This is a genomic window from Hyphomicrobiales bacterium (assembly GCA_002869065.1).
GTDB lineage: Bacteria > Pseudomonadota > Alphaproteobacteria > Rhizobiales > Rhodobiaceae > Rhodobium.
The window spans coordinates 804,218-859,782 of sequence record PKTR01000001.1; the positions used below are offsets into that span (position 1 = coordinate 804,218).

51 protein-coding genes and 3 tRNA genes (1 of these 54 cut by a window edge) are annotated in these 55,565 nt (G+C 62.3%); 21 read left to right on the top strand and 33 right to left on the bottom strand.

From position 1 onward, the window contains the following. The 5 genes from C0606_03480 to C0606_03500 form a co-directional block, all read right to left on the bottom strand. On the bottom strand, window positions 1-64 hold the start of the coding sequence (locus C0606_03480) for a hypothetical protein (protein PLX39573.1). Its footprint begins 1,319 nt before the window's first position; the window shows 64 of its 1,383 coding nt (coding positions 1-64); it begins with the start codon at window positions 62-64; its stop codon lies off the left edge, out of view. A 117-nt stretch (window positions 65-181) separates the two neighbouring features. Next, window positions 182-682, bottom strand: a complete 501-nt coding sequence (locus tag C0606_03485; protein ID PLX39574.1) for a hypothetical protein — start codon at window positions 680-682, stop codon at window positions 182-184. Beyond that, window positions 679-882: a hypothetical protein gene (locus C0606_03490; GenBank protein PLX39575.1), complete on the bottom strand. Its 204-nt coding sequence runs from the start codon at window positions 880-882 to the stop codon at window positions 679-681. The genes C0606_03485 and C0606_03490 overlap by 4 nt, the downstream gene beginning before the upstream one ends. Further along, window positions 879-1,091 (bottom strand): hypothetical protein, encoded by a 213-nt coding sequence (locus C0606_03495; GenBank protein ID PLX39576.1) that lies wholly within the window; start codon window positions 1,089-1,091, stop codon window positions 879-881. The genes C0606_03490 and C0606_03495 overlap by 4 nt, the downstream gene beginning before the upstream one ends. Before the next feature lie 278 nt (window positions 1,092-1,369). Beyond that, a complete protein-coding gene (locus C0606_03500; protein ID PLX39577.1) occupies window positions 1,370-2,827 on the bottom strand; it encodes a hypothetical protein in 1,458 nt (485 codons plus the stop codon). 226 nt (window positions 2,828-3,053) lie between these two features. Here C0606_03500 and C0606_03505 point away from each other — a divergent pair, with 226 nt between their 5' ends. From C0606_03505 to C0606_03515, 3 genes are read left to right on the top strand one after another with little or no spacing between them, the layout of a single operon-like run. Beyond that, entirely contained in the window at window positions 3,054-4,754 is a 1,701-nt protein-coding gene (locus C0606_03505; protein PLX39578.1) for a transporter, read from the top strand. Further along, window positions 4,729-5,736, top strand: coding sequence for a hypothetical protein (locus C0606_03510; protein ID PLX39579.1), 1,008 nt, complete (start codon window positions 4,729-4,731; stop codon window positions 5,734-5,736). Before C0606_03505 ends, C0606_03510 begins: the two co-directional genes overlap by 26 nt. Next, window positions 5,723-6,382 (top strand): hypothetical protein, encoded by a 660-nt coding sequence (locus tag C0606_03515; protein ID PLX39580.1) that lies wholly within the window; start codon window positions 5,723-5,725, stop codon window positions 6,380-6,382. The genes C0606_03510 and C0606_03515 overlap by 14 nt, the downstream gene beginning before the upstream one ends. 24 nt (window positions 6,383-6,406) lie before the next feature. Here C0606_03515 and C0606_03520 read toward each other — a convergent pair whose 3' ends face one another. From C0606_03520 to C0606_03550, 7 genes are all read right to left on the bottom strand, one after another. Further along, window positions 6,407-7,540: an integrase gene (locus C0606_03520; protein PLX39581.1), complete on the bottom strand. Its 1,134-nt coding sequence runs from the start codon at window positions 7,538-7,540 to the stop codon at window positions 6,407-6,409. 97 nt (window positions 7,541-7,637) lie between these two features. Next, window positions 7,638-7,714 (bottom strand) — tRNA-Arg (locus C0606_03525). A gap of 128 nt (window positions 7,715-7,842) precedes the next feature. Then, window positions 7,843-8,148: a hypothetical protein gene (locus C0606_03530; protein ID PLX39582.1), complete on the bottom strand. Its 306-nt coding sequence runs from the start codon at window positions 8,146-8,148 to the stop codon at window positions 7,843-7,845. A gap of 139 nt (window positions 8,149-8,287) precedes the next feature. Then, a tRNA-Pro gene (locus tag C0606_03535) sits at window positions 8,288-8,364 on the bottom strand. Window positions 8,365-8,440: 76 nt separating this feature from the next. Beyond that, window positions 8,441-8,965, bottom strand: a complete 525-nt coding sequence (locus C0606_03540; protein ID PLX39583.1) for a hypothetical protein — start codon at window positions 8,963-8,965, stop codon at window positions 8,441-8,443. A gap of 10 nt (window positions 8,966-8,975) precedes the next feature. Further along, window positions 8,976-9,554 (bottom strand): cold-shock protein, encoded by a 579-nt coding sequence (locus C0606_03545; protein PLX39584.1) that lies wholly within the window; start codon window positions 9,552-9,554, stop codon window positions 8,976-8,978. Window positions 9,555-9,695: 141 nt separating this feature from the next. After that, window positions 9,696-10,469 (bottom strand): NAD-dependent deacetylase, encoded by a 774-nt coding sequence (locus C0606_03550; GenBank protein ID PLX39585.1) that lies wholly within the window; start codon window positions 10,467-10,469, stop codon window positions 9,696-9,698. 63 nt (window positions 10,470-10,532) lie between these two features. Here C0606_03550 and C0606_03555 point away from each other — a divergent pair, with 63 nt between their 5' ends. The 10 genes from C0606_03555 (at window position 10,533) to C0606_03600 (ending at window position 20,594) form a co-directional block, all read left to right on the top strand. Beyond that, complete coding sequence (locus tag C0606_03555) at window positions 10,533-10,973, top strand: lactoylglutathione lyase (GenBank protein ID PLX39694.1); 441 nt, start codon at window positions 10,533-10,535, stop codon at window positions 10,971-10,973. Window positions 10,974-11,090: 117 nt separating this feature from the next. Then, window positions 11,091-11,165, top strand: a tRNA-Glu gene (locus C0606_03560). Between the two features lie 290 nt (window positions 11,166-11,455). Beyond that, a complete protein-coding gene (locus C0606_03565) occupies window positions 11,456-12,835 on the top strand; it encodes a flagellar biosynthesis protein FlgM (protein ID PLX39586.1) in 1,380 nt (459 codons plus the stop codon). A gap of 275 nt (window positions 12,836-13,110) precedes the next feature. Next, entirely contained in the window at window positions 13,111-13,866 is a 756-nt protein-coding gene (locus C0606_03570; GenBank protein PLX39587.1) for an NAD(P)-dependent oxidoreductase, read from the top strand. A gap of 160 nt (window positions 13,867-14,026) precedes the next feature. Beyond that, entirely contained in the window at window positions 14,027-14,728 is a 702-nt protein-coding gene (locus C0606_03575) for a cobalamin-binding protein (protein PLX39588.1), read from the top strand. A gap of 21 nt (window positions 14,729-14,749) precedes the next feature. Further along, window positions 14,750-15,361: a hypothetical protein gene (locus C0606_03580; protein ID PLX39589.1), complete on the top strand. Its 612-nt coding sequence runs from the start codon at window positions 14,750-14,752 to the stop codon at window positions 15,359-15,361. 144 nt (window positions 15,362-15,505) lie between these two features. Continuing rightward, entirely contained in the window at window positions 15,506-15,820 is a 315-nt protein-coding gene (locus tag C0606_03585) for a hypothetical protein (protein ID PLX39590.1), read from the top strand. A 34-nt stretch (window positions 15,821-15,854) separates the two neighbouring features. Then, the gene (locus C0606_03590) at window positions 15,855-16,775 is read left to right on the top strand and encodes a methyltetrahydrofolate--corrinoid methyltransferase (GenBank protein ID PLX39591.1); all 921 of its coding nucleotides are present in this window, start codon (window positions 15,855-15,857) and stop codon (window positions 16,773-16,775) included. A gap of 37 nt (window positions 16,776-16,812) precedes the next feature. Beyond that, complete coding sequence (locus C0606_03595) at window positions 16,813-18,918, top strand: drug:proton antiporter (GenBank protein ID PLX39695.1); 2,106 nt, start codon at window positions 16,813-16,815, stop codon at window positions 18,916-18,918. Window positions 18,919-19,037: 119 nt separating this feature from the next. Next, window positions 19,038-20,594 carry a trimethylamine methyltransferase gene (locus C0606_03600; protein ID PLX39592.1) on the top strand — a complete coding sequence of 519 codons (1,557 nt, stop codon included), beginning with the start codon at window positions 19,038-19,040 and terminating at the stop codon, window positions 20,592-20,594. An 82-nt stretch (window positions 20,595-20,676) separates the two neighbouring features. On the opposite strand, the gene cysC is transcribed toward C0606_03600, so the two are convergent. The 3 genes from cysC to galE form a co-directional block, all read right to left on the bottom strand. Beyond that, the gene (cysC, locus tag C0606_03605; protein PLX39593.1) at window positions 20,677-22,503 is read right to left on the bottom strand and encodes an adenylyl-sulfate kinase; all 1,827 of its coding nucleotides are present in this window, start codon (window positions 22,501-22,503) and stop codon (window positions 20,677-20,679) included. Between the two features lie 162 nt (window positions 22,504-22,665). Then, window positions 22,666-23,454 carry a 3'(2'),5'-bisphosphate nucleotidase gene (gene cysQ, locus C0606_03610; GenBank protein PLX39696.1) on the bottom strand — a complete coding sequence of 263 codons (789 nt, stop codon included), beginning with the start codon at window positions 23,452-23,454 and terminating at the stop codon, window positions 22,666-22,668. A gap of 279 nt (window positions 23,455-23,733) precedes the next feature. Beyond that, window positions 23,734-24,723, bottom strand: a complete 990-nt coding sequence (gene galE / locus C0606_03615; protein ID PLX39594.1) for a UDP-glucose 4-epimerase GalE — start codon at window positions 24,721-24,723, stop codon at window positions 23,734-23,736. Window positions 24,724-24,968: 245 nt separating this feature from the next. Here galE and galU point away from each other — a divergent pair, with 245 nt between their 5' ends. Both galU and C0606_03625 read left to right on the top strand, forming a co-directional pair. Then, window positions 24,969-25,850, top strand: coding sequence for a UTP--glucose-1-phosphate uridylyltransferase (gene galU / locus C0606_03620; GenBank protein ID PLX39595.1), 882 nt, complete (start codon window positions 24,969-24,971; stop codon window positions 25,848-25,850). A 109-nt stretch (window positions 25,851-25,959) separates the two neighbouring features. Beyond that, a complete protein-coding gene (locus C0606_03625; GenBank protein PLX39596.1) occupies window positions 25,960-26,976 on the top strand; it encodes a capsular biosynthesis protein CpsI in 1,017 nt (338 codons plus the stop codon). 36 nt (window positions 26,977-27,012) lie between these two features. On the opposite strand, the gene C0606_03630 is transcribed toward C0606_03625, so the two are convergent. Beyond that, window positions 27,013-29,106, bottom strand: a complete 2,094-nt coding sequence (locus C0606_03630; protein ID PLX39597.1) for a 3-hydroxyacyl-CoA dehydrogenase — start codon at window positions 29,104-29,106, stop codon at window positions 27,013-27,015. Window positions 29,107-29,291: 185 nt separating this feature from the next. On the opposite strand from C0606_03630, the gene C0606_03635 reads away from it, so the two are divergent. Continuing rightward, window positions 29,292-29,879: a hypothetical protein gene (locus C0606_03635; GenBank protein ID PLX39598.1), complete on the top strand. Its 588-nt coding sequence runs from the start codon at window positions 29,292-29,294 to the stop codon at window positions 29,877-29,879. An 89-nt stretch (window positions 29,880-29,968) separates the two neighbouring features. On the opposite strand, the gene C0606_03640 is transcribed toward C0606_03635, so the two are convergent. The 5 genes from C0606_03640 to C0606_03660 form a co-directional block, all read right to left on the bottom strand. Continuing rightward, window positions 29,969-31,111, bottom strand: a complete 1,143-nt coding sequence (locus tag C0606_03640) for a tRNA guanosine(34) transglycosylase Tgt (GenBank protein ID PLX39599.1) — start codon at window positions 31,109-31,111, stop codon at window positions 29,969-29,971. Next, window positions 31,108-32,196: a tRNA preQ1(34) S-adenosylmethionine ribosyltransferase-isomerase QueA gene (locus C0606_03645; GenBank protein PLX39600.1), complete on the bottom strand. Its 1,089-nt coding sequence runs from the start codon at window positions 32,194-32,196 to the stop codon at window positions 31,108-31,110. Before C0606_03645 ends, C0606_03640 begins: the two co-directional genes overlap by 4 nt. A 71-nt stretch (window positions 32,197-32,267) precedes the next feature. After that, window positions 32,268-32,744, bottom strand: coding sequence for a peptidylprolyl isomerase (locus tag C0606_03650; protein PLX39601.1), 477 nt, complete (start codon window positions 32,742-32,744; stop codon window positions 32,268-32,270). A 66-nt stretch (window positions 32,745-32,810) separates the two neighbouring features. Continuing rightward, entirely contained in the window at window positions 32,811-33,281 is a 471-nt protein-coding gene (locus tag C0606_03655; GenBank protein PLX39697.1) for a peptidylprolyl isomerase, read from the bottom strand. Window positions 33,282-33,566: 285 nt separating this feature from the next. Continuing rightward, window positions 33,567-34,064 (bottom strand): pantetheine-phosphate adenylyltransferase, encoded by a 498-nt coding sequence (locus C0606_03660; GenBank protein PLX39602.1) that lies wholly within the window; start codon window positions 34,062-34,064, stop codon window positions 33,567-33,569. Between the two features lie 390 nt (window positions 34,065-34,454). Here C0606_03660 and C0606_03665 point away from each other — a divergent pair, with 390 nt between their 5' ends. Together C0606_03665 and C0606_03670 are read left to right on the top strand one after the other, a co-directional pair. Continuing rightward, window positions 34,455-34,733: a hypothetical protein gene (locus C0606_03665; GenBank protein PLX39603.1), complete on the top strand. Its 279-nt coding sequence runs from the start codon at window positions 34,455-34,457 to the stop codon at window positions 34,731-34,733. A gap of 236 nt (window positions 34,734-34,969) precedes the next feature. After that, complete coding sequence (locus C0606_03670; GenBank protein ID PLX39604.1) at window positions 34,970-35,287, top strand: hypothetical protein; 318 nt, start codon at window positions 34,970-34,972, stop codon at window positions 35,285-35,287. A 149-nt stretch (window positions 35,288-35,436) separates the two neighbouring features. Here the strand turns inward: C0606_03670 and C0606_03675 are convergent, their stop codons facing one another. Next, window positions 35,437-38,247 carry a DNA gyrase subunit A gene (locus C0606_03675; protein ID PLX39605.1) on the bottom strand — a complete coding sequence of 937 codons (2,811 nt, stop codon included), beginning with the start codon at window positions 38,245-38,247 and terminating at the stop codon, window positions 35,437-35,439. Window positions 38,248-38,483: 236 nt separating this feature from the next. On the opposite strand from C0606_03675, the gene C0606_03680 reads away from it, so the two are divergent. Then, window positions 38,484-39,110: a MarC family transcriptional regulator gene (locus C0606_03680; GenBank protein ID PLX39606.1), complete on the top strand. Its 627-nt coding sequence runs from the start codon at window positions 38,484-38,486 to the stop codon at window positions 39,108-39,110. A 66-nt stretch (window positions 39,111-39,176) separates the two neighbouring features. On the opposite strand, the gene C0606_03685 is transcribed toward C0606_03680, so the two are convergent. The 3 genes from C0606_03685 to C0606_03695 all read right to left on the bottom strand — a co-directional run bounded on the left by C0606_03685 (window position 39,177) and on the right by C0606_03695 (window position 43,890). Then, window positions 39,177-42,407: a multidrug transporter AcrB gene (locus C0606_03685; protein ID PLX39607.1), complete on the bottom strand. Its 3,231-nt coding sequence runs from the start codon at window positions 42,405-42,407 to the stop codon at window positions 39,177-39,179. Next, window positions 42,404-43,408: an efflux transporter periplasmic adaptor subunit gene (locus C0606_03690; protein PLX39608.1), complete on the bottom strand. Its 1,005-nt coding sequence runs from the start codon at window positions 43,406-43,408 to the stop codon at window positions 42,404-42,406. Before C0606_03690 ends, C0606_03685 begins: the two co-directional genes overlap by 4 nt. Before the next feature lie 98 nt (window positions 43,409-43,506). Then, window positions 43,507-43,890: a hypothetical protein gene (locus C0606_03695; protein ID PLX39609.1), complete on the bottom strand. Its 384-nt coding sequence runs from the start codon at window positions 43,888-43,890 to the stop codon at window positions 43,507-43,509. Window positions 43,891-43,975: 85 nt separating this feature from the next. Here C0606_03695 and C0606_03700 point away from each other — a divergent pair, with 85 nt between their 5' ends. Further along, window positions 43,976-44,959: a cation transporter gene (locus C0606_03700; protein PLX39610.1), complete on the top strand. Its 984-nt coding sequence runs from the start codon at window positions 43,976-43,978 to the stop codon at window positions 44,957-44,959. Window positions 44,960-44,977: 18 nt separating this feature from the next. Here the strand turns inward: C0606_03700 and C0606_03705 are convergent, their stop codons facing one another. From C0606_03705 to C0606_03740, 8 genes are all read right to left on the bottom strand, one after another. Beyond that, window positions 44,978-46,324, bottom strand: coding sequence for a sigma-54-dependent Fis family transcriptional regulator (locus C0606_03705; GenBank protein ID PLX39611.1), 1,347 nt, complete (start codon window positions 46,322-46,324; stop codon window positions 44,978-44,980). Next, window positions 46,321-48,225 carry a histidine kinase gene (locus tag C0606_03710; GenBank protein PLX39612.1) on the bottom strand — a complete coding sequence of 635 codons (1,905 nt, stop codon included), beginning with the start codon at window positions 48,223-48,225 and terminating at the stop codon, window positions 46,321-46,323. Before C0606_03710 ends, C0606_03705 begins: the two co-directional genes overlap by 4 nt. Before the next feature lie 78 nt (window positions 48,226-48,303). Beyond that, a complete protein-coding gene (locus C0606_03715) occupies window positions 48,304-48,717 on the bottom strand; it encodes a hypothetical protein (protein ID PLX39613.1) in 414 nt (137 codons plus the stop codon). Between the two features lie 76 nt (window positions 48,718-48,793). Further along, window positions 48,794-50,014, bottom strand: a complete 1,221-nt coding sequence (locus tag C0606_03720; protein ID PLX39614.1) for a hypothetical protein — start codon at window positions 50,012-50,014, stop codon at window positions 48,794-48,796. Continuing rightward, window positions 49,872-50,633 (bottom strand): hypothetical protein, encoded by a 762-nt coding sequence (locus C0606_03725; protein PLX39615.1) that lies wholly within the window; start codon window positions 50,631-50,633, stop codon window positions 49,872-49,874. Before C0606_03725 ends, C0606_03720 begins: the two co-directional genes overlap by 143 nt. Beyond that, entirely contained in the window at window positions 50,630-51,289 is a 660-nt protein-coding gene (locus tag C0606_03730) for a 4Fe-4S ferredoxin (protein ID PLX39616.1), read from the bottom strand. The genes C0606_03725 and C0606_03730 overlap by 4 nt, the downstream gene beginning before the upstream one ends. A gap of 27 nt (window positions 51,290-51,316) precedes the next feature. After that, window positions 51,317-53,914 (bottom strand): molybdopterin oxidoreductase, encoded by a 2,598-nt coding sequence (locus C0606_03735; GenBank protein ID PLX39617.1) that lies wholly within the window; start codon window positions 53,912-53,914, stop codon window positions 51,317-51,319. A gap of 2 nt (window positions 53,915-53,916) precedes the next feature. Further along, the gene (locus C0606_03740; GenBank protein PLX39618.1) at window positions 53,917-54,813 is read right to left on the bottom strand and encodes a hypothetical protein; all 897 of its coding nucleotides are present in this window, start codon (window positions 54,811-54,813) and stop codon (window positions 53,917-53,919) included. A gap of 38 nt (window positions 54,814-54,851) precedes the next feature. Here C0606_03740 and C0606_03745 point away from each other — a divergent pair. Further along, window positions 54,852-55,565: hypothetical protein (locus C0606_03745; GenBank protein PLX39698.1), on the top strand; the 714-nt coding region annotated here is incomplete at its 3' end.

The following is a 55,565-nucleotide window of genomic DNA, read 5'->3' on the forward strand; positions in this document are numbered from 1 at the left end:
CCGCGACCAGCCAAAGCGCAATAGCGATTTCGCGATGAGAGAAAACGTCGTTGATATCGAACATTTAGATGGCAAGCTGTTGCTGTTGCAACCTATAGAATACCACCTCTTCATTGACGGGAACAAATCGAAAAGTCCGCGGCGACATTCCGAGGTGCCGCATCTCGCTTTTTTGAGCACTTCAACACCCCAGCACCAGCACCGCCCCCTGTTCGGTCTCTAGGACATTGATCTCACCATTGAGGCGCATATCGCGAGCGAGCGCGTCGTAGTCGATATAGAAGCGCAGCGGTTCGGGGATATCGTAGCAGTCCTCGACCAGCTCACGCGCGTAGTCGACGGCACTGCCGTGCCAGAGCATGAGATCGTCCAGCCGTGCCAGTACGTCCTCGATGGCGTAACCGTTCTCAGCGAGATAAACGGCTTTCCAATAGTCGTCGTCTTCGGTCTCAAACTCGGCAAACTCAGAAAACCACTGCGTCAGCGTCGCCTGGCAGATGCCGAGGGCGTTGAAGAGCCGGTGATTGTCACCATCGATAAACTGGAGCTCGTATTCTTCGACGGGAAAGCCGTGCATGTCAGTGTGGCTGGCGGCCTTGGCTTTGTACTCCTCCAGGCTGGAGAAGTAGAAGCCAGTCGCATCGATGCTGTACGGCTGCGCGAAATAGACCGAAGTGCTCATGACTGCACCTCCTCGGCGGCAACCTGGAGAGCGATGCCGTCATAGTCCGAATTACTCCGCAGGGCGCGCATCACGTAGTCGCTCAGGATGTCCTGTTCAGTTGCGGGGGCCTGCCCCCGATATTCGAGAAGCCATTCGCTCATCGCGGCGATATCGCTACTGGTGACTGAGATCGTCACCGCCGTGAGGCGGGGGCTCATTGCCCCGCCTCCTGGTTGCGGTTGATCTTGCGGACGACCGTCCGGCCCTCAACGAGCGGCGCGTAGTTGATGGCGAGGTTCATGCCGCTGCCGTCGGCGTGCGCCCATGCGACGCCGATCTTCGTCCAACGGGCTTTCTCGCCATCCCCGACAACATGAAAGACTTCGTGAGACGGGGCGGTGTTCGTGGTTTTGGTCTGTTTGGCCATTGTGGCTCTCCCTTTTCCGATTAGCGGCCACCCTGTGCGGCCGGTCGGAAAGCCACGCGTCCGCGCCCTCCAAGTTCGGCCTGCAATGGTTTTCTCGGGAGACCGCGCAGCGGCGGAAAGCCATTGCGGGGCGGACGGGCCGGACGATTTTTCCGACCAATCCGGCCGCCGGTAGGCTGCATGGAAAGGTTGAGAGCCCCCGAACAGACGAGCCACAGCCGCCCGTTGTCACAAGCTCCAAGGCCGTCGGGGGCGAAACCGTGCTGGATCAGCGGGCGTCAGCGATCGCGCTCGTCGTCGCGTTCGTAGTCCTCACGCATCTTCTCGCGCGCCTTGTCGAGTTCGGCCGGCGTGTACGCATCGTTATACGGTCCAGGCTCCGGCTCGGGGTAATCCCGCTCCGGCCCTCGCATCTCGGCCACGAAAGTCTGGAAGCGTTCACGCAATGACGGAGGCATCTCGCGTTCGAGGACAGCTCGACGCTCGTCAGCATCTTGGGCTCGGATGCGCCGGATGCGTTCGGCGAGAACCTCATCTTCGATCTTGCGCTTCAGCATTGGGGGCGCATCTCGCACTTCATTGAGGAGCCGGTTCTCGGCGTGGGTGCGTGCCATCGTGTTGGCCCGACGCATGACGTCCCGCTCATAGGCGTTGCGCTGTTCAATGCGCTTACGCTCCATCTCGTCGTCGTAGCGATCTTCAGTCCGCTCTCCGACTTCCGGCCAAGGTTCTTCGCGCTTGGCATTGGCGAGTGCCTCTTCGTACCAAGGCTGGGGCGGACGTTCGGCGCCTTTGGCTGCCTGATTGCGCTCAGCGTCGTATTCCTTATCCGCAAACCAGTCGCCAACGCGGTGCTCACGAAACTCGGCCGCGGAAGCGTGTTCGGCTTCGGTCTGCCGGTCATCCCAGTATCGCGCCAACTCCTGGCGTTCAGCGAGCGTCATATCGAGGGCAGGTACGCTATCAGCGGGAGGCCAATCATCTCGTTCGGTGAGCAGCGGATAGGCGTCGCGGTCTTCACGGGAAGGCTGTTTAGCCATCGTCGTCTCCTGTTGCTGAGCGGCGCGCGCGATCGCGCGCCGCTGCTGGCGTTCGGCGCGGTTCGGACCGCGATGTTGGGTGGGGGTTTGGGCGATGCCACGGGTCTTATAGCTGCGCCGGTCCAGGCGCACGCTCGACCCGGCGGCAGCGAGGTATTGGTTGCTCAGTGACTCCCAGCTCGTTCGTGCTGTGGTCACGAAGCTCCTTTGATCCACGTTCGGGATCTTGGACCCGAAGCCCTCCGGCTTCAGCTGACGGTTCGTCAGCAAAAGATGGATGTGGGGGTTATGATTGGTGCCGTCTTCATGGATGGCGGCGTCCACCACCATCCCTTTCGCCACGTAAGGCGCCGCATACTCCCGCATCAATGCCACCCACTGGTCCTTCGGAATATCTCGGGTGATGGCGACTTCAACGGTTTTTGCCAGCCGCGCGTCTTTGCGCCGCGCGGTCATATCCACGGCATTCCAGAGGCTTTCACGGTCCTTTGCCCAATCTGGGGCGTCATTCGGCACCAACAACTCGCTGTGGATCACGTCGACGCGTCCGGCGAAGGTGGTTTTCTTTTGTTCGCGTTCGTTCCAGAGCGCCGTGCCGGAGACATAGGCAGCCGTTGCGACTGCAGAGCGTTGCCCACCGTCGGACCGGAGGCGGGAAACATTATCAACATGACAGTGGACGTTGCCGTTCTGCATCACACGCCCTACCCGAAATCACTCGCCATGGGGTGCAGGGGGTATCCCCCTGCCGCGCTTCCGTGCTTCGCGGGTCCCGTGCAGCGGACCCTGCGAACACGGCAATGTTGCGCAACGTGTACACGTTGTGCAACATGTAAGTGCGCTGTTGGGTTGAGCTTTTGCGATTTGGATATGTTGGCTTAAGGGCGACTTATCCATTTCCGCTAGGGGTGTGGGGAGTACGATGGCTGATGATCCGCTTGACCGATTGAAGTCGATGTCGATCCAGCCGGTCAGCTCCTTTGGCAAGAGCGGTGGCTCGACCGGCCGGTCGCTGATCTCCAGTGCTAAGGTTGGTGCAGACCTCGGCCGCCGTTTCAACGGCTGGCGGCTGCGCCGTCGCCTGGAGCAAGAAGGCTACGATCCCATCACCATCGATGCCGCAGTCGAAGCGGTTAAAGCTGGCCGTGATCCGAAGCCAATCCTCGTAGCGGGCCGCGAGGCTCAAAAGAGCCTGCGGCGCAAAGACGAAATGCGGCGCAACCCGCCCCCGGTTCACGGGTCTGCCCACTGGGCATCGCCTTCACACCTTATTGCGGCGGGCTTACTTAGCGATACGCCACCCGATGACGGCCGCGGCATCGTGCTCGGTACTGTAGACGAGCAACACCTTCACTGGACAGGCCAGAGCCACCTAATGACGGTCGCGCCGACGCGCACCGGCAAAGGGACCATGCAGATTATCCCAAACCTGCTGCGATACCGTGGCAGCGCGGTGGTCCTGGACCCGAAGGGCGAGCTCGCGGCCGCTACCGCCGACTGGCGCGCTGCCAATGTCGGCCCCGTCTACATCATCAACCCCTTTGCGGCGCCGGCCTGTGGCAACAAGACCCACGCGTTCAATCCGCTCGACCATGTGAAAACAGAGCAGGACGCGACCAAACTCGCCGAAATGATCTATCCGCGCGTAGACGACGACAGGCAACGCTTCTTCGACAATGAGGCGATCGGCTTCCTGTCTGGAGTGCTGCTGTTTACGGCGCTTTACGCGAGCCCTGCTCAACGGACCTTCGGCACCATCCGCGACACCGTGTCTTCCATCAATCGCAACCTCTATGGACTGCTTGAGGCGATGAGCGATCCGGTGATGCCGAACGCCATTCGCAACGCCGCCCTCAACGTCCACACCAAAACGCGAGAAACCGGCCTGCCCCGTGTCATCGATAGCCTGAGCCAGCATTTGCGCATTTGGGATACGCCGGGCTTACGCACGGCGACAGCCTGCTCAGACTTCGACTTTCGCAGCCTCAAGGACCAACCGGCTACAGTGTATCTGGTGCTGCCTTTTGAAGAGCTGACGACTTATTCCACGTTTGTGAAAATGATGTTTGCCGCGGCGTTGGACGCGATGCTGGCCAATCCACGGGTGCCGGATATTCCAGTGCTGTTTGTGCTCGATGAATTTCTAGCGCTGGATGCCGACGATAGGTTTGTGAGTGCGCTGCGGACACACGCCAGTGCCGGGGTTCGGCTGTGGTTTTTCCTCCAAGACCTGCCGACGCTGGAGCAGAAATACCCGACCACCTGGAAATCCTTCCTTCAAGCCGAGGTAAAGAGTTTCTTCGGGGCGGACGACCCCCACACCGCAGAGCTTGTTTCCTCTTACCTTGGCGACCATACGGTCGCCTATGAAGTCCCCAATGCGACGTTATCCGTCGGCAGCGGGGCCTCCTACTCAATCTCGGACAATCTTCACCTAACCGGACGCCGCCTCATGATGCCGGACGAGGTGATCCGGTTTTTGGCGGCAGTTGACCCTCGCCTGCCGCGGAACGCGGTCCAGTTCATCCGCGGCGTGCCGCCTATCCGTGCGCGCATGACGCCGTGGTTTACGGATAGCACCCTCGCCGCCCGTCACAGTGAGGGCGCCCGCGATGAAGCTTGACCCCTCACGGCTGCGTAACCCGATATGGATCACTGTGCTGATCATGGTGCTTGGCGCCGTCGTCGGCGTCGTTATCGGTAGCGTGGTGGCATTTATCGGCACATTGATCGCCATGAGCCTGTCTGGTCCCGTTGGACTTGTGGTGCTCTTACCGCTGTTTCTGACCAATCATGCCATTGTCCTGATCGTGGTGGTGCTCGTGGTGCCGATTTGGGCAGTCCTGGGCGGCTGGTGGTTTGCGTTGATGGCCTCGGGCATGGGTGGCATTGCCCAAGGCATGAACGTCACCCTGTTTTCAGAGGGGCATCCAATCCACCAGTTCATCAACAAGCTCGCCGCGGAGCTCGATCTCCCGCCGATCAAATGGATCGGCTGGTATGAGGACGACAGCATCAACGCCTTTGCGGCCGGAGTGAAACAAGACCAGGCACTGATCGCGTTTTCTCGCGGTGCCGTCCAGAAGCTCACCAAACCCCAATTCGAAGCCGTTGCGGCCCATGAGCTTGCCCACGTCGCCAACAACGACATGGCGCGCATGACCTATGCCCGTGGCGTCCAGGATGCTCTAACGTTTTTCCTAGCCCTGCGAGGCTTACGACGCATTGCTCGCCTGCTGTTTACCCCGACCTCGGAACTCGAACTCGGGCGTTTGTCTCGGCAACGAGAATACTGGGCCGATGCCGTCGCCGCGGTGCTGACGAGCCCTGAAGCCATGATCGGAGCGTTGCGCGCCATTCAGGTGGACAACGATGATCCGCCAGCCGAACAGAGCTGGTTTGCCACTTACGCGATCCGCGCCAACGGTTTCAGCTGGTTCGATACCCACCCGCCGGTCTTCAGGCGGGTGCGGGCAATCGAGGAAGAGCGGTTTATCGAACGGCTCCCCCGAAAACCAGAACGTAAGGGCGCGAACCAAAACTCTGAAGCAAACACAATAATATCAGAACCTTCAATCGGAGGAGAGGCACATGAGCACCGATGAAAAAATTGGCGTTAAGTGGATCATTCAACGGGGATACTCGATTGAAGGCCAACTTGCTGCCGACGGCTTGAGTTTTGAGGCCTTTGACCTGATCGAGGCCAGCACCAGTGCTACTGCGACTGAGAAGATCAAAGGGAAGATAATTTCTCGCCTCGCGAAAAACCTGCGGTCGGATTGCCAAGAGGATGCCGACGCTGACATCTCCAAAATCCAGTATGGCGTTTATTGCATCGCCCTCGGAACGGGGTTCGAAATCGATTACAAAAAACGGAACTCCCGCATTGTGTACATCGGCAGCGGCTCCGTTTACGGGCGCATCAAAAGCCATCTGAAAGGCAAGCTGTTCGAATTTGCGAGCGCTCTACGCAGCGTGCCACTGCGGTTCTACATCGCTGACCTCACCGACGTCCCCAACGGGAAATCGGTTCAACGGCAGCTCGAACAAGCGCTCCTGAAAAAATTCGAAGACGAAATCGACAACGAATTTCCGTTGCTGAACAAGCGAAATGCACACGCCAGAGATTTGTCAGTGGCGTTTGACAAAGGCTGGGACCTGCCTCTCCAGAGGGAACGTGGTCGCGGCACCACCAACTGGCTTCTCAAAGCGGTAGACGAAGACGCATGGAAGGGGCAACTCGAAAAATGACGGCCTTGTTTGCAGTTTGCGAGTTCAAAGGCCGCGCTTCCGTACATTGATGGCTGCCGCGTCCAGCGTGTTCTGGATGTGCGAGGCGTAGTATTTTTCGATCATCTCGACGCTGGTACGGCAGTTTTTGGCTACTTGGTAGATGTCGGCGCCTTCCATAAGGCGCAGGCAGATGTAGGTGTGGCGCAAGCTGTAGGCCGTCCGACGCGTTCCTTCGCGGTCGAACTTGAGGCCGGTCTCTTCCAGAATGCGATTGAACTGCTTCTTGTGATCAGCCGCGAAAATCGGATCGGTGGGCATCGGGTTGTTCCGACTGACCAGACGTCGGTACGGATGCACGGCACCTCTGGTGCTCTTGCAGTAGCCAACCCCCAATTTCCCACGAACCGAAATCAGCAGGATTTCCTCGCCGTTCTCGGTTTCGATCGAGACATCCCGGTATTCTAACCGGTTCGCCTCATCAGGCCGTAAGCCCGTGTTGGCCATAAACAGCACGTAGTCGTGGAGCTGCTCCGCTGCCCACTTCCGCCTGTCTCCCTTGGCCTTTTTGGCGTTCTCGCGCGTCGCCGTGTACAGGGTCTTGTAGTCCTCCGGCGAAAACCAGGGCCGATGCGACACCTTCGACGATGCTCGATAAGGTGTGGAGAAATCGGGCAGGTGCGCAAGCCACCCATGGCGGAGCGCCGTCTTCATCACCTGCCGAAGAACCACAATCTCCTGGTGGAGCGTACTCCGGGCGGGGACTTTTCCGTTCTCATTCGGGGTCAACCGTTTGATGCGGTACTCTTGCAGCAGGCCCGGCGTGATCTCCGACAGGCCCTTCTTGCCGAAAAACGGATTGAGGTGATTCTTGAGGCGGGCCTCGTGGTTCTTCACGTAGCGCGCATTTCGCTCCCGGGCAGTGATAGCGACATATTCCCTGGTGAACTGTGCCGCCGCCTCCTGGAAGGTCTTCTCCGCCTTGATCTCACCGGAGCGGAGTTTCCCTCTCAGCTCCAGGTACCAGTCCTCAGCGAACGCCTCGGCCTCCGAGAGCGCTTTTTTGCGCGAGCTGACCCGCCACTCCTTGCCATTCAAATAAGTTGAACACTGCCAGGTCGGGCCGTTCTCCCGCTGGTACAGCCGCACCTTGCCACCCATCACTGTGTGAGTGCCCATGGCCTCAACTCCCTACCCAAAAAAACGTGAGAGTAGTGTGCGAGATCTTTTTGGTGAAATTTTGACTATGAAGAAATCTGTAAGTGTCTGAATTTATTGGCGACCCCGGCAGGATTCGAACCTGCGACCTACGGATTAGAAGTCCGTTGCTCTATCCAGCTGAGCTACGGGGCCAGAGGTTCGGGGCACGATGAAGCCGTATCGGAGAATCTCACGAGACGCGTGTCCAACAGAACCGTCGCGAAACAGAATGACCGGCTTGCGAAGTGCCGGCATCGCTCCGGTCTGGCTGTGCAAATGCCCTAGTGGGTCCAGACGCCGACCCGGTCAAAGCGGAAATTGTCCGAATAGGAATGGCGCTTCTCCGCCTTTTCCTTCGGCTCAATCACACGGTAGGCGATGCCGTTGCGCTTGGCGTAGGAAATCGCATCTTCCTTGCTCTCGAAACTCATCTTGATCTGCTGGCGCATATCCGTCGACGAGGTATAACCCATCAAGGGGTCAACCGTGCGTGCCGCCTCCGGCTCGTATTCGAGCAGCCAGCGATGGGTCTTCGCCTGTCCCGACTGCATGGCGTTTTTGCTCGGTCGATAAATGCGTGCCGTCATGGTTTTCGCGCCACCTTCGAACTGCGTTTCGTCTCGCCGGCATCAGCGATGTTCGGATCATACTGCGAACCACCGCCGGAACAACCCGTCAGGCCGACCCGTTGGCGGCTTTCGCCCCATCAGCATCACCGGCGGAGAATGGTCGGGGCAGCAGGATTTGAACCTGCGACCTACTGCTCCCAAAGCAGTTGCGCTACCAGGCTGCGCTATGCCCCGGCATTCTCGCTTTCGCGCCCATTCGATTACACGCTGCACCCGCGAGCGACAAGCACCTGAATACCGGGAACGGCACTTATTTGGCCGCATCCACCAGCGGATGCTCGATCCGGTCTCCCGGACGAATGCCAAGCCGCGCCGTCGTGCCGGCAACCACCTCGAACACGAACCGCACCGGCGTGCCTGATGGAACGATGCGCTCCGACTCAGGCACCGTGTCCTTTGCAATCGTCGCAATCGTGCCGTCGGCGCGAATGAAGATCATGTCGAGCGACACATAGGTGTTCTTCATCCAGAAATAGACCGGCCTGGTCCGCTGAAAATCGAACAGCATGCCGTAGTCGGCAACGAGCGAGCGACGGAACATCAGCCCTTTCGCTCTTTCCGCATCGTCGTCGGCGATCTCGATGTGAAAGACGTGGCGGCCAGTGCCGGACACGATGGTGAGTTGATCGGCGGCCGCGTGCTCGGAGCCTACCGCAGGCGCCGCCTCATCGGCGACGACCCGAGACGAAGCGAACGAACCGAAGGCCCCGGCAACAACGAACAGCGCCGCCGCCAGCGCGAAGCGGCGAGCCCACACGAGACGATCACCGATCATGAGATGCGCTCTAGTGCGAGGACGGAATATGCCCGCCCTCTTCCGGACGAATTTCGGCCGCCATCAGCCCTTTCGGCCCGGCGCCATAGCGCACGATGACCGTCTGGCCCGGCTGCAGCTCGGTCAGGCCGTAGCGGCGCAGCGTCTCCATATGGACGAAAATATCCGGCGCGCCTTCACCGCAGGAAAGGAATCCATAGCCGCGGACGCGGTTGAACCATTTCACGATGGCGCGTTCCGGCCCGAAGGTCGGGTTGACCTGAACATGGGTCCGCGACGGCGGCATTTGTGAGGGGTGAACCGCGCAGGACTCGTCCATCGACAGAATGCGCAGGGCCTGCAGACCGCGCGGGCGCTCGAGCACTTCGCAGACGACGCGGGCACCCTCATAGGCGGTCTGATAGCCGTCCCGCCTGAGGCAGGTCACATGAAGAAGCACGTCCGGCATGTCGCCATCGGGCAGTATGAAGCCATACCCCTTGGCCACATCGAACCATTTGATCGTGCCGGCAACCTCAATGACATCGACCCCGGCCTCATCGGCCAGATCCTCAAACGGTTGCACATCCGGCGAGTACTTCGCCCCCATAGCCTTCGGCCCTTTTCCAACTCTTGGAACGAATCGACCCCTTTGATTCTGGGAGAAAGATACCATCGCCCCCGGACCCCGCCGCAAGGCCATTTCCGGGCTTTCCACGGTTTTCGGCAGTATTCTGCGGTTTAGCGCGGATCACACGATCGTGTTCGCGGCAAACGGCGCCATCACCGAGCCGATCTCGTCATGGATCACGACATCGGCCAGCGCATCGAGTTCGGTCGGTTCGCGATTGATAATCACGAGCTTCGCACCTTCGCGCTTGGCAACCACAGGCAGTCCCGCTGCCGGATAGACGACCAGCGACGACCCGATCGCAACGAACAGATCGGCCCTGTTCGCCGCGTCTTCAGCGCGCAGCATTTCCGTGACCGGCATTGCCTGACCGAATGAAATGACGGCGACCTTCACCAGCCCGCCGCAGGAAACGCACCGCGGCGTCGTTCCATCCGCCTCAAAGGCCGGGCGAATGTCTGAAAGCTCGTGCCGGCGCCCGCAGTCAAGGCAGGTCGCGAACGTTCCATTGCCGTGGATCTCGATGACCCGCTCCGCCGGCACCCCTGCCCGCTGGTGCAGTCCGTCGATATTCTGCGTCACAACGGTATCGACCTTTCCTGCCGCCACCAGCGCGGCGATCGCCCTGTGGCCGGCATTCGGCTCGGCCTGTCCGAATTGATCCAGCATGATGAAGCGGCGCTTCCAGTCGAGCTGCCGCGCTTCCTCGCTCGCAACGAACTGATCGAAATAGACCGGCTCGAAACGCTCCCAGGTGCCTCCAGGACTGCGGAAATCGGGAATGCCGGACTCGGTGCTGATGCCCGCGCCGGTAAAGACTACGCCGCGCCGCGCATCCGCAAACAGCGCCGACAATATCGTCGTCGCCTCTTTGCCTTTGGTGATGATCGGCATATCTCTACCTCATGTTTCCGGGCCGCCCCGCTGTCCGGACCTCAAGAACGGGAGCCCATGACGATGCGCTATCTCCACACCATGGTCCGCGTTGCCGACCTCGACGCCGCCCTCGACTTCTATTGCAGCAAGCTGGGCCTCGAAGAGATTCGCCGCAATGATTACCCGCAAGGCCGCTTTTCTCTCGTCTTCCTCGCCGCACCCGAAGATTCGTCCCGCGGCCGCAACGAACGCAGCCCCCTCATCGAGCTGACCCACAACTGGGATCCCGAAACCTACGACGAAGGACGCAATTTCGGCCACCTCGCCTTCGAGGTCGACGATATCTACGCCACCTGCCGGAAGCTTATGGATGGCGGCGTCACGATCAACCGTCCGCCGCGCGACGGCCGCATGGCTTTTGTCCGCTCACCCGACAACATCTCCATCGAGCTGCTGCAAAAAGGCGACGCGCTCGACGCCGCCGAACCCTGGGCATCCATGGGCAACACCGGTCACTGGTAGAGCGGAACGCCGGACGTGATCGCCGGCGGCGAAAATTTTTGCCGCCGAAGACGTCCAAACCCTCTTGTCGAGTCCCGCAAAGCCCTCTATAACCCCGCCCCGTTGAGGCAGCACTCCGCTCCCTTCGTCTATCGGTTAGGACGCCAGATTTTCAATCTGGAAAGAGGGGTTCGACTCCCCTAGGGAGTGCCACTTTCGCAAGGCCCGCCGGCTTGAGGAAAACCCTCGCCGGCGGGTTTTGTTTTTCCCGGATCCAGCAACAATCGACCGGCGGAGCTGCGCGATTTAGCCGCGTTTTTTAACGACTAAAGATTGAATTCGCGAATTGCAGAATCAACGTTTTTTCATATTCCTCGGCTAAACGCTAACCGTTGGGTTTTGCGTCTGCGGGAAGCGCAAAAAGCGCGCAGGAACAATTACCTATCGTCGATTGCTACGGTTTCCAGCGACCCGAGCTCGCTGGACCGGTGGAGGAACGTCAGATGAAATTGACTGCAACAACCAGTTTCGAATCCCAGATTGCCACCGCGGCTGCGGGAAACCAGATCACCTCGATTGGCGATGTCAGCGCCCTTGCCGCCTATCTGGTCGACGGTTACTGGCAATACACAAGCCGTGACGCCCGTGCCTTCGACGTCTCGTCCGACAACGTCATCAACGTCAACGTCGCCCGGCTGACCCCGGCCGGCAAAGAACTGGCCCGCGCCGCGCTCGATGCGTGGGAAGACGTCACCGGACTGCGCTTCGTCGAAACCACCTACGCCAACGCCGAGATCACCTTCGATGACGACGATTCCGGCGCCTACAGCAACAGCGTGATCAGCGGCTCGACCATTCTCTCAAGCCACGTCAACGTCAGCACCAACTGGCTCCGGACATCGGGAACTGGCTTCGACAGCTATTCCTACCAAACCTACATTCACGAGATCGGCCACGCGCTCGGTCTCGGCCACGCCGGGCCCTATAACGGCGACGCGGTCTGGGGCGACGACAACCAGTTCGACAACGACAGTTGGCAAACGACCGTCATGTCGTACTTCGCGCAGGATGAAAATCCCAATACCGACGCCAGCTACGCCTACCTCATCACCCCGATGGCGGCCGACATCATCGCCATGCGCGACCTTTATGGTTCGCTCGCGACCAATGTTTCGCCGCGCGCCGGCAACACCACCTATGGCGACAACACCAACCTCGGTCGCGGCTACGACGATCCCGACGTCGCCTATACCGTCATCGACGGCGGCGGCACCGATACCTTCAATTTCAGCTCGGCGACTGACGACCAGGTCGTGAATCTTCAGCAGCGCGGGGTTTCAAGCACCTACGGTCTGACCGGCAATATCGTGATCGCACCCGGCACCGTCATCGAAAACGCGCTCGGCGGTTCTGGCGACGACCTGTTGTTCGGCAACGGCGCAAGAAACCGTTTGTTCGGAAAAGGCGGCGACGACACGCTGAACGGCCAGGGCAATCATGACCGCCTCTCGGGTGGTAGCGGCGCCGACAGCCTTTTCGGCAAAGCCGGCAAGGATGTTCTCCTCGGCAACGACGGCCGCGACAACCTCGTCGGAGGAACCGGCAACGACAGCCTTCTTGGCGGTACCGGCTCCGACACACTGCGCGGCAATGGCGGCGATGACGTTTTCACAGGTGGCGGCGGCAACGACCGAATTTACGGCGGTAGCGGAGACGACCAGGCGAACTATGCCGGTAAGGCGTCACGCTACACCTTCACCGAACTCTCCAACGGAAACGTCCGTGTCGAGGACAGCCTGAACAAGCTCGGCGTCGACGTTCTCATTGACGTCGAAACCGTGAAGATCGGCACCACCGTCTTCGACATCGGCGATCTGCTCTAGCCGCATATTCCAGAGCCGAGGGCCGCGACCGCGAGATGTGGAAGCTGGCCTTCGGACAAGAAGACTCGGCAAAACAACCTGCTTGCGCGTTTTCCGCGATTCAGTGAACGCGAGCAAAGGTCTAGGCCGTGCACGCCGTTTCACGACGCGGCGTCGCGGTCACGGGACTTTGACCGCGTTGCCGAACCCTTTTGCTTGCGCCAACACACAAGCGCCCGGAACCTCTGCAACCATGCCGGCATGAAGCACAGGGATTCGCAGCAAGGGGATTGGCGATGAGCGCGGCACAAAAGGTCATGATCGTCACCGGCGGCAGCCGCGGAATCGGTGCGGCGACCGCCCTCCTCGCCGCCCGCTCCGGCTACGCCGTCTGCATCAACTATGCCGGCAACCAGGCGGCCGCCGACAGCGTGGTCGCGACGATCGCATCGGCCGGTGGCAAGGCAATTGCCGTCCAGGGCGATGTCAGCCGCGAAAGCGACGTGATGGAACTCTTCGCCGCGAACGACGCCGCGTTCGGCCGCCTCGATTGCCTGGTCAACAATGCCGGCCTGATCGGCATGCAGTCCCGCCTCGAAGACATTGATCACGCGCGCTTCGAACGCATCCTCGCCGTCAATGTTCTCGGCCCCCATATGTGCAGCCGGGAAGCCGTCAAACGCATGTCGACCGCGCGCGGCGGCGACGGTGGCGCGATCGTCAACGTCTCATCGATGGCCGCCCGCCTCGGATCGCCGAACGAGTATGTCGACTACGCCGCATCGAAAGGCGCCCTCGACACCATGACCATCGGGCTCGCCAAGGAAGTCGCTACCGAGGGCATTCGCGTCAACGCCGTGCGCCCCGGCCTGATCTACACCGACATTCATGCCGCAGCCGGAGAACCCGGTCGGGTCGACCGCCTTGCCGCGGGCGTTCCGTTGGGCCGCGGCGGCACGGCGCAAGAAGTCGCCGAAGCCATCCTCTGGCTCGCTTCGGAAAAATCATCCTATACGACCGGCAGCTTCATCGACGTGTCCGGCGGGCGTTGATCGCAGGGTGTTTTGCCCCGGTTCGGCCGCAAAACGTTGTCCCGCGCAAACGTCTGTCGCATTTCAACCGTCTTCGGTCGCAAAGAAGGCATCGCATGGCGAACCCTTCCCCTAAGAGCGAAAGAGAGCACTGCTCTTTTTTGTCATGGGATGCTGCCAAATGAGCGACGAAGAAGACCTTGTCCTGAGCGAGCTGGACGACGAAGAACTCATCCAGCAGATGCACGACGACCTCTATGACGGCCTCAAAGACGAGGTGGTCGAGGCGGTCGAGATCTTGCTTGAACGCGAATGGATCCCCTACGAGGTGCTCACCAAGGGCCTCGTCGAGGGTATGCGCATCGTCGGCGTCGATTTCCGCGACGGCATCCTCTTCGTTCCCGAAGTGCTTCTCGCCGCCAATGCGATGAAGGCCGGCATGGGGCTGTTGCGTCCGCTGCTTGCGGAAACCGGCGCACCGAAAGTCGGCAAGATGGTCATCGGCACCGTCAAGGGCGACATTCACGACATCGGCAAGAACCTCGTCTCCATGATGATGGAAGGCGCCGGCTTCGAGGTCGTCGACATCGGCATCAACAATCCGGTCGAGGACTATTTCGCCGCGCTCGACGAGCACAAGCCGGACATTCTCGGCATGTCGGCGCTGCTGACCACCACCATGCCCTACATGAAGGTCGTCATCGACGAGTTGATCGCCCGTGGCCAGCGTGATGATTTCATCGTGCTCGTTGGTGGCGCCCCGCTCAACGAAGACTTCGGCAAGGCCGTCGGCGCCGATGCCTACTGCCGTGACGCGGCGGTCGCCGTCGAAATGGCCAAGGACTTCATGAAGCGCAAGCACAACCAGATGGCGATGGCCTGACGACCCGTCAGGCCGACTGTCATGGCAAACGACGCCGCGCAATCCGTTCTGGTCATTGGCTGCGGCGCGCTTGCGCGTGAGATCAATGCCGTACTCGACGCCGGCGGCTGGGGGCACGTTACCCTGACCTGCCTGCCCGCACAGCTTCACAACACGCCCGACAGGATCCCGGAAGCCGCCCGCGCCGCAATCCGCGCCGGGCGCGACAAGGGCTTTTCCCGCATCCTCGTCGCCTATGCCGATTGCGGTACGGGTGGACAACTCGACCGCGTCGTCGAGGAGGAAGGCGCCACCCGCCTCGCCGGTCCCCATTGCTACAGCTTCTTCTCCGGTAATGAGGCGTTCGCCAAGACCGCCGAGGACGAGATCGCCACCTTTTACCTGACGGATTTCCTCGCTCGTCAGTTCGACGCAATGGTCGTCAAACCGCTCGGCATCGACCGCCATCCAGAACTGACCGAAATGTATTTTGGCAACTATGACCGGCTCGTCTATCTCGCCCAGACCGACGACCCGGCTTTGACCGACAAGGCGCGCGCCGCAGCCGACCGACTCGGCCTCGCCTTCGAGCGCCGCATGACCGGCTATGGCGACCTCGAAACCGAGCTTCGACAATTTGCCGGAACGGCCTGATTTGGCGGGTCTTTCCGACAATGGCGGGACACCGGAAGCCTGTCGTTTTCGGAAGACTGCAAGTCGTTTCCGATGCGGCGGCGGCAATGGCCCACACATAGTGTGATTGCAATGGTTCACCGGGCGAGCGAGGAGAGACGTCCGATGGCTTCCCTTGAAATCGTCTACTGGCGCGATATTCCCGCGCAGGTCATTGTTCGCGCCGGCCGCAAGGCGGCCAAACGCCCGCTTGGCGAACGCTTCGTCGCGGCCATCGACCGTTGCGCCATGCGCACCGGAGCCGCCGACACCGACGCCTATCTCGCCGAATGGCGCCGCGGCGCGCCGCATCCGGTCGAAGGCGACCTGGAGGCACTCGCCAGCGAAGCTGAAGCCCGCATTGAAGCCGAATACGACACCGACCGCCTCAACCAACTGGTTGCCGCAGGCGGGCGCGAGCCGGCCGCAATTGAAACCTGACCCAATCCCGCATCTTTAGTTTGGATAGCTGCCCATGACCCGCACCGTCATCAGTTCCGCCAGCCGCGATGTCATCATCGGCTTCGACCAGCCCTTCTGCGTTATCGGCGAGCGGATCAATCCGACCGGCCGCAAGAAGCTCGCTGCCGAGATGGTCGAAGGCAATTTCGAGACCGTCGAGAAGGATGCCCTCGAGCAGATCGCCGCCGGCGCCATGGTGCTCGACGTCAACGCCGGCGTCACCAGCGTCGACCCGAACGCGACCGAACCGCCGCTACTCGCCCGCACCATCGAACTGGTGCAGTCGCTGGTTGACGTGCCGCTGTGCATCGACTCCTCGGTTCCCGCGGCGCTCGAAGCCGGGCTCGAGGTCTGCAAGGGACGGCCCCTCTTGAACTCGGTCACCGGCGAAGAAGAGCGGCTGGAATTGGTGCTGCCGTTGGTCAAGAAGTACAACGTGCCCGTCGTCGCAATCTCCAACGACGAGACCGGCATTTCCGAAGACCCGGACGTCCGCTTCGCCGTCGCCAAGAAGATCGTCGAACACGCCGCCGACTACGGCATCAAGCCGGAAGACATCGTGGTTGATCCGCTGGTCATGCCGATCGGCGCCATGGCAACCGCCGGTCAGCAGGTGTTCGCGCTTGTGCGCCGCTTGCGCGAGGAACTGCGCGTCAACACCACCTGCGGCGCCTCCAACATCTCCTTCGGCCTGCCCAACCGGCACGGCATCAACGCGGCCTTCCTGCCGATGGCGATTGCCAGCGGCATGACCTCGGCCATCATGAATCCGATGCGCCCGCAGGAAATGGATGCGGTGCGCGCTGCAAATGTGCTGATGTCGACCGACACCAACTGCGCCCACTGGATCCGCACCTATCGTGAACCCGCACCTGAGGGCGCCGATGGCGACGGTCGTGGGCGCCGCGAAGGCCGCCGGCGCCGCCGCGCCTGACGGTCTGGTCACCGGCAGCACGCGAGAAGGGACGGCGATGGCAGCAGATACGTCGGATCCGGCAACGATTGCACCGAGCGGGATCGCTGACGGCAACGTGAGCGATCCCTTGGTCGTTTTCATGCCGAGCGGCCGACGCGGTCATTTCGCCAAAGGCACTACCCTGCTCGACGGCGCCCGCAGCCTCGGCGTCTATGTCGAATCCGCCTGCGGCGGCCGGGCGATCTGCGGGCGATGCCAGATGGTTCCGGTTTTCGGCGAGTTCGCCAAGCTCGGCATCGAAAGCAAGGCGAATGCGGTCACCGGCCCGACCGACGTCGAAACAACCTTTCGCGTCGAACATGGCATGAGAGAAGGCCGCCGCCTCGGCTGCCAGACCCGGATTGCCGACGATCTGGTCGTTGACATTCCGCCGGACTCCGAGATGCACCGCCAGGTGGTCAGGAAACGTGCCGAGGCACGCCGTTTCCCGCTCGACCCGGCAAGCCGCATCTATACGGTCACGGTCGAAGAACCGGACATGCACAATCCGACCGGCGATCTCGAACGCCTGCAGGAGGCTTTGGAGCGACAGCACGGCGTAACGGTCGTCGACTGCACCATCTCCGTGCTCAACAAGCTGCAGAAGACGCTGCGCTCCGGCCAGTGGGCCGTCACCGTTGCCGTTCATGCCGACGATCCGCATCCCGCGACCGTCACCGCCATCTGGCCCGGCAAGCACGACCGCGCGCTCGGCCTCGCCGTCGATGTTGGCTCAACGACGATTGCCTGCCACGTGATGGACCTCAATCGCGGTCGCACGCTTGCGTCCGCCGGCATCATGAACCCTCAGATCCGCTTCGGCGAGGACCTGATGAGCCGGGTCTCTTATGTGATGATGAACCCGGGCGGCGACACCGCCATGAGCACCGCCGTGCGTGAGGCCATCGACGCGCTGGCCGCCAAGGTCTGCACCGACATCAGCGCCGCACCTGCGGATATTCTTGAAGCCACCTTCGTTGCCAATCCGGTGATGCTGCATCTGCTGCTCGGGCTCGACCCGACCGAGCTCGGCGGCGCGCCCTTCGCGCTCGCAACGTCCTCTGCACGGCACTTCACGGCAAGCGATATCGTGCTCACCTTCAATGCCGATGCCCGCATCTACACCCTGCCCTGTATCGCCGGCCATGTCGGCGCCGATACAGCCGGCGTGATCCTGTCCGAAAAGCCGCACGAGAACGACGCGCTGACGCTCGTCGTCGATGTCGGCACCAATGCGGAGATCGTGCTCGGCAACCGCGAGCGGCTGCTCGCCTGTTCCTCGCCCACCGGACCTGCTTTCGAGGGAGCGGAACTTACCAGCGGCCAGCGCGCCGCACCCGGAGCGATTGAACGGCTGCGCATCGATCCCGAAACGCTCGAACCCCGCTACAAGGTCATCGGCTGCGATCTGTGGTCGGACGAGGACGGCTTCGAGACAGCGATCGCGGCAACCGGCGTCACCGGCATTTGCGGCTCCGGCGTCATCGAGGCGATCGGGGAGATGCGTCTCGCGGGCCTCCTCACTCCAGATGGTATCGTCAATGGCGGCATTGTCGACGGCAGCAAGGCCGGCACGACGGAGCGCCTGCGCGCCGAGGGCCGCACCTTCACCTATGTCGTGCGCCAGGGGCCGCCGGAGATCCGCATCACCCAGGGCGACGTCCGCGCCATCCAGCTCGCCAAGGCCGCGCTCTATGCCGGCTGCCGGCTGTTGATGGACAAGTTCGGCGTCGACACGGTCGACCGCATCCGCCTTGCCGGCGCCTTCGGGAGCCACATCGACACGGCTTACGCAATGCTGCTCGGACTCATTCCCGATTGCCCGCTCGATGCCGTTTCCTCGATCGGCAACGCAGCCGGAACCGGCGCACAGATGGCGCTTCTCGACCGCCGTGCGCGCCGCGAAATCGAAACGCTGGTGCGCCGGATCGAAAAGATCGAAACTGCAGTCGAACCCGAGTTCCAGCGTCACTTCATCGAGGCGATGGCCATTCCGCACAAGACCGCACCGACCCCCAATCTTGCCGAGCGTTTCGCCCTTCCCGCAGGCGATGCCGCGCAATCGGAAACCCGGCCTGGCCGGCGCCGCACCCGCCGGCGCACAACAGAACAAAGCGATTAACGCGCGTTCCCAAAAAGTTGGCAGACTTTTTGGACAGGAATTCGCGCAAAAACAGAGGGAAAAAGCGTTCGGCAGTTTGCCAGAAAAGCAGAACGCTTTTGAGCACGAGGAGAACGGCCATGGCCGACGAAACCACCCCTGAGAGAGGCCGGCGATCGCGCGGCGGCGGACGTGAAGCGCGCGCATCGCGCCGGGCGGCAACGGCCGGCAAGGCGCCCGCCTACATCACACGGCGGATCCCGTACTACGATATCCTCGACGAGGAGTCCCTCGACCTGATCGAGCGCCACGCCGACCAGATCCTCGAAGAAATCGGTATTGAGTTCCGCGGCGATCCCGAAGCGATCCGCCTGTTCAAGGAAGCCGGTGCGTCAGTCGAGGGCGAGCGGGTTCGTTTCCCGCGCGACATGCTGCGCCCGCTGATCCAGGCAACCGTGCCGAAGACCTTCACCCAGCACGCCCGCAACCCGGCCCGCACGGTCGAGATCGGCGGCAAGAACGCGGTGCTTGCGCCCGCCTACGGCCCGCCCTTCGTCAGCGATCTGGAAGGCGGCCGCCGTTACGGCTCGATCGCGGATTTCGAGAACTTCGTCAAACTGGCCTATGCCTCGCCGTGGCTGCACCATTCGGGCGGCACCGTTTGCGAGCCGGTCGACATCCCGGTCAACAAGCGCCATCTGGACATGATCTACGCCCATATGCGCTACAGCGACAAACCCTTCATGGGCTCGGTGACCGCGCCGGAGCGCGCCGAAGACACCGTCGCCATGTCGAAGATCCTGTTTGGCGACGACTTCGTCGACAACAACTGCGTGACCGTTTCTCTGATCAACGCCAATTCGCCGCTGGTCTACGATGCGACGATGCTCGGCGCCCTCAAGGTCTACGCCGCCGCCAACCAGGCCTGCATCGTCAGCCCGTTTATCCTGTCCGGCGCCATGGGTCCGGTGACGATTCCGGCATCGCTCGCCCAGACCCACGCGGAGGCGCTGGCCGGTATCGCGCTGACCCAGCTCGTACGCCCGGGCGCCCCGGTGATCTACGGCAACTTCTTCACCTCACTGTCGCTGAAGACCGGCGCCCCGACCATGGGCATGCCCGAGCCCGCGCTCTACTACCTCGCGGTCGGCCAGCTTGCCCGCCGGCTCGGCGTACCGTTGCGCTGCGGCGGTTCGCTCACCTCCTCGAAGGTGCCGGACGCGCAGGCCGCACAGGAGAGCGCGGACTCCCTGATGCCCGCACTGCAGGCTGGCGTGAATTTCATGCTGCACGCGGCCGGCTGGCTTGAGGGTGGCCTCGTCATGAGCTACGAGAAGTTCATCATCGACGCCGACCACCTCGGCATGATGGCGACTTTCCTCAACGGCCTAACGCTCGATGACAACGGCTTTGCCATGGACGCCTATCGCGAGGTCGGACCGGGCAACCACTTCCTCGGCTGCGCCCACACCATGGCGAACTACGAAACCGCCTTCTACGATTCCGCGATTGCCGACAATGACAGCTTCGAGCAATGGCAGGATGCCGGCTCGCGCGATGCGGTCGTCCGCGCCAATGCGAAATGGAAGAAGATGCTGGCGGACTACGAAGCCCCGGCGATTGATTCTGCCACCGACGAGGCTCTGAAGGATTTCGTCGCCCGCAAGAAGGACTCGATGCCCGACGCCTGGCATTGATCCCGAACGTCGAACTGCCGGCACAAACAAAAACGGCCCTCGCGAGAGGGCCGTTTTCTTATTTATACCGTATGGCCGACGGTCAAGCGATGACGCCGCGCTGACGCAACTCGGCGATCAGGATATCGGCCATCACTTCCGGCGAACCCTTGGTGGTATCGAGCACGATCTCCGCGCTCTCCGGCGCCTCATAGGGCGAGTCGATGCCGGTGAAGTTCTTGATCAGACCATCCTCGGCCTTCTTGTAGAGGCCCTTCGGGTCGCGCTGCTTGCAGACCTCGATCGGCGTGTCGACGAACACTTCGATGAACTCGCCGTCTTCCATCAGGTCGCGAGCCAGCCGGCGCTCGGAGCGGAACGGCGAGATGAACGAGACCAGCACGATCTCGCCCGCATCGGCGAACAGGCGCGACACCTCAGCGACGCGGCGGATGTTCTCCACCCGGTCCGCGTCGGTGAAGCCGAGATCCTTGTTGAGGCCGTGGCGGACATTGTCGCCGTCGAGCGTGTAGGTGTGGCGGCCTTCGGCGTGCAGCTTCTTTTCGACCATGTTGGCGACAGTCGACTTGCCCGAACCGGAAAGCCCGGTGAACCACAATACCGCCGACTTCTGACCCTTCAGCGAGCTGCGCGCCGACTTGTTCACATCGAGCGCCTGCCAGTGAATGTTGGTCGCACGGCGCAGGCCGAACCAGATCAGGCCCATGGCGACCGGCGCGCCGGTCTCGTGGTCGACCAGCACGAACGAACCGGTTTCCCGATTGCTTTCGAACGGATCGAACGCCACCGGCTTGGAAACCGCGATATTGCAGAAGCCGATATCGTTGACCTCAAGGGTCTTGGCCGCAAGGTGCTCGAAGGTTTCGATGTCGATCTTGTGCTTGATCTCGGTGACGGTCGCACCGACCTTGCGGTTGCCGATGGCGAGATCATAGGTACGACCCGGGAACAGGTCGTTGCCCGACGTCCAGATCACATGCGCGGCGAACTGGTCGGAAACTTCCGGCCGGTTGTCGACCGCTGCGATCAGATCGCCGTCATCGGTCTCGACCTCTTCGTCGAGTTCGATGGTCACCGACTGTCCCGGGCGTGCTTCCGAGCCGTCACCTTCGCCGAGCTTGATGCTGGCCACCTTGGCGGTGCGTGCCGGCACGGACACGACGATCGAATCGCCCGGACGCGCCACACCGCTCGCCACCGTGCCGGAGAACACGCGGCTCGCGCCGCCCTTCTCGTTTGCAACGGCAATGCGCAGCGGACGGGTCGCCGGATCGTGCTCGAGCTCCGCGGCTTCGAGATAATCGACCAGCAGCGGCCCTTCGTACCAGGCCATGTTCGTGCTGCGCTCGACGACGTTTTCGCCCGCCAGCGCCGAAATCGGCACCGCATTGATCGAGGAAAAGTCGAACGTGTCGGCGAAACGCTCGAAGCTCTTCACCACATCGTTGAAGGCACGCTTGCTGTAGTCGACCGTGTCCATCTTGTTGACGGCCAGAATGACATGCGGAATGCCGAGCAGCGAGGCGATCAGCGCATGGCGCTTGGTCTGAACCGTCACACCGGAATTGACGTCGACCAAGAGCACCGCGATGTCAGACCCGGCGGCTCCCGTCGTCAGCGTCTGGGTGAACCGGTCATGACCCGGCGCGTCGACGATCAGATAGTCGCGCGTCTTCAGCCGAAACGGCTTGTACGTCACTTCCACCGTCTCACGGTGCGTATCGTCGCTTTTCGGCGCGTCGTCCGCACCGCCCGCAATCAGACGCTCGGCAAGCGTCGTTTTTCCGTTTCCGAAACCACCGCAAACCAACAGCTTCACTGTCGCTTCCTTTCTCGTTCCGTCATTGCCCGTTTTCCGCTGCAAAATGCGGCCGGGCAGCAATTTGAAAATCCGGTCCCTTAAACGCATCGCGATCGCGTCAGTTCGAGTTCGCCCGCCATCAGACAAGCTCCGCCCCGGCCCGGGTCGGCCAGCACGCCAAATCGGCAACCATGCATTTGCCCGCAACCTGAGGCCCGGTCACGGCGAAGGTATGAAGCGCCGGTCCCGCGTCGTTGCGGCTGTTGCCGCCTATCCTGCGAAAGGATCGACCGGTCCGGCGGCTACAAACCAGGAATTGGCAAAATCCGTATCGTCGGCCTGATTGCGCTTGCCGTACGCAAGCGGCTTTCCGTCCATCGCCAGCACCTTGCCACCCGCACCGCGCAGCACGGCATCGCCCGCTGCGGTGTCCCATTCCATGGTGCGGCCAAGGCGCGGATAGAGATCGGCATCGCCGGCGGCGACACGGCAGAACTTCATCGACGAGCCGGCGGAGACGAGGTCGGCGACCTTGAACTTCTCGACGAATTCCTTCGTCTCGTCCGTCATGTGCGACCGGCTGGCGACGACGACCATGCCGTCTTCCGGCACCTGCCGCACCGAAATCGGCGAAAACGCGACCTTGCCCTCGGTGTCGACACTGCCGCGAACCGCACCCGCTTCGGGCGACGCGGCGTAAACATCATTCTTCGCCGGCGCGTAGACCACACCGGTGCGCGGCACGCCACCCTCGACGAGCGCGATGTTGACCGTGAAGTCACCGTTGCGATTGAGGAATTCCTTGGTGCCATCAAGCGGATCGACGAGGAAGAACCTGTCGCCGATCTCCGGCACCCGCCCCGCAGCAACCGACTCCTCGGCAATCACCGGAATATCCGGCGCAATCACTTTCAGACGCTCCAGGATCAGGGCTTCGGCACGTTCATCCGCCTCCGTCACCGGTGAGCGGTCCGCCTTGTGCGCCACGTCGAAATCCGTCTTGTAGATTTCCATGATCACCGCGCCGGCTTCGAGCGTGATATCGACAAGCTGCTGCAGAAAGGAATCGTTGAGCACCGGACACCTGTAGTCTTTGTTTTCTCAGCGCCGCATGTACCCCATGATGCACCGCAGCGCAAGCAACCCGGCTGACTTTTCCCCTAAAGCATATTCAGTAATGTATTCAAAAATAAGCAGAATTTAATATTCGAATGTAAAGCGACCTGTTGTCTCAACCCTCATTCCAAGTAACATCGACAAAAAAGAAATGGGCGGCATCGAGGACACCGCCCATTCTCGAAGTGCCATTGCCCGAACGGCGAACCGTCCGCGGCCGACCTAGCGGTCGTTGCGCGTGGCGAGATTCTTTTCCCAGGTCAGAGCGTGCAGCACGATCTCCTCGAGATCGTCATGCGCCGGCTGCCAGCCGAGAACGTCGCGGATCTTGTCGGCACGCGCCACCACCTGCGGCGAGTCGCCCGCGCGCCGTGGCCCCATCTGGACCGCGAAATCAATGCCCGACACACGCTTCACCGCGCCGATCACCTGCAGCACCGAGAACCCCTTGCCGTAGCCACAGTTCATCACCGCGCTCTGCTCGGTCTCGCGCAACCGCACCAGCGCCAGCCGATGCGCTTCGACGAGGTCGCTCACATGGATGTAGTCGCGCACGCCGGTGCCGTCCGGCGTCTCGTAGTCGGTGCCGAAGACCGACATATGAGGCCGCTTTCCGAGTGCAGCCTCGCAGGCAACCTTGATGAGATGCGTCGCATTGGCCGTCGACTGGCCGGTGCGGCCCTGCGGGTCGGCGCCGGCCACGTTGAAATAGCGCAACGCCGTGTAACGGAAGTCGTGCGCGGCCGCGACATCGGCGAGCATCATTTCCGTCATCATCTTGGAGGTGCCATACGGCGACAGCGGTGCGAACCGCGCATCCTCGCTGACAGGGTCGCTGCCCGGCTCGCCATAAACGGCGGCCGTCGACGAGAAGATGAAATTCTTCACCCCATTGCGCACGCAGGCCTCGATGAGGGTGCGCGATTTGGCGGTGTTGTTGAGATAGTATTTGAGCGGGTCCGTCACCGACTCCGGCACGATGATCGAGCCCGCGAAGTGCACCACTGCATCGATGCCGCGCGTCGTCATCAGATCGTCGAGCAATGCTTCATCGGCAATATCGCCGACCACGAGTTCGGCCTCCGGCGCGATTGCCCATTTGAACCCGGTCGACAGATCGTCCAGAACCACCACTGATTCACCGGCATCGACAAGCGTCCACACCATGTGGCTACCGATATAGCCGGCCCCACCCGTCACAAGTACAGTCATTTTGGTCACCTGAAATTGGTCGTCTCGATCGTCATGTATAAAGGAACGACCCTAACCGCATCCTTACGAATCGCGGCATTGTCGCTGAAGGGAGTGTAATTGCCCGATTGCGGTATTTTCGCAAATGCGTTACCGCCAAGAACCGCATTTATTGACCCGATTTGGCCGCAAAAAGGCCTCATCGTGTCGTTTAATCCCGGCTGCACACCCACTTCGCCGCACAAGCATCTCTAGAGGTCTCCACGATGGCAAAGAAAATCCGCAAAGCCGTTCTCCCCGTTGCCGGCCTTGGGACGCGTTTCCTACCGGCGACCAAAGCCATGCCGAAGGAAATGCTGACGGTCGTCGACCGGCCGATCATCCAGTACGTGGTCGACGAGGCGCTGGAAGCCGGTATTGAACACATCGTCTTCGTCACCGGCCGCAACAAGAGTGTCATCGCCGACCATTTCGACATCTCCTATGAATTGCAGGACACGCTGACGGAACGCGGCAAGACGGATGCGCTGGAACTGCTGAAGACCTTCCTGCCGAGCGCCGGCCGCACCAGCTTCACCCGCCAGCAATCGCCGCTCGGCCTCGGCCATGCGGTCTGGTGCGCCCACGACATTATCGGTGACGAGCCGTTCGCGGTGCTGCTGCCCGACGTCCTCGTCAAGGCCGAACGCGGTTGCCTGGCGCAGATGATCGACGCCTATGAAAAGACCGGCGGCAACATCATCGCGGTCGAGGAAGTGCCGGAAGATCTGACCTTCCAGTACGGTGTGGTCGACGCCAAGCGCACGGGCAGCGAACGCGTCTTCCCGGTGACCAACATGGTCGAAAAGCCGGCCCCGGGCACCGCCCCGTCGAACCTCATCATCACCGGTCGCTACATCCTGCAACCGGAGATCTTCCCGATCCTCGAAGCACAGGACACGGGCGCCGGCGGTGAGATCCAGCTGACCGACGCCATGCTCGAGCTGATGAAGAAGGATCCGTTCACGGGCGTGCATTTCGAAGGCAAGACCTACGACTGCGGTTCCAAGACCGGCTTCCTTCTGGCCAACGTCGCCTACGCCCTGTCGCGTGAAGACATCGCGCCGAAATTCATGCCGGGACTGCAGAAGATCCTCGACGAGCAATAAGCCTGGCGCCAATCGGGCATAACCGCGCCGGCAACGTCTTGGGCGTCGCCGGCGCCGAACGTTTACGCGCGGCACGCGCCTTTGCGATCGCAACGACAGAGAGACGGCGATGACGAAAACTTATCTGGTGACCGGATCGGCCGGTTTTATCGGCAGCCACGTCGCCGGACGCCTTCTCGATGCGGGCCATCGCGTCGTCGGTCTCGACTGCGTCAACGCCTATTACGATCCGGCACTTAAGGAGGCCCGCCTCGCGCGTCTCGCCGCCCGCGACGGTTTCACCGAAGCCCGCATGGCGCTTGAAGATCGCGACGGCGTCATGGCGCTGTTCGCCGATCACAAGCCTGACGTGGTGATCAACCTCGCCGCCCAGGCCGGCGTCCGCCACAGCCTCGACGCACCGTTCGACTATGTCGACAGCAACGTCACCGGCTTCCTGGCGCTGCTCGAAGCGTGCCGCCATCACCCGGTCGAGCATCTGGTCTTTGCCTCGACCTCGTCGGTCTATGGCCTCAACACCGCGATGCCGTTCTCCGAGCATGGCCCGGTTGGCCATCCGGTATCGCTCTATGCCGCGACCAAGCGCGCCAACGAGCTGATGGCCCATTGCTACGGCCACCTGTTCGGCGTGCCGGCGACGGGTCTGCGCTTCTTCACCGTCTATGGTCCCTGGGGCCGCCCGGACATGGCGCTGTTCAAGTTCACCAAGGCGATGCTCGCCGGCGAGCCGATCGACATCTACAACCACGGCCGCATGAAGCGCGACTTCACCTATATCGACGACATCGCCGAATCCGTCGTGCGGCTGTGCGACAAGACACCGAGCGCGAACCCTGACTGGAACGGCGATACGCCGGACCCGGCGTCGAGCGGCACCGCGCCCTACCGCATCTTCAACATCGGCAATTCGGCCCCTGTCGATCTGATGGCTTATATCGAGGCGCTGGAGGAAGCTCTCGGCATTGAGGCGATCCGCAACTTCATGCCGATGCAGCCGGGCGACGTCGCCGCAACCTGGGCCGATACCAGCGATCTCGAGCAAACCATCGCGTTCCGCCCGTCGACATCGGTCAAGGACGGCGTTGCGGCTTTCGTTGCCTGGTATCGCGACTACTACAAGGTCTGAGCGCGAGACCGGCGACCACGGCCGCCACAAGCGGGATCAGCCGCGCTCCTTCGACCAGTCGGTGAAACTCTTCCCCGATGTCGCAAGCTCGACCAGCAGCGGCGCCGGCTTCCAGCCGAAGCCACCAGCCGCGCACATCTCCTCCACTTCGGCGAGAATGCTCGGCAACCCGACAAGATCGGCCTCGAACATCGGTCCGCCACGCCACGCCGGATAGCCGTAGCCGTGGATCATGACCATGTCGACGTCGAGCGTTCTCATCGCGATCCCTTCTTCAAGGATCTTCGCCCCCTCATTGACCATGGTCGCGCGCATGCGCGCCTGGATCTCCTCCGCCGTGAAGTTTCTCGGCGCTATGCCTTTTTCGGCACGGGCAGCCTCGATCAAAGACGTCACGATCCGGTCGGGCGCCGCCTTGCCGGACGAATAGTCGTACCAGCCGGCGCCGGACTTGCGGCCCAGCCGCCCCGCCTCGCACAGCGTGTCGGGAACGCCGACATAGCGCGCCCGCGGGTCGCGCGTCGGCGCGAGACGCTTGCGCTGCGCCCATGCGATATCGAGACCGGACAGGTCGTAGACCGCGAACGGCCCCATCGGGAACCCGAACGCAGTTATCGCCGCATCGATATCCTGCGGCAACGCGCCGTCCTCGAGCAGGAATTCGGCCTGCCGCCGCCACGCCGCCCAGATGCGGTTGCCGATGAAGCCGTCGCAAACGCCTGCGACGACGGCGACCTTCTTCATCTTGCGGCCGACCACGAGCGCCGTCAGCAACGTATCGTCGCTGGTCGCCTCGCCCCCCACCACTTCGAGCAGTTTCATGACATTCGCGGGCGAAAAGAAATGCATGCCGCATATATTTTCGGGATGCGCCGAAACCCGCGCGATTTCATTGATATCGAGGTAGGACGTGTTCGTTGCGATCACGGTGCCTGGCTTCACCACCCGGTCGAGCGCGACAACCAACTCCTTCTTGACGGCCATGTCCTCGAACACGGCTTCAATCACCATATCTGCGTCGCCGAGCGCCTCGTGGCCAACCTCAACGGCAATCCGAGCCATGCGTTCGGCCTTGCCATCGGTACCGAGCCGCCCGCGTTTGACGAGCCCATCGAAGATCCCCTCGATGCGCTCGCGACCACGCGCGGCCGCGTCCTCGCTGGTTTCCACGACCGTAACGTCGAAGCCGGCCTCAACGGCTGCAACCGCGATGCCGGAGCCCATCGTCCCGGCACCGACGACTCCGACCCGCGAAACGGTGTGCCCGACGACATCCTGCTGACCGGGAACCTTGGCAACCCGCCGCTCGCCGAAAAAGACGTGCCGCAATGCCTTCGCCTGATCGGTTCCAAGAAGCTCCAGAAACGCCGCGCGCTCGATCGCCATGGCATCCGCAAACGGCATCGCGGCGGCGTTGAGCACCGACTCAACCGCCTTCGCCGGGGAAAGCTGGCCGCGCGCGCGCGCGCGGATCTTGTTCGCCGCATTTTCGATCGCCTCGGCATCTTCCGCCGGGACCGCACGCGCCGACAGCGGAAGAGGCTTTTCACCGGCAGCGATCCGTTCACGAAGGAAAGCAACGGCACCTTCGACCAGATCGCCGTCGACGACAGCATCAGCCACACCGGTTTCGACCGCCTCCGAAGCCTTCATGCGCCGACCCGACGCGATGATTTCGAGTGCCGCGATGATTCCGATCAGGCGCGGCAGGCGCTGCGTGCCGCCGGCGCCGGGAATAATGCCGAGCGTGACCTCCGGCAATCCGACCTGCGCCGTCGGCGCCATGACCCGCCAGGAACAGCCGAGCGCCATTTCGAGCCCGCCACCGAGCGCGGTTCCATGGATCGCGGCGACCGTCGGCTTGCCGCAACTTTCGAACGCGGCAATGACATCGGGCAGGAACGGCACCATAGGCGGCTTGCCGAATTCGTTGATATCGGCCCCGGCAATGAAGGTTCGTCCGCCGCAATGGAGCACGCCGCCAACGATCTCCGGGTCGACCGCCATCTCGTTGGCCGCGTCGACCAGCCCTGCCCGCACCGCTTGCGACAGGGCATTCACCGGCGGGTTGTCGACTTCAATAAGGGCGATCCCATCCTGCCGTGTGATTCGCACCGGTTTCCCGGTCATGGCGCATCTCCAATTTATTGACCGACCGTTCGGTCGTGTTATTGGCTTATATGCCTAATCTGATCACGACATCAATCCGCCTATTGACGTATCGCAATGCAACATTTCGCCACGTCTAAAGAACAGGCTTGTTCCGCACCGGTTTATCCGATCACGAACTGCAACCGCCTCTTTCCGTAACGCAGATGCGAAACGTCGCCGCCTCGTGCCGGCTGGCCAATGCGCGCCCGCCCGACAATGCTACTCAAACCGTCTTCTTGATGTTCGACGAACGTGGTATAAGTATTTCTACGTTCGCCCTGATGAACGTGGGAACCGGAGATACGACCATGGACCCGATTAAGATTGCAGGTTTGGGAGTCATTTTGGTTCTTGTCGCCTTCGCTGGCGTGGTGACAGATCGCTTCCTGCCGAAGTTCAGCAGCAAGGACGCGGACGCGATCCGCGACACCATCACTCGCCAGCTGGGCGCGTTTCTGACCGACGATGCGGCCATGGCGTTTGCCCATGCCGCGCCGCGTATCCGCTACAAATATCGCACCGGCAACGCCTATCTCGATGCCGTGCGCAAGGCCTATCAGCCGATCTATCGCCCCGAGACATTCAGCTTCGGCGAACTGGTGAAGGCGCATACCGGCCCAACCCAGACGGTCCACCTCAAGGGCCCGAAGGGCAACGAATGGGTCGCGTACTATTTCATGGAAGAGCAGCCGGACAAGGCCTGGAAGGTCGCCGGCTTCCACCTGCGCGAGGTCGAAGGTCAGGAAGTCTGATCCTCGCGGCATCCATCATGACAAACGGCGCGTCGGCTTAAACCGGCGCGCCGTTTTCGTTGGCAGGTGCAGATGTGATTTGCAGCGGCTCAGAGCGGATCGATATCGCCGCGCGCCCAGTCTTCCTTGAGCTGCGCCCGCGTCTCCTCGAACGTCCCCGCTTCGATCGCTTCGCGCAGGGTCCGCATCAGGCTCTGGTAATAGGCGAGATTGTTCCAGGTCAGCAGCATCGCGCCGAGCGTTTCCTTGGTCCGGACCAGATGGTGCAGATAAGCGCGCGAGTAGTCCCGCGCCGCCGGGCAGTCACTTGCCTCGTCGAGCGGCCGCGGGTCCTCGGCGTGCCGCGCATTGCGGAAGTTGACCTTGCCGAACCGTGTATAGGCAAGCCCGTGGCGCCCGGCTCGCGTCGGCATCACGCAGTCGAACATATCAACGCCGCGCGCCACCGACTCCAGAATATCTTCCGGTGTGCCGACACCCATCAGATAGCGCGGTTTGGTTTCCGGCAGTACCGGCACCGTGACGTTGAGCATCGCCAGCATCACGTCCTGCGGCTCACCGACCGCCAGCCCGCCGATCGAATAGCCCTCGAAATCCATCTCCGCGAGCCGTTGCGCCGATTCCACCCGCAGACGCGGCACGTCGCCGCCCTGCACGATGCCGTAGAGGCCGCGCCCCGCAGCAAGCCCGCCATAGGTCTCGAACGCCGTGCGGGAGCGTTCCGCCCAGCGCAGCGACAAATTCATCGACGCCTCGATGGCCTTCTCGTCCGCCGGCAGCGCGACGCACTCGTCGAGCTGCATCTGGATGTCGGAGCCGAGCAGGTTCTGGATCTCGATCGAGCGTTCCGGCGTCAGCATGTGGCGCGAACCGTCGAGGTGCGACTGGAACTCGACGCCGCGCTCGCTCATCTTTCTGAGCTTGGCCAGAGACATCACCTGGAACCCGCCGGAATCCGTCAGGATCGTGTGCGGCCAGTTCATGAAGTGATGCAAACCGCCGAGCTTCGCGACCCGTTCCGCGCCCGGCCGCAGCATCAAATGATAGACATTGCCGAGAACCACATCGGAGCCAAGTGCGCGCACCTGGTCGGTGTACATCGCCTTCACGGTCGCCTGCGTGCCGACCGGCATGAAAGCCGGCGTCGCGACGTCGCCATGCGGCGTGGTGATCGTTCCGCGCCGGGCTTGCCCGTCACTGGCATGAAGCGAAAAGGCAAAGCGTCCGCTCATGATTGCGGTCCCGGAAACAACAGCGACGCGTCGCCATAGGAATAGAAGCGATAGCCGGTCTCGATTGCGTGCGCATAGGCGCGCTGCATGGTTTCGAGTCCGGAAAAGGCCGACACCAGCATGAACAGCGTCGATTTCGGCAGGTGGAAATTGGTCATCAACACGTCGACGGCGCGGAACCTGTAGCCCGGCGTGATGAAGATCGCCGTGTCGTCGCAGAACGGATGGATGATGCCATCCTCGTCGGCCGCGCTTTCCAGGAGCCGCAGCGACGTGGTGCCGACGGCGACGATGCGCCCGCCGCGCGCCCGCGCCGTGTTCAGCGCTTGCGCCGTTTCCGCATCGATCTCGCCCCATTCGGCATGCATGCGGTGTTCGGCAATATTCTCGACCTTCACCGGCAGGAACGTCCCCGCCCCCACATGCAGCGTCACGAAGCGCCGCTCGACGCCCTTTTCCTCAAGCCGCGCCAGCATCTCCTCGGTGAAGTGCAGACCGGCCGTTGGTGCGGCCACGGCCCCTTCGCGTTCGGCATAGACGGTCTGGTAGTCGCGCTTGTCGTGCTGATCGACCTTGCGCTTCGACGCGATATAAGGCGGCAGCGGCATCACCCCGACGCGCGACAGTTCGATGTCGAGCATCTCACCGCCCCGGTCGAAGCGGTAGTCCACCTCGCCGCCCTCGCCCTTGGCGACGACGGTCGCCATAAGAGCACCGCCATAACAGAAGGTGCAGTCGGCGGCGAAAGCCACCCGGTCGCCGACCTCGAGCTTGCGCGCCGGCTTGGTGAAACCCGACCAGACGTCGTCGCCTTTGCGCTTGTGCAGCGTGACACCGATTTTCGGGGCCGTATCGCCGCGCCCGATCCGTTTGCCCTCAAGCTGCGCCGGGATCACGCGCGTGTTGTTGAAAACGAGCACATCACCCGGTTGCAACAGATCGATCAGATCGCCCACCGAGCGATCGCTGAGTTCCTCGGTTTCGCCCGGGCGCACAACGAGCATGCGCGCGGTATCGCGCGGGCGCGCCGGCCGTAGCGCGATGTTTTCATCCGGCAGATGGAAATCGAACGCGTCGAGTTGCATGGAAACAGGCACCGAAGAAAAAGCCCTCCCGGCCGCAAACGGGCCGGAAGGGCATTTCGCAATCAGACAGATCAGCCGAGGTCGGCGGCGACCTTCAGGCTGACGATCTTGTCCGGGTCGACGACCGGCTCGCCGCGCTTGATCTTGTCGACATTTTCCATGCCTTCGATCACCTGGCCCCAAACCGAATACTGCTTGTCGAGCCAGGGCGCACGATCGAAGCAGATGAAGAACTGGCTGTTGGCCGAGTTCGGCTGCATAGACCGCGCCATCGAGCAGGTGCCGCGGTTGTGCGGCTCAGCGGAGAATTCCGCAGCAAGGTCCGGCTTCGACGAGCCGCCCGTGCCGGTGCCGTGCGGGCAGCCGGTCTGCGCCATGAAGCCCTCGATCACGCGGTGGAAGACGATGCCGTCATAAAAGCCCTCGCGCGCCAGTTCCTTGATGCGCGCGACATGGTTCGGCGCCAGGTCCGGGCGCAGTTCGATGACGATCTTGCCCTGCGTGGTTTCCATCACGAGCGTGTTTTCGGGATCCTTGATATCGGCCAATGGTCCGATCCTTTCGTTAGTCTGTATTCACAGGTTTTCCACAGCCCGTGCAGGGCCTGTCCACAATCACTGAACGTCGGCAGCGACCTTCAGCGAGATGATCTTGTCCGGGTCGACGACCGGCTCGCCGCGCTTGATCTTGTCGACGGCGTCCATGCCTTCGACCACCTGGCCGAAGATCGTGTACTTGCCGTTCAGCCACACGGCGTCATCGAAGCAGATGAAGAACTGCGAGTTGGCGCTGTCCGGATCGCGCGAGCGGGCCATCCCGAGCGTGCCGCGCGTGAAAGACTCGCGCGAGAACTCCGCCTTCAGGTCCGGCTCGTCGGAGCCGCCCATGCCAGTGCCGGTCGGATCGCCGGTCTGCGCCATAAAGCCATCGATCACGCGATGAAAGACGATGCCGTCATAAAAGCCCGCGCGCGTCAGCTTCTTGATCCGCGCCACATGGTTCGGCGCGATGTCCGGGCGCAGCGCGATCACCACGCGGCCATGCTTGGTCTCGAGATAAAGCGTGTTTTCCAGATCCGCGGCCATCGCCGGCGTCACACCCGGCAAACCCGAGCTGCGCTCCGGCGCCTGCTGCGGTCCGCCGGTCATGAACCACAGCGCGATGATCAATATCGCCGCAACAGCCGCCAGCACCGCAGTCCGCATCTTCGTCATGTTCATGGGATTGGTCCCGTCTGGTTTCGGGCGCCCGCGTTCGGCCCTGCCGCACGCCGCGCCGCTGTCGTCAAACTTGCTTGCTGACCGCGCTTCTACGCCACTTTGCCGGCAGAAGAAACCACCGGCGCGCCCGCGCGGTCGACACTCATGAGATCAAGTGGCCTTGCCGAAGCGAGCTTCAAGCCTTTCGGCAACCGTTTCCGGCACGAAAGGACGGATATTGCCGCCCATCTTGGCGATCTGGCGCACCAGCGTGGCGGTGATATGGCGAACCGGCGATGACGCCGGCAGGAAAACAGTGCGAACCGCGGGTGCCATTTCCGCATTCATGCCCGCCATCTGCATTTCGTAGTCGAGGTCGGTGCCGTCGCGTAAGCCCCGGATCATCATCGCCGCGCCATTGTCGCGCGCGGCATCGACCGCGAGTCCGTCGAAGGTCACAGCCGATACCCGAGCCGCCGCACCGAGCGCGTCAGCCGCCTCCATGATCATTGCAGCGCGCTCTTCCGGCAAAAAGATCGGCGTCTTGCCGGGATGAACGCCAATTGCCACGACAACCGTGTCGGCGACATCAAGCGCCTGGGCAAGCACATCGAGGTGCCCATTGGTAAACGGATCGAACGATCCGGTGAACAAAGCGGTGTGCGCCATGGGGTTTCCTTGCAAGCCCTGCGGGAATTCGTTCGCCAAGGTCTAATCGAAGCGGCGCGCGAGGAAAATCCCTCGGCCTGGAAAATATCGCCGCAACGCAGATGCGCATGCCGTTCGGTAAATGATTGTCTGCCAATTCGTTTCGGCGGCCAGACGGACAAGAGACCGGCGCCCGGCATCCCGTAGCGACATCCCGATTGTCGAAAATTTTATCGTTCTCGTTCAATCGCCGGAAACGCTGCCACGAAAAAGCCGCTCGAATTTGAGGAAAACCGCAGGCTTTTAGGACCTTTTTCAACGTCCCCCCCGCATAGTGAACTCATCAAGCCGGCGCACTGCCCGGCGCGAAAAACGGGGCGTTTCACGACGGAAAACGTCGAAACAGGGGGAATGGGTATGAAGAAGTTCCCGGGAATGCGCATCGCGGCGATTGCCGCTCTGACCGCCGCTTCGACGGCAGCCACGCTGGCCTTTGCCGGTGACGTGCAGCCGACGATGGTTCTCGCCAAGGCCGACCGCCTCGAAATTTCGCAGCAGCCGACCAGCCAGCCCGCCGTGCTCGTCACCGGGTCAACGGGCGGCAAGGTGATCTTCATCACCGTTGAAGAACGCGACCCGGCTCGCAACCATTCGACCCTGATCCGCCGCGCCGCGCCAATCTCCGGCTAGGCAGCAGACGGATCCGCCGGCAGCACCGGCGCAACACACACTGAACATTGATGGCTTGAACCACGCGGGCTCGCGTCCGCGCGCGGGAGAGGCTGTCCAAATGGCCAAAAAGGTCGGTTTTTCAAAAGGCGTGCATTTGGTGACGCGCGTCACAACGGAACAAAACCGCTCGCAGTATGTTCAATAACGACAACGGGAAAAAACCGGAGCCAACGAGAAACACGGGAGATTAAGTCATGTTTACGAAACGGATCACCAAGCCTACCGCCCTTTTCCTGTCGCTGACATTCCTCGCTGGAGCGTTCGTGGTCGCTGGATTTACAGCGCCGACCTCTGCGATGGCGACCAAGAAGGCAGATCGGCTGACCGTCGCCACTGATGCGCTGTGCGCTTCGGAAACGTGGCCGTCCGTTTCGCAGGCCTGCCTCCAGTGGACCAATGACAGCGCGTCGACCCGCAATACGGTTCGCGTCGTCACCATCGAAAAGCGCGACGAGGCCAGCAGGACCTCGACGCTGATCAAGACGCCGGTTGCCCTGGTTGCTTCCCGCTAGGCGAACCGGCCAAGAGAAGGAAACGCCTGAGGGTCAGTCCTGCCCGACACCCTTGCCGTGACCAACCTTCATCACGACCTCCCTCGTCTGGCCGGTGCCATCGCACCGGCCATTTTTTTTTGAAAATGCCTAGTCGGGAGGAAGTCGGATCAGGCGTCGTCGCCGCCGGATGGCGGGGTCTCGGGACCGTCGCCCTCACCCGAAGCGCCGTTTTCATCCTCGGCACCGGGTTCGTCAACAATCTCGTCCTCGTCCTGCTCCACATCGCTAAGCCGCTCGACAGAAACGACCTTTTCGTCCGCCGCGGTATGGAACACGCGCACGCCCTGGGTCGAGCGGCCGACGACGGAAATCCCCGAAATCGGGCAGCGGATCAACTGGCCGGCGTCGGTGACGAGCATGATCTGATCGCTGTCCTCGACCGGGAAGGATGCGATGAGCGGCCCGTTGCGGTCGTTGACGACCATCGCCGCGATACCCTTGCCGCCACGTCCGGACGTCCTGTACTCGAAACTCGACGAGCGCTTGCCGAAGCCGTTCTCCGACAGCGTCAGTATAAACTGCTCGCTCGCGCCCATTTCCGCGTAGCGCTCGCTGCCGAGTTCGATCGCGGCGTCGGCGCCGGCTTCCTCGTCGCCATCCTCGACAACGGCTTCGGCATCCGTTTCGCCATTCACCGCGCGCCGCATCTTCAGGTAGGCGTTGCGCTCCGCCGGCGTCGCATCGAAATGGCGCAGGATCGCCATCGAGATCGGCCGGTCGCCATCGCCGAGATTGATACCGCGAACACCCATGGAATCGCGGCTCTGGAATACCCGCACATCGCCGACGGGGAAACGGATGCAGCGTCCGAGCGCCGTCGTGATGATGACGTCGTCGTCCTCGGTACAGGTCTCGACACCGAGGATATCGACCCCTTCATCGAGCTTCATGGCGATCTTGCCGTTCTGGCGTATCCCCGTGAAATCGCTCAACTTGTTGCGCCGTACCGAGCCCGTTGTCGTAGCGAACATGACGTCGAGCGTATCCCAGCTGTCCTCATCCTCGGGCAGCGGCATGATCGTCGTGACACGCTCGTTCGACTGGATCGGCAGGAGATTGACCAGCGCCTTGCCGCGCGCCTGCGGCGCCGCGAGCGGCAGCTGATAGACCTTCTTCTTGTAGGCAATGCCGCGCGAGGTGAAGAACACGACCGGCGTGTGCGTATTGGCGACGAACAGGCGAACGACGAAATCGTCCTCCTTCATCGACATGCCCGAGCGCCCCTTGCCTCCGCGGCGCTGCGCCCGATAGGTCGACAGCGGAACGCGCTTGATGTAGCCGCCATGGGTGACGGTCACCACCATGTCTTCGCGCTGAATGAGGTCTTCGTCCTCGAAATCGCCGAGCGCATCGGAAATCTCGGTCTTGCGCGGGGTGGCAAAAAGCTCGCGGATCTCGGCGAGCTCATTCTTGATGATCTCCTGGATCCGCGCCCGCGAGCGCAGGATTTCCAGATATTCGCGGATTTCGGATGCGAGCTTTTCGAGTTCGTCGCCGATCTCGTCGCGACCGAGCGCCGTCAGCCGTTGCAGGCGCAGATCGAGGATCGCCCGTGCCTGCTCTTCCGACAGACGATAGGTCCCGTCTTCGTCGACCCGATGGCGCGGATCGTCGATCAGCGCGATCAGCGGCGCCACGTCGCTCGCCGGCCAGTGCCGCTCCATCAACTGCGCGCGCGCCGTCGCCGGATCGGGCGCGGTACGGATCAGTTTGATGACTTCGTCGATATTGGCAACCGCGATCGCCAGGCCGACAAGAACATGCGCCCGGTTGCGCGCCTTGTTGAGCAGGAACTTGGTGCGCCGGCTGACAACTTCTTCGCGGAACGCAATGAAGGCAGTCAGCATGTCGCGCAGATTGTGCTGCGACGGACGCCCGCCGTTCAGTGCCACCATGTTGGCGCCAAACGTCGTCTGCAGTGCCGAGAAGCGATAGAGCTGGTTGAGCACGACATCGGCAACCGCATCGCGCTTCAGCTCGATGACAACGCGCATACCGGTGCGGTCGGACTCGTCGCGGATGTCGGAGATGCCTTCGATGCGCTTCTCGCGCACCAGTTCGGCGATCTTCTCGATCATCGACGCCTTGTTCACCTGATACGGAATGGCGTGAACGATCAACGCCTCACGATCCTTGCGCACCATTTCGGTGGTGACCACGCCGCGCATGACGATCGAGCCGCGGCCGGTCTCGTAAGCCGAGCGAATGCCCGAACGGCCGAGGATCATCGCCCCCGTCGGGAAGTCCGGCCCCGGGATGATGTGCATCAGCTCTTCGAGCGGCAGCGCCGGATCATTGATCAGCGCCACGGTACCGTCGATCACCTCGCCGAGATTGTGCGGCGGGATATTGGTCGCCATGCCGACCGCGATGCCGCCGCCACCATTGACCAACAGATTGGGGAAGCGCGCCGGCATGACCGTCGGCTCGCTTTCCGAATTGTCATAGTTCTCCTGAAAATCGACCGTATCCTTGTCCAGGTCGAACAGAAGGCTGTGTGCCGGCCGCGCCAGACGAACTTCCGTATAACGCATGGCAGCCGGCGGATCGCCGTCGACCGAGCCGAAATTGCCCTGCCCGTCGACAAGCGGCAGGCGCATGGAAAAGTCCTGCGCCATACGCACCAGCGCGTCATAGACGGCCTGGTCGCCATGCGGATGATATTTACCGATAACGTCGCCGACCACGCGGGCCGACTTGCGATACGGCTTGTTCCACTCATAGCCGTTCTCGTGCATCGAATAGAGGATGCGGCGATGCACAGGTTTGAGGCCGTCGCGAACGTCGGGCAACGCGCGGGACACGATCACGCTCATGGCGTAATCGAGATACGACCGCTTCATCTCGTCAGTGATCGAGATCGGTCTGATATCCTGCGGCAGGGGTTCGTGTGGCGGCGTCTTTTTGTCGTCCGACAAGGGGCTTCTCTTCGGCTCTTTCGTGGTCCGCTTCTTATAGCCGATTCACCCGGCCAAAGCCAATTCGCCGCACCTCGCGAAGACATTGTTTTTATTTCGGTTTTTCAACGCGTTATCGACAGTTCTCCAAACCGTCCACAAGGCTTTGCCGGCAATGCGCCGACGACACCGCGGTTGCACCCGACTCACGACCTGATAGGCTCGCCCTTCGGCATCGCGCCAGGCTGCGGGGACCCATGGAAATCGACTACTTCGTCAACGCCTTCACGACCCTGTTCGTGACCATCGACCCGATCGGTCTGGCACCGATCTTTCTGGCCGTCACCGCCGGCGCACGCTCCGAGGCGCGCCGCGCCATCGCCTATCGCGCCTGCCTGATCGCATTCGGAATTCTTGTTACCTTCACGCTGGTCGGCAATCCGCTGCTTTCGGTTCTCGGCATCTCGATCCCCGCGTTCCGCATCGCGGGCGGCCTGCTGCTGTTCTGGACCGCCTTTGAAATGGTGTTCGAGAAGCGTCAGCAGAGAAAGACGGAGACAGCCGAAAAAGCTGTCGAGGAGGAAACCCATGCCGACCTCGCGGTCTTCCCGCTCGCCATTCCGCTGATCTCGGGTCCGGGATCGATTTCGGCCGCCCTGCTGCTCGCCACCAAAGCGCCGAACTGGCTGGTCCTTGCCGGCCTGATCGGAATCATTGCCGTTCTGATCTCTATGGTGCTCGTCGTCTTCCTGCTCGCTAGCAGCATCCACCGACACATCACCGCGACCGCGCAGGCCGTCCTGACCCGCCTGCTCGGCGTGTTACTCGCAGCCCTCGCCGTGCAGTTCGTCGCCGAAGGCGTCAAGGCATTCGGCGCGCTGTAAAGAAAACCCGGCCGGGATGCCTCCCGACCGGGTTTCCTGTTTTTCCAGCGCCGGGCAAGCCGAACGCTATTTGGCGTCTTCAGCCGTCCAGCCGAACTTCTTCTTGTCATCACGCAGCGCGATATAGATCGCCGGGATGACCAGCACCGTCAGCAACGTCGACGACACCAGACCGAACAGCAGCGAGATCGCCAGACCCTGGAAGATCGGGTCGAACAGGATCACGGCCGCACCGATCATCGCCGCGACCGCGGTCAGAAGGATCGGCTTGAAGCGGATCGAACCGGCCTCGATGAGGATCTCCCGCAAGGTGCGGTCTGGCGCCCGTAGATGATTGATGAAATCGACCAGCAGGATCGAGTTTCGAACGATGATGCCGGCCAGTGCGATGAAGCCAATCATCGACGTCGCCGTGAACGGCGCATTGAACAGCCAGTGGCCGAACATGATGCCGATCAGCGTCAGCGGCACCGGCGTCAGGATCACCAGGGGGATCTTGAACGAGCGGAACTGGGCGACCACCAGAACGTAAATGCCGAGAATCGCGATGGCAAACGCAGCACCCATGTCGCGGAAGGTCACGAACGTCACCTCCCACTCACCATCCCAGAGCATCGCCGGTTTCGACTCGTCCGCCGGCTGACCATGGAACAGGATCTCCGGCTTCGGCAGATTACCCCAGTCGTGGTTTTCCACCCGATCGGCGACCTCCATCATGCCGTAGACCGGCGCCTCGAACGCGCCCGCCAGTTCGGCGGAGATCATTTCCGCATTGCGTCCGTTATGGCGGAAGATCGGATAGGACGTCGGCTCTTCCGAAACCCGCACGACATCGCCGAGCTCGACCACGGAGCGATTGCCCGGCAGGGCATTCGCCGCGACCGGCGTCGACAGAAGCCGCTCGCTGATCTGCAAATCCTTCTTCGGCAGCCGCACCGCGATCTCGACCGGATGACGCCCCTCGCCGCGATGCGAATAGCCAACCGTCACGCCACCGACCAGCTGGGTGATCGTGTCGTAGACGTCCTGCTGTTCCACATTGTGGTACTCGAGGTTGTCCTGATCGATGCGGATGCGTTCGCGAACCGTACGCTCGCCGAAGCTGTCATCGACGTCGACGATGAACGGCACGCCTTCGAAAATCTTGCGCAACTCCGAAGCAACCGCGCGGCGCGTTTCCGCGTCCGGTCCATAGACCTCCGCCAGCAGGGTCGCCAGCACCGGCGGTCCGGGCGGCACTTCCACCACCTTGATTGACGTACCAGGCGGAATATCGAGCCCCTTCAACCGTTCGCGCACATCGAGCGCGATCTCGTGACTGGTCCGCTCGCGTTCGGTCTTCGGCGACAGGTTGAGCTGCAGATCGCCCAATTCCGGATTTTCGCGCAGATAGTAGTGCCGCACCAACCCATTGAAGTTGAACGGTGCCGCCGTGCCGGAATGGGACTGCACCGAAACCAGTTCGGTAAGGTCGGAAAGCCGTTCCGCAGCAAGCGTCAGCACCCGGTCGGTCGCCTCAAGCGACGAACCTTCCGGCAGATCGACGACAACCTGGATTTCCGACTTGTTGTCGAAAGGCAGCAGCTTGACCGTCACGTCCTTGGTGGCAAACAGCATGGTCGATGCGACCGTCCCCGCGCCGACCAGCAGCAGGAATATCCAGGCGCCCGAACGCGTCGACACGATGGGCTTGGCCGCGATCCGGTAGAGCTTGCCGAGCGCCCCGCCATGGCCTCCGCCATGGGCTTCCTCGCCGCCATGATCGCCCGAGCCGAACCGCATCATCAGCCACGGCGTCAGGATCACGGCAACGAAAAACGAGAACAGCATCGCGGCCGACGCATTGGCCGGAATCGGGCTCATATAGGGGCCCATCAGGCCGGACACGAACAGCATCGGCAAAAGCGCGGCAATCACCGTCAGCGTCGCGACGATGGTCGGATTGCCTACTTCGGCAACGGCCTCGATGGCCGCCTGCGCCCGCGAGCGCCCGTCGTGCATGCTCCAGTGTCGGGCGATGTTCTCGATCACCACGATCGCATCGTCGACGAGAATACCAATCGAAAAGATCAGCGCGAAAAGGCTCACCCGGTTGATCGTGTAGCCCATCAGCCAGGACGCCAACAACGTCAGCAGGATGGTGGTCGGAATGACAATGAGGACGACGATGCCCTCGCGCCAGCCAATCACGAGGCCGACGAGAAGCACGATCGAAATCGTGGCGAGCGCCAGATGGAACAAAAGCTCGTTAGCTTTTTCATTCGCCGTCTCGCCGTAGTCGCGGGTGATCTCGACGGTGAGGTCGGCCGGAACCAGACGGTCCTCGAGCATATGAACGCGTTCGAGCACCTCCTCGGCAATGACCACCGCGTTCGCGCCGGCGCGCTTGGCGACCGCCACCTCGACGGCCGGAACGCGGATCATGCCGCCCTTGCCGTCCGACACCATGTGCCAGACGCGATGCTCTTCGGGAACGGAGTCGACGACGACCTTCGCCACGTCGCGGACATAGACCGGACGCCCGTCACGCGCCGTAATCAGAAGGAGTCCGATATCGGGCACGCCGTTCAGCGTCTGCCCGGCGACGATCGGGATGTTGCGGTTCTGGTCGCGCGCATCGCCGGCAACGAAGGACCGGTTCGCCTGTTGCACCTTGCCGACAAGCTGGGCGAGCGTGATGCCGTAAAGCGCCAGGCGCTCCGGGTCCGGCTCGACGCGGATCTGCTTCGCCCGCCCACCGACCAGATAGGTCAGGCCGACATCGGGGAGCTTGGCCACCTCTACGCGCAGCTCCTCGGCGATGCTGCGCAAGCCGACATCGGACCAACGATCCGCCGCCTCTGGCTTCGGCGCCAGCGTCAGGACCACGATGGCAACGTCATCGATGCCGCGCCCGACCACCAGCGGCTCGGGAATACCGACCGGTATCTGGTCCATATTGGCGCGCAGCTTTTCGTGCACGCGCAGGATCGCGTCGTCGGCATTGGTGCCTACATAGAACCGCGCGGTCACCGTCAGCCGGTCGTCGTTGGTCTGCGAATAGACATGCTCGACGCCGTCGATCGCCTTGACGATGGCCTCGAGCGGCTCGGTGATGAGCTTCATCGCGTCGTCGGCCTTGAGGCCATCGGCAGTGACGAAGATATCGACGAGAGGCACCGAAATCTGCGGTTCTTCCTCACGCGGAAGCTGCATCAGCGCGACCAGCCCGACCGCGATCGAGGCCAGCAGGAACAAGGGCGTCAGCGGCGACGAAATGAACGCGCTGGTCAGTCGCCCGGAAAGACCGAGCTTCATGGCTTCACCAGCCGGTCGCCCGCCGCGACGCCCGAGAGAACTTCAATGAACGGCTTGTCGTCATGGCGCACGATCTGGCCGAGCTGCACGACGACGTCGATCGGCTCGCCTTCGCCCCGCTGCAACTTGACGAAATCGGTACCATAGCGGGTGAAGACATAGTCCTCGGGCAACAAAAACGTCGTGCGCGTGCCGGCCGAAACGCGAACCAGGGCCCGTTCCCCGACGAAATAGCTGCCGAGATCGGCGACAGCGGCATCTGCGACCACACGACCGTTCTGCAGTTCCGGATAGACCTGCTGAATTGTGCCGGTGCGCACCTCGGTGTCCTTGTCGAGCTCGCGGTCACCGACGAAGATCACGTCGCCCTCCTTCATGAAGCGGGCGTGGCGCTCCGGCACTTCAAGACGGAGGATATAGCCTTCGGCGGCGATGGTCGCGATGGTCTCACCAGGCAACACCACGCTGCCCGCCGTCACCGGCACGCTGAGCACACGACCGGCCTGCGGCGCGACAACGGCACCTTCGGCGAGCTGCTGCACGACGACGGAGCGCTCGGCCTCGGCCGATTCCATTTTCTTCGAAGCGACCTCGAATGCGGTTGCCAGTGTGTCGAGCCGCGCCTGAGCGATGATGCCGCGGCTCTGCAACTGCTTGCCGCGCTCAAGCTCCGTGCGCGCGTTTTCCACCTCGGCGGCAACCGCACGGATCTGGGCTGCAAGCGCATCGAGCTTCAGCGCCAGCTTGGTATCGCCGACTGTTGCGATCTGCTGCTCGGCGGTCACCGACATGCCTTCATCGACCGTCAGTTCCGCAACCGTGCCGCCAATGCGCGCCCGCGCCGGGATCGTGTCGACACTGCGCACCTCGGCATAAACCGTCTTGGTGTCTTCGATCTCGACCGGCTCAACCGTGAGGGTCTCGGCGGCAAACGCCGCGCCCGACGCACTGCCGGCATACACCACCGCAGCCGCAAAAACTGCTCTCCAAGAAGCTTTCATCGCCCCACTTCCGTCTATCTAGCCATTGCCCGCCGACCGGGAGGTTGGTCGACCATATATTAGAATTTGCTCACATATGGCCGACTTGCCCCGATTTCTCAAGGCTCCAAACGGATAATTCGCTCTTCACCGCCGTAGGCGTGAACGGAATCACGCGCGCGCACGGTCACAGACTCAACACCTTCCGGGATACTTATGCCCGACTTGCTGCGGGTAAACGGCTGTTCCGCGACATGAGGATGCGCCAGCACCCGGGTCGCCAGAACCGTCCCGTCGGGAGCCAGCACTTCCCAGCGGTCGGCATAATGATCCCAGCCGGAATCAGCATGGCGCACCGTAACATGAAACGTCCACGTGCCGTCAGCGCGTTTCGCCGTCTTGACCGCGAGAACGTCGGCCTTTCCGGCCATCGCCGCCGCCGGAACCGATGCCATTGCCAACGCCAGGCCGATACCGAGACAATACCGCACGATCCCGTTCATTTAGCATCCTTTCGGTTGATCCCGCCCGCTAACCTTTTTATTCCATTGGTCACGATATGCGGCTCATATTTACGCGAGGTGCCCGATGGCCCATGGATCGAAGAAGGTGATTTTCGCCGCGCTCGCGGGTAACTCACTGATCGCCGTGACGAAATTCGTCGCCGCCTCCATCACCGGTTCGTCGGCGATGCTGTCCGAGGGCATCCACTCCCTCGTCGACACCGGTAATCAGGGCCTGCTGCTCTACGGCATGAAACGCGCCGCCCGCCCGGCCGACAGGAACCACCCGTTCGGCTATGGCGTCGAGCTCTATTTCTGGGCCTTCGTCGTCGCGATCCTGATCTTCGCCGTCGGCTCCGGCGTGTCGATTTACGAGGGCATCCAGAAGGTGCTGCATCCCCATCCCGTCGAAAGCCCGTATATCGCCTACGGGGTGCTCATTCTGGCGATGATCTTCGAGGCCGGCGCATGGTTCATAGCCTTCAAGGAATTCGCCAACGTCAAGGGAAAGCTCGGCTACCTGGAAGCCGTGCGGGTCTCCAAGGACCCCACCGTCTTCACCGTCCTGTTCGAGGACACCGCGGCCATGCTCGGCCTGCTCGTTGCCTTTTTCGGCCTCATCGGCACGCAATATCTGGGCCTCCTCTGGCTCGATGGTGCGGCCTCGATCATGATCGGCCTGATCCTGGCTGCGACCGCCGCCCTGCTCGCCTACGAGACCAAGGGCCTGATCATCGGCGAGGCTGCCGACCCCGAAGTGGTCGAGACCATCGAGCGGATCGTCGCCGCGACGCCGACCGTCCGCCATCTCAACGAGCTGCGCACGCTGCATCGCGGCCCGGCCGACATCCTCTTGGCGTTGTCAGTGGATTTCGAGGACTACCTGCCGGCCGGCAAGGTCGAGGAAGCGATCTATTCGATGGAACAGGCGATCCGTGCCCGTTTCCCAACCATCAGCAATGTCTTCATCGAGGTTCAGGCCAAACGCCACCACGAGCTGCTCGCGGAAGAAACCGGCAACGGCCTCGTCGACGAGCCTGACGCGGCGCCCGAAACACCCTCCGCCTGAAACGGGGGCCTACCCCGCCTATTTCAGGCCGTAGCGCTTCACCAGCCGGTAGACGTTGCGCTCGCTGATGCCGAGCGACTCGGCGATCTGCATGCGGTGGCCGCCATACTTGCGATAGAGATTGAGGAAGTAGCCGCGCTTGACCTCTTCGAGCGTCGGCTCGGATTCGAACGCCAGCTTGACCGTGAACGACCCCGCAGCCCCGAATGGCCGCGACACCGAAAGCCCGAGATGCTTGGCGGTGATCACCGGCTCCTGGCCGGAGATGATGATCGCCCGCTCGATCACGTTGCGCAGCTCACGCACGTTGCCCGGCCAGTCGTAGGCGAGCAGCGCGCGCTCGGCGTCCGGTGCAATCTCTTTCGAGATGCGCCGCGAGAAATCGTGATTGGCAAGAAAATGCCGGGCCAGTTCCGGAATATCGTCACGCCGTGACCGCAGCGGCGGCACATCGATCACGAAGGCGCTCAGACGGTAGAACAGGTCCGGCCGGAACTGCCCGTCATTGACGATATCGGTGAGGTCCCGATTGGTCGCCGCAACGACCCTTGTTTCCGCCAGAAGGTCCTTCAGGCCGCCGAAGCGGCGGTAGCGGCCGCTCTCGATGGTACGCAGCAGCTTCGCCTGCATCGAGGTCGAAATCTCGCTGATCTCATCAAGGAACAGCGTGCCGCCATTGGCGGTTTCGATCAGGCCACTCTTGAACGCCGGCGCGCCGGTAAACGCGCCCTCCTCGTGGCCGAACAGCTCGGATTCGAACATCGTCTCCTGCAGCGTGCAGCAATCGAGCGCGACGAAGTTCTTCTCCGCCCGACCGCTGCGATCGTGGATCTCACGCGCCACGAGCTCCTTGCCGACGCCGCTTTCGCCCTGGATCAGCACGGTGGTGTTTTCTTCCGCGACCGCCTCGATCAGCCGTTCGACGCGGGCCAGTTCCTCGCTCGAGCCGATCAGGAACGACTGGCGCCAGGCGCTCTGCCGGGTGCGGTAGAACTGGACACTCTTGCGCAGTTCGACATTGTCGAGCGTTCGCGCGACCGCCAACTCGAGCTCTTCCAGATTGACCGGCTTGACCAGATATTCACTGGCGCCGGCCCGCATCGCCGCAACCGCCTGCTCGATGGAGCCGTAAGCGGTCAGCACGATCAGCGGCGTCTGCGGCACCAGCTTGGCAACCAGTTCAAATCCGTCGGCATCCGGCAGGCGGATATCGAGTAGGATCAGATCCGGCTCCGTCGTTTCCAGAAAGCGTTCCGCTTCGGCCCACGACGCCGCGCCATGGGCTGCGAAATCGAGCATGCCGAGCTGCGAAACAATAAGATGGTTGAGAACCTTGTCGTCCTCGATGACGAGAATTGTCTTCATGTCGTTTCATCCGGCTGCATACCGGGGATCTCGCCCGTACCGGCCTCGGGGAAGCGCAGCGTGAAGGTCGTGCCCACGCCGACCTGGCTGTCGATTGAAATCTTGCCGCGATAGCGGGCGACCACGGCCTTGACGATTGTGAGACCAAGGCCTGTTCCCTGCTCCCGGTCGGCACGCTTGCTGAAGAACGGATCGAAAATATGCGCAAGCGTTTCCGCCGGGATGCCGACACCGGTATCGCCGATCGAAAGCTCGACGAACCCGTCCTCGACATCGCGGGCAATCGTGACCGTGCCGCCATCCGGCATCGCGTGGAACGCGTTCTGTACGAGATTGAGCAGGATCATACGCATCTCGCTCTCTGTCGCGAATATTCGGGCATCCTCGCTGCCAAGCCGCAGGTCGACATCGATCCCGCGCTGCTCGGCCTCATAACGCAAGAGTGACGTCGTATCGTCGATCACCTGCTTCAGCGAAACCAGTTGCAGATGCTTGCTCGGCGGCAGGCTCAACGACAACAGCCGGTTGGTGACCTCGATACATTTGGTGACTTCGCCGTCGACCAGCCGCAGATAGTCGACCGTTTTCTCGGAAAGGCCCGCGTCCTTTTCCGATTGCCGCAGCAGCGCCTGCAAACCAAGACGAACCGAGGAAAGCGGATTGTAGACCTCGTGGGCGATACCGGTCGCGAGCTGGCCCAGTTCGGCAAGCCGCTGTTCCTGCGAGTAACGGACCTGCTGGCCCACATCGCGCATCGCCTCGACGATCAGCACCCGTTCGCGGCCATCGGCATCTCTGCGCACGATCCTGTCCGCCGTCGTCTCGACAATGATCTCCTTGCCGGACGCGTCGATGTGCCGATGCATGTATTTCAGCATCTCACCATCGCCGAGCGCGTGGAACGGGCATGTCTCAAGGGTCGGAATGCACGGCTCGTCACGCCCATGGGCCGCGTAGCAGGGCTGTCCGACCAGGTTTTCGACATCGCTGCGCTGCTGGCCGCGATAGGCGCTGTTGACCATCACGACGTTGTAGTCCTCGTCGATGACCCGAATGCCGTCGGGAATGGCGTCGATCATCGCCTGCAGAAAGCTCTCGCGTTCGCGGATCGCCTTGAGGCTGGATTCCAGCCGCGCCGCCATTTCGTTGAAGCTGGCGCCGAGCTCCGCCAGTTCGTCCTTGCCGGCGATCGACACCCGCGTATCGAGATGTCCATCGGACAGGCTGCGGCTCGCATCGTAAAGACGCGAAATAGGCTGCACCACATCGGCGCGCAGCAACGCGGCCCCGGCCCCGCCGACCAGCAGGATCACGAACAACCCGGAAAAGCCGAGCACGGCAAAAGACGTCAGCGCCTGACGGCGGATACCGCTCGCCGCCTGATCGACCACCAGAACCCCGTTGACCGGATGTTCCGACGCGTCGCCATGGCACTCCTTGCACGGCGCGCGGTTGGGCACCGGCACGATGCTACGCAGGATATCGCCGTCACCGGCCATCGAGATCATCCGCGTCGTCGGCGACAACGCGTTGGGCTCGCCAAGACAGTCGACGCAGTCCTCCTCGACCGCGGCCGTCAGCACCCGCCCGAGATCATGCTCGTGCGAGGCAAAGCGCACCTCCCGGTCGGGATTGACGATCATCACCGAGACGATGTCCGGGCGTTCGCCAAGCCGGCGCACGATATCGCGAAGGCCCGGAAGGTCGCGCTTCAGCATCGCGTTTTCGAGCGACACCCGAAGCAGGCCGTTCACCTCCGACAGCACCTCTCCCTGGGTTCGCAGCATCTGCTGGCGGTAAAGAACAACGAGCAGAACCAGGAATAATATAGACACCCCGCCCAGCACGAGAGAGAGCCGGACGACCAGTTTGCGAGCCAGACTGGTGGCAACCCAAGCCATGATGCGTGTCGATGTCCCGTTCCGTATTCCATGCTCCCGCCGTTTGGCCGAAGCGGCCGCGCGGCAGAAATCGTGTCGTTAGCTGTTCGCGCCCGAAAGCGGTTCCTTGTGGTCCGCGTAGAGCAGGCGCATGAGGAAGCTCTCCTCAGGAATTTCGTCGTCCGGCAGCACGGCGATACGCCCGGCCGATTCCGGCAACTCGCCGGAGAACACAACCACCGGCAAAACCACCATCGGCCCGCTGTCGATTTCGAGGAAACGCGCCAGCCAGGCCTTGCGTTCACACGCCGATTTTGAGGCGAGCAGCGCTTCCGCATTGTGGCAGAGGCCACCGCCCGCCTTCGCGAGTTCCGCGATTGCCTCGTCGAGCGCGGTCAGGGGCAGTTGTCCGGCATCGCGTCCATGGGACGCCATTACGCTCTTTCGGAAATCGAAGAACCGCACTCCAAGTGCGTTCGCGGTGATCGCGAAAAGGCTCGGCCTGTAGACCATGCCGGTGACAATGAAATGCCCCGAACGACCTTTTCGCTCCACCGTATCAATCAAATCGCGCAGCCAGGGCGCTTGTTCAGTTTCGCTCGTCACGGATCACCTGATGCAGCTTTGAATACGGATTGTTTACGGCACAGATCGGACACGTTTCACGCGGCGCGACGCCTTGCGAGCGAAGCCGCGTAAACGGCCGGCCACACGCCGGACAGTCCATCTCGACCAATTCAAGGCCGCTTTGCCGGCGGGGTACCAATCCTTCTAGCACAACCGCCTGTTCGGCGCAGATATCAATGCACATGCGGCAACCGGTACAACGCGCCGCATCTACCGCGAGCATCGGGACGTTACGCGACCGCACGAAGGCGAGCGCCCCGTGCGGGCAAATCCGCGCGCACGACCCGCAGGCCGTACAGCGCTCGACGTCGATGATGGGGTGAAACAGGAAGAGCGCACCGTCGCGATCGCACTCGAGCAGCATGAGCGGATCGGCATCCACCGAAGATATGTCGTCGAGCCGCTCCCGAGCCGCCTTGGCAAGCCCGGTGAAGAGGCCGCGTCGCGACAGGCCTTTCTCACTCAACCCCTCGCCGATTTCGGCACGCGCCCGCTCGAACCCCGCTTTGTCGACCGCACGCTTCTCGACCGTCGCACCACCGCGACTGGCCAGCAGCGCATTGGCCGCATACAGCGCGGCTTCGAAACGCTGCGACGAACGCCCCCGGTCACAGTTTTTGCAGTCGCCGCAAAAAACCGAGACTGAGGCAACGCCCATCCGCGCTAAGTCGAGGATGTCGCGCACGCCGAGCGAATGCACACAACGGCGAACGCCAGCACCGCCCGCCGGTGCGACCTGATCGCAGGCAATGAGCGCACCGTCACGCCCGATGCGAGGCAGCGGCACGGTTTCCGCCTCCACGGCCCGCTGCGGACAGGCCGGCAGGCATAGGCCGCATCCATCGCAACGGCTCACATCGATACCGAGCCGCTCGTCGTCGATGATGATCGCATCATGCGGACAGGCATCCGCGCAGGCCCGGCACGACGCATCGCCGATCAGGGCATGAACGCACCGCTCGCCGTTTATATCCGGCGCGAAATCGACGTCGGATCCGCTTGCCGCGGTTGCATGGGCCGGTTCTGCCTGCATGAGACGATTACCACGTGGGGCCAGTGCCCGGCACGAACCGCGATCCGTCACGCGCCTCGTCGGGTTCTTGCTGCGGCGCGATCTTTTCCGCGATCTCCGTGTCCCGCCGCGCCTCACCGGTAGCCGCCACGAGCAAATCCCGCAGTTCATCGAGGTAGCACGCCGTCGCAAGCGCCAGACCGGCGTAGTAGGCCTGCTCGGCCCGCTCCGTCACCCGCCGCGCAAAGGCCTGAATCCATTGCAGGATATGCGCGTCCATGAAGCGGCCTGCATCGATCAGCGCATAGGGCCGATCTTCCTGCGCGATGACATGGGCGAGAAATGCCAGCTGCAGCACCAGATGGTCGTCGGATCTGGTCCGCCAGTTTTCGACCTCGAGCCCATAATGCGCGTACGCCTCGCGGATCTCGAACATCGGTTCCTGCATGACGAGGTTTTCCTCGGTCAGCCAGACCGACTCCGTCGCCGCGACCTTGTAGCGGTAGCCGAGATAGATACGCGCGAAATCAGCCGCCAGCTCATCGAGCGACACCTCATCGAGCGGCTCCGGAAGACCCGCAAGTGCCTCATCGAAAAACGCCAAAGCCTGCCCGGACTCCGGCTTCGTCAGCCGCAATCCGAGCCAGTCCTGGAACGGTGCCTGCCGCAACCGCGCCAGGGACTCCGAATCCGGCTCGCGGTCGTGCAGGACCGCGAGCGTTGTCAGATCCGTGGATATCGCTCGCCGCTCTTCCCGGCCGAGGCCGGCGGACGGCTCTGCTGTACTCACTCAACAGCTCCCTTCGAATGGGGAACGAACACGATGGACGGATTGGTCAGATCCGGGTTCGCCATGTTGCGAACCTGCCGCACGACCTTGTCGTCGGGGCCAAGCGCCTTCGTTTCGTAGGTGCCATCCCGCAACTGGTCGATCGGACCGATGTCCAGCACGCGCATCATGCACGCCATCACGCAATACGGCTTGCGTCCGGCTTCGAGCTCGTCGATGCACATGTTGCACTTCTTGACCAGGCCGTCTTCCGGGTCGAACTGCGGCGCGCCGAACGGACAGGCCGCCTCGCACCGGCGGCAGCCGATGCACAGGGTCGAGTCGATATCGACCACGCCATTGTCCTGCCGCTTGAAGATCGCCCCCGTCGGGCATGTCGGCAAACACGCCGGTTCGGCGCAATGGTTGCACGACATGTTGATCTTGTAGGCGAACACCTCCGGGAAGGTGCCGCCCTCGATATATTGCACGCGGCGGAAACGCGGTCCGGGCGGCAGCCCGTTCTTGTCCTTGCAGGCCATTTCGCAGGCCCGGCAGCCGATGCAATCGACGTTGTTGTGGATGAAGCCAAGCTGCATGTCGGGCACGACCGGAACATAGGTCTCCCTTTTGCGCTTCTTGATGGCTTCCTTGATCACCGCCTTGTCAGTCGCCATGGGTACGGCTCCTTGTCTCGATACAGGTTACATATCGCGCCGGAAGACATGGCTGCGCGAGGTCGCCAGCTTGTCCCAACCGGGGCGGTGCTCAAGTTCACTCTTGCGGATGTCGCACAACACGGTGTTGTACGCGAAAGCACCCGCAGGGCTCGGATTGTCGTCGGTCAGGAAGTCCGGATTACCGGACCGGTCGACGCCATTTTCATCCACGTCCATCCACGCGCCTTCGTGCAGCACGACCACTCCGGGCATGCAGCGCTCCGTCACGTAGGCGGGCACCACGACGCGACCGCGATCGTTGAAGCATTCGACCATGTCGCCCGTCTGGATCCCGAGCTTCTTGGCATCGCTGGCGTTGATCGTGACTTCCTGTTCGTAGGTCTCACGCAGCCAGGGAATGTTGTTGAAGATCGAGTGCGTCCGCCAGCGCGGATGCGGGCTGATCATGTGGTACGGGAATTTCTCCCTCTTCGGATGATTGAGGGATTCCCACGGCTCGATCCACTTCGGGATATACGGGATGTGGTAGCCGTACTGGGTCTTGGTGAAGTCCTGCGTCTGGGCCAGAACCGTCGACAGGATCTCGATCTTGCCGGACGGCGTTCCCCACGGAACCCCTTGCGTCACATTGGCCTTGAAGGCGACATGCGGCTCTGGCAAGCGGAACTTGTAGATGCCGTGCTGCTTGAACTCTTCCCAGCTCATGTCGACGTGCTGGTGTTCCTGCACCTTGTGCCACCAATCCGTCAGATAGGCCTCGTCGACATAGTCGTTGACGAAGAAGTAGTCCCGGTTGGCCTTCGGATTGTAACCCGGGCCAAAGCCGAGCCGATAGGCCAGCTCGGTAAACACCTGCATATCGGTCTTCGACTCGCCGAGCGGCTCGATCACCTTCGGACGGTGGATGTAGTAGTGCCCCTTGTACCAGGGCAGCGCCACGTCGTGCCGCTCGAAGTGCGTCGCGATCGGCAGCAGGTAGTCGGCCCAGATGCCGGTCGGCGTGATGGTCGAGTCCATGCACACCAGCAGGCTCTCGCTCTCGCCCTGCTCGTCCCACTTGCGGATCGCCTGGATTTCCTTGTTGATGTTGGTGAGCTGGTTGAACCAGTCCGACCCCTGCCAGAAAATCCCGCGAATGTTCGGAACCACGCCGTCGTACTGATCGTTGCGCGGCCAAAGGCCCGCTTCCTCGCGCGAAACGTTCGGATAGTTGAGCACGATATGTGCCCACCGGTCCGACTTGATCGAGGCGTACCAGACATTGGAATACTGATCGTACGGATAGGCGACGGCTTCAGAGTGGAACGCCTTGCCAACGCCCTCGGCACATCCGCCGAGCATGCCGATATTGCCGGTCATCGCCTGCAGCGCAGCCGCCATGCGATTGTACTGCTCGCCATAGGCATTGCGGCCCGGCGCCCACGACGCCTTCAGCGCCGCCGGCTTCGTCTTGACGTACATGTCGGCGAGCTTGATGATGTCTTCCGCCGACACACCGCAGATTTCGGCCGCCCATTCGGGCGTCTTCGGCGTCCCGTCATAGGTGCCGAGGATATAGTCCTTGAAGTTCTCGCCGCCCTGGGCCCAGCCCGGCATCGTGCCGGCATCCATGCCCTGGCAGAACTTGTTGATGAACTCCTGGTCCTGCAGGTTGTTGGCGAAGATGTAGTGGGCCATGCCCGCCATCATCGCCGCATCCGTGTTCGGCCGGATCGGAATCCACCACGCATCGTAGGTCGCCGCCGAGTCCGTGTACTGCGGATCGATCACCACGAACTTGCAGCCGCGCTGCTTGGCAAGACGCATGTAGTAGAACGTGTTGCCGCCGTGGAACGTGTAGGCCGGGTTCCAGCCCCACATGATGATCAGCTTGGAATGGGCAAACGCGTCGTCCTCGTTGCCATCTTCGATGGTGCCGAAGGTGATGCGCGAGGAGAACGTCGTACCCTGATAGGACGGCACCGACCACGAGCTGGTGCGGCAGCCGAACATGCCGAGGAACCGGCCGAGCAGACCCTCGATCTGGTCGGACTTGTGCAGAACGCCGTAGGACGCGCCGGCATAGGACTGGTCGAGCAGCGCCTGCGGGCCATACTTGTTCTTCAGATAGACCATCTTTTCGGAGATCTCGGTCAGCGCCTGATCCCACGAAATACGCTTGAACTTGCCCTCGCCACGCTTGCCGACCCGTTTCATCGGGTAAAGCAACCGCTCGGCAGAATAGAGGCGGACGCGATAGGACCGGCCGCGCAGACAGGCGCGCAGCTGCGGCTCCTCTTCCGTGTCCTTGCCGAAGGCGCCGTCTTTCTGATAGCGCCCGTCATCGGTCGACAGGCGGACGATGACATCGCCCTTCTTGTGCGCGACCAGCGCATGACGCGAGCCGCAGTTGTGCGCGCAGCTGGTGACGACCGTCTCCAGTTCGTCGTCGCGCGGATAGGGTTCGTAGGCGAAGGCAGCCGCTTCCCTGGCGCCGGCGATCGGCAACAGGCCACTGGTCAGTGCCGCCGAGCCCGTCTGCAGAAATGTGCGGCGATTGACGTTGAACACCGAGCTCAGGCCACCCGCAGGTTTCGATCCAGTCACGTCCCGCTCCCTTGAATCTGATGCGTTTCCGGGCATTTTCACTTCGCCTCCGTCTTGCGGAAGCGGGCCTCGGACTCGGTCGGACGATCTTTTGCCCAATCCGGGATTTCTTCGTCCATGTCGGGCCAGGCGTGGCGCGGATACGGATAGGAGATACGATACCAGGCACGTCCACCGTGACAGCCGTAGCAGACGTCGGAGCCTTTCTTGGCCGCCTCTTCGATAGCTTCGGCGTTCAAGTAGGTCACCTGATGGCGGACCGTGCGAAACAATTCCTCGTGACAGGACAGACAGCCATTCGGAGACTCTTCGTCCTCGAGGTCGGCACGGAATTCATGCCACGGGCCGGTGCCCATCAGCTCGTAGTCATACTGGCCATGGCAGCGCAGGCAGGTCGTTTCCGGATTGACCATCTTGCGCAGCGTGAAAGCCCCTGCTTCGGCGCCCGCAACATGCGGCCCGGGCGACTCTTCGCGCGGATCGTTGCCCTGATGGCAGAACGTGCACGACAGGTTCATCACCTGCTTCGCGAAAGGCGATGTCAGGTGGCGCTGATGGAAGGTCATCTGGTCGCCCGAATAGGTGTCGAGCGTCTGATACCAGGCCAGCGTTTCCGACGCCTTGACGCCGGCGGGCGACGCCTCTTGCGGCGTGCGCTCGAGAATTTCCTTGTGACAAGCGAGGCAGTCCTCGTCGGTCGCTTTATCGATCGCCGGCTTGAAATGGATCGGATCCCAGCGCGCGCTGTCATAGCTCTTCGCCGGAGACGTTTCCGCCGGTGCCGCCTTCGCCGTATCCGCGGCGGCAACCACGATCGGCTTCTGCGCCGCGCCGGCATCGGAACCGGCCCACACCGCGCTACCCGCCGACGCCAATGCCAAGATCGCGCCAGCCGTACCGGCCGCGGCAATAGAAAGAAGTGTCGTGCGCCTCATGGCTCACCTGACCAATTGTTTTTTCCAGGAAAAATGGCGTGGGGAAGGACGAACCAGGGAATGTCACTCCCCCACGCCGTTCGGTTCAGCACTCAGAAGAACGGGTTAGTTCTTCTTGGCGTTCCCCGACATTCCGGACATGCCGCCCATGCCCGACATACCGGACATGCCGCCCATGCCAGACATGCCGCCCATGCCAGACATACCGCTCATGCCGCCCATGCCGGACATGCCGCCCATACCGGACATTCCGCTCATGCCGCCCATGCCCGACATGCCGCCCATGCCGGACATTCCCGACATGCCGCCCATACCGGACATGCCGCTCATGCCACCCATGCCGGACATGCCGCTCTGGCCGTAGGTCCACTGGGTGCAGACCCAGCCGCCACCCTTGCCAGCCATACCGCTCATGCCGCCCATGCCGGACATACCAGACATGCCGCCCATGCCGGACATACCAGACATGCCGCCCATGCCGGACATACCAGACATGCCACCCATGCCGGACATTCCGCCCATGCCGGACATTCCGCCCATGCCGGACATTCCGCCCATGCCGCTCATGCCGGACATGCCACCCATGCCGGACATTCCGCCCATGCCAGACATGCCACCCATGCCGGACATTCCGCCCATGCCGGACATACCAGACATGCCACCCATGCCGGACATACCAGACATGCCGCCCATGCCGGACATACCAGACATGCCACCCATGCCGGACATTCCGCCCATGCCGGACATTCCGC

Coding starts and splice junctions, on each gene's coding strand:
- C0606_03630 (PLX39597.1), bottom strand. CDS start 29,106: ATGACCGGGAAACCGGTGCGAATCACACGGCAGGATGGGATCGCCCTT.
- galE (PLX39594.1), bottom strand. CDS start 24,723: ATGACTGTACTTGTGACGGGTGGGGCCGGCTATATCGGTAGCCACATG.
- C0606_03680 (PLX39606.1), top strand. CDS start 38,484: ATGGAAATCGACTACTTCGTCAACGCCTTCACGACCCTGTTCGTGACC.
- C0606_03585 (PLX39590.1), top strand. CDS start 15,506: ATGGCTTCCCTTGAAATCGTCTACTGGCGCGATATTCCCGCGCAGGTC.
- C0606_03660 (PLX39602.1), bottom strand. CDS start 34,064: ATGGCGCACACCGCTTTGTTCACCGGATCGTTCGATCCGTTTACCAAT.
- C0606_03485 (PLX39574.1), bottom strand. CDS start 682: ATGAGCACTTCGGTCTATTTCGCGCAGCCGTACAGCATCGATGCGACT.
- C0606_03740 (PLX39618.1), bottom strand. CDS start 54,813: ATGAGGCGCACGACACTTCTTTCTATTGCCGCGGCCGGTACGGCTGGC.
- C0606_03730 (PLX39616.1), bottom strand. CDS start 51,289: ATGGCGACTGACAAGGCGGTGATCAAGGAAGCCATCAAGAAGCGCAAA.
- cysC (PLX39593.1), bottom strand. CDS start 22,503: ATGCGTTTAAGGGACCGGATTTTCAAATTGCTGCCCGGCCGCATTTTG.
- C0606_03625 (PLX39596.1), top strand. CDS start 25,960: ATGACGAAAACTTATCTGGTGACCGGATCGGCCGGTTTTATCGGCAGC.
- C0606_03490 (PLX39575.1), bottom strand. CDS start 882: ATGAGCCCCCGCCTCACGGCGGTGACGATCTCAGTCACCAGTAGCGAT.
- C0606_03640 (PLX39599.1), bottom strand. CDS start 31,111: ATGAGCGGACGCTTTGCCTTTTCGCTTCATGCCAGTGACGGGCAAGCC.
- C0606_03515 (PLX39580.1), top strand. CDS start 5,723: ATGAGCACCGATGAAAAAATTGGCGTTAAGTGGATCATTCAACGGGGA.
- C0606_03695 (PLX39609.1), bottom strand. CDS start 43,890: ATGAACGGGATCGTGCGGTATTGTCTCGGTATCGGCCTGGCGTTGGCA.
- C0606_03735 (PLX39617.1), bottom strand. CDS start 53,914: ATGCCCGGAAACGCATCAGATTCAAGGGAGCGGGACGTGACTGGATCG.
- C0606_03655 (PLX39697.1), bottom strand. CDS start 33,281: ATGGCCGCGGATCTGGAAAACACGCTTTATCTCGAGACCAAGCATGGC.
- C0606_03570 (PLX39587.1), top strand. CDS start 13,111: ATGAGCGCGGCACAAAAGGTCATGATCGTCACCGGCGGCAGCCGCGGA.
- C0606_03505 (PLX39578.1), top strand. CDS start 3,054: ATGGCTGATGATCCGCTTGACCGATTGAAGTCGATGTCGATCCAGCCG.
- C0606_03565 (PLX39586.1), top strand. CDS start 11,456: ATGAAATTGACTGCAACAACCAGTTTCGAATCCCAGATTGCCACCGCG.
- C0606_03720 (PLX39614.1), bottom strand. CDS start 50,014: ATGAACTGCGGGATTTGCTCGTGGCGGCTACCGGTGAGGCGCGGCGGG.
- C0606_03710 (PLX39612.1), bottom strand. CDS start 48,225: ATGGCTTGGGTTGCCACCAGTCTGGCTCGCAAACTGGTCGTCCGGCTC.
- C0606_03580 (PLX39589.1), top strand. CDS start 14,750: ATGGCAAACGACGCCGCGCAATCCGTTCTGGTCATTGGCTGCGGCGCG.
- C0606_03495 (PLX39576.1), bottom strand. CDS start 1,091: ATGGCCAAACAGACCAAAACCACGAACACCGCCCCGTCTCACGAAGTC.
- C0606_03705 (PLX39611.1), bottom strand. CDS start 46,324: ATGAAGACAATTCTCGTCATCGAGGACGACAAGGTTCTCAACCATCTT.
- C0606_03555 (PLX39694.1), top strand. CDS start 10,533: ATGCGCTATCTCCACACCATGGTCCGCGTTGCCGACCTCGACGCCGCC.
- C0606_03645 (PLX39600.1), bottom strand. CDS start 32,196: ATGCAACTCGACGCGTTCGATTTCCATCTGCCGGATGAAAACATCGCG.
- C0606_03635 (PLX39598.1), top strand. CDS start 29,292: ATGCGAAACGTCGCCGCCTCGTGCCGGCTGGCCAATGCGCGCCCGCCC.
- C0606_03700 (PLX39610.1), top strand. CDS start 43,976: ATGGCCCATGGATCGAAGAAGGTGATTTTCGCCGCGCTCGCGGGTAAC.
- C0606_03575 (PLX39588.1), top strand. CDS start 14,027: ATGAGCGACGAAGAAGACCTTGTCCTGAGCGAGCTGGACGACGAAGAA.
- C0606_03545 (PLX39584.1), bottom strand. CDS start 9,554: ATGGGGGCGAAGTACTCGCCGGATGTGCAACCGTTTGAGGATCTGGCC.
- C0606_03520 (PLX39581.1), bottom strand. CDS start 7,540: ATGGGCACTCACACAGTGATGGGTGGCAAGGTGCGGCTGTACCAGCGG.
- C0606_03715 (PLX39613.1), bottom strand. CDS start 48,717: ATGGTCTACAGGCCGAGCCTTTTCGCGATCACCGCGAACGCACTTGGA.
- C0606_03550 (PLX39585.1), bottom strand. CDS start 10,469: ATGCCGATCATCACCAAAGGCAAAGAGGCGACGACGATATTGTCGGCG.
- C0606_03600 (PLX39592.1), top strand. CDS start 19,038: ATGGCCGACGAAACCACCCCTGAGAGAGGCCGGCGATCGCGCGGCGGC.
- C0606_03590 (PLX39591.1), top strand. CDS start 15,855: ATGACCCGCACCGTCATCAGTTCCGCCAGCCGCGATGTCATCATCGGC.
- C0606_03540 (PLX39583.1), bottom strand. CDS start 8,965: ATGATCGGTGATCGTCTCGTGTGGGCTCGCCGCTTCGCGCTGGCGGCG.
- C0606_03530 (PLX39582.1), bottom strand. CDS start 8,148: ATGACGGCACGCATTTATCGACCGAGCAAAAACGCCATGCAGTCGGGA.
- C0606_03670 (PLX39604.1), top strand. CDS start 34,970: ATGTTTACGAAACGGATCACCAAGCCTACCGCCCTTTTCCTGTCGCTG.
- C0606_03690 (PLX39608.1), bottom strand. CDS start 43,408: ATGAAAGCTTCTTGGAGAGCAGTTTTTGCGGCTGCGGTGGTGTATGCC.
- C0606_03685 (PLX39607.1), bottom strand. CDS start 42,407: ATGAAGCTCGGTCTTTCCGGGCGACTGACCAGCGCGTTCATTTCGTCG.
- C0606_03665 (PLX39603.1), top strand. CDS start 34,455: ATGGGTATGAAGAAGTTCCCGGGAATGCGCATCGCGGCGATTGCCGCT.
- galU (PLX39595.1), top strand. CDS start 24,969: ATGGCAAAGAAAATCCGCAAAGCCGTTCTCCCCGTTGCCGGCCTTGGG.
- C0606_03595 (PLX39695.1), top strand. CDS start 16,813: ATGGCAGCAGATACGTCGGATCCGGCAACGATTGCACCGAGCGGGATC.
- C0606_03500 (PLX39577.1), bottom strand. CDS start 2,827: ATGCAGAACGGCAACGTCCACTGTCATGTTGATAATGTTTCCCGCCTC.